34 protein-coding genes (1 of these 34 only partly in view) are annotated in these 42,779 nt (G+C 60.9%); 14 read left to right on the top strand and 20 right to left on the bottom strand.

Annotated features, from left to right (window positions below; genetic code table 11):
• Nucleotides 1-125: 125 nt before the first annotated feature.
• Together ACP15P_RS14875 and ACP15P_RS14870 are read left to right on the top strand one after the other, a co-directional pair.
• Nucleotides 126-701 carry a TetR/AcrR family transcriptional regulator gene (locus ACP15P_RS14875; protein WP_424929152.1) on the top strand — a complete coding sequence of 192 codons (576 nt, stop codon included), beginning with the start codon at nucleotides 126-128 and terminating at the stop codon, nucleotides 699-701.
• A gap of 12 nt (nucleotides 702-713) precedes the next feature.
• The gene (locus tag ACP15P_RS14870) at nucleotides 714-1,568 is read left to right on the top strand and encodes an SDR family oxidoreductase (RefSeq protein WP_424929151.1); all 855 of its coding nucleotides are present in this window, start codon (nucleotides 714-716) and stop codon (nucleotides 1,566-1,568) included.
• Between the two features lie 8 nt (nucleotides 1,569-1,576).
• Here ACP15P_RS14870 and ACP15P_RS14865 read toward each other — a convergent pair whose 3' ends face one another.
• Nucleotides 1,577-2,215: a GntR family transcriptional regulator gene (locus ACP15P_RS14865; RefSeq protein ID WP_424929150.1), complete on the bottom strand. Its 639-nt coding sequence runs from the start codon at nucleotides 2,213-2,215 to the stop codon at nucleotides 1,577-1,579.
• A gap of 21 nt (nucleotides 2,216-2,236) precedes the next feature.
• Nucleotides 2,237-3,151: a dihydrodipicolinate synthase family protein gene (locus ACP15P_RS14860; RefSeq protein ID WP_424929149.1), complete on the bottom strand. Its 915-nt coding sequence runs from the start codon at nucleotides 3,149-3,151 to the stop codon at nucleotides 2,237-2,239.
• Nucleotides 3,152-3,304: 153 nt separating this feature from the next.
• Here ACP15P_RS14860 and ACP15P_RS14855 point away from each other — a divergent pair, with 153 nt between their 5' ends.
• Both ACP15P_RS14855 and ACP15P_RS14850 read left to right on the top strand, forming a co-directional pair.
• Nucleotides 3,305-4,492, top strand: a complete 1,188-nt coding sequence (locus tag ACP15P_RS14855; RefSeq protein ID WP_424929148.1) for an alpha-hydroxy acid oxidase — start codon at nucleotides 3,305-3,307, stop codon at nucleotides 4,490-4,492.
• A gap of 137 nt (nucleotides 4,493-4,629) precedes the next feature.
• Nucleotides 4,630-6,342 carry a dihydroxy-acid dehydratase gene (locus tag ACP15P_RS14850; RefSeq protein WP_424929147.1) on the top strand — a complete coding sequence of 571 codons (1,713 nt, stop codon included), beginning with the start codon at nucleotides 4,630-4,632 and terminating at the stop codon, nucleotides 6,340-6,342.
• Between the two features lie 200 nt (nucleotides 6,343-6,542).
• Here ACP15P_RS14850 and ACP15P_RS14845 read toward each other — a convergent pair whose 3' ends face one another.
• The 7 genes from ACP15P_RS14845 to ACP15P_RS14815 all read right to left on the bottom strand — a co-directional run bounded on the left by ACP15P_RS14845 (nucleotide 6,543) and on the right by ACP15P_RS14815 (nucleotide 13,775).
• Complete coding sequence (locus ACP15P_RS14845) at nucleotides 6,543-7,271, bottom strand: SDR family oxidoreductase (protein WP_424929146.1); 729 nt, start codon at nucleotides 7,269-7,271, stop codon at nucleotides 6,543-6,545.
• Nucleotides 7,272-7,293: 22 nt separating this feature from the next.
• Nucleotides 7,294-8,136, bottom strand: coding sequence for a carbohydrate ABC transporter permease (locus ACP15P_RS14840; protein WP_424929145.1), 843 nt, complete (start codon nucleotides 8,134-8,136; stop codon nucleotides 7,294-7,296).
• Between the two features lie 5 nt (nucleotides 8,137-8,141).
• Nucleotides 8,142-9,008, bottom strand: a complete 867-nt coding sequence (locus ACP15P_RS14835) for a carbohydrate ABC transporter permease (RefSeq protein ID WP_424929144.1) — start codon at nucleotides 9,006-9,008, stop codon at nucleotides 8,142-8,144.
• 177 nt (nucleotides 9,009-9,185) lie between these two features.
• Entirely contained in the window at nucleotides 9,186-10,439 is a 1,254-nt protein-coding gene (locus ACP15P_RS14830) for an ABC transporter substrate-binding protein (RefSeq protein ID WP_424929143.1), read from the bottom strand.
• A gap of 315 nt (nucleotides 10,440-10,754) precedes the next feature.
• Nucleotides 10,755-11,897, bottom strand: coding sequence for an ABC transporter ATP-binding protein (locus ACP15P_RS14825; RefSeq protein WP_424929142.1), 1,143 nt, complete (start codon nucleotides 11,895-11,897; stop codon nucleotides 10,755-10,757).
• Between the two features lie 153 nt (nucleotides 11,898-12,050).
• Nucleotides 12,051-12,959, bottom strand: coding sequence for a PfkB family carbohydrate kinase (locus tag ACP15P_RS14820; protein ID WP_424929141.1), 909 nt, complete (start codon nucleotides 12,957-12,959; stop codon nucleotides 12,051-12,053).
• 15 nt (nucleotides 12,960-12,974) lie between these two features.
• Complete coding sequence (locus tag ACP15P_RS14815) at nucleotides 12,975-13,775, bottom strand: beta/alpha barrel domain-containing protein (RefSeq protein WP_424929140.1); 801 nt, start codon at nucleotides 13,773-13,775, stop codon at nucleotides 12,975-12,977.
• 160 nt (nucleotides 13,776-13,935) lie between these two features.
• On the opposite strand from ACP15P_RS14815, the gene ACP15P_RS14810 reads away from it, so the two are divergent.
• On the top strand, nucleotides 13,936-14,691 hold the full coding sequence (locus tag ACP15P_RS14810) for a DeoR/GlpR family DNA-binding transcription regulator (protein WP_424929139.1): 756 nt from the start codon (nucleotides 13,936-13,938) through the stop codon (nucleotides 14,689-14,691).
• 3 nt (nucleotides 14,692-14,694) lie between these two features.
• On the opposite strand, the gene ACP15P_RS14805 is transcribed toward ACP15P_RS14810, so the two are convergent.
• Nucleotides 14,695-15,522 (bottom strand): sugar phosphate isomerase/epimerase family protein, encoded by an 828-nt coding sequence (locus ACP15P_RS14805; protein WP_424929138.1) that lies wholly within the window; start codon nucleotides 15,520-15,522, stop codon nucleotides 14,695-14,697.
• Nucleotides 15,523-15,681: 159 nt separating this feature from the next.
• On the opposite strand from ACP15P_RS14805, the gene ACP15P_RS14800 reads away from it, so the two are divergent.
• Entirely contained in the window at nucleotides 15,682-16,830 is a 1,149-nt protein-coding gene (locus ACP15P_RS14800) for a Gfo/Idh/MocA family protein (protein ID WP_424929137.1), read from the top strand.
• Entirely contained in the window at nucleotides 16,827-17,768 is a 942-nt protein-coding gene (locus ACP15P_RS14795) for an alpha/beta hydrolase (RefSeq protein ID WP_424929136.1), read from the top strand. Before ACP15P_RS14800 ends, ACP15P_RS14795 begins: the two co-directional genes overlap by 4 nt.
• On the opposite strand, the gene ACP15P_RS14790 is transcribed toward ACP15P_RS14795, so the two are convergent.
• From ACP15P_RS14790 to ACP15P_RS14775, 4 genes are all read right to left on the bottom strand, one after another.
• Nucleotides 17,756-18,796: a LacI family DNA-binding transcriptional regulator gene (locus ACP15P_RS14790; protein ID WP_424929135.1), complete on the bottom strand. Its 1,041-nt coding sequence runs from the start codon at nucleotides 18,794-18,796 to the stop codon at nucleotides 17,756-17,758. The two genes, ACP15P_RS14795 and ACP15P_RS14790, sit on opposite strands and share 13 nt — an antisense overlap.
• A gap of 174 nt (nucleotides 18,797-18,970) precedes the next feature.
• Complete coding sequence (locus ACP15P_RS14785; protein WP_424929134.1) at nucleotides 18,971-20,014, bottom strand: CapA family protein; 1,044 nt, start codon at nucleotides 20,012-20,014, stop codon at nucleotides 18,971-18,973.
• 75 nt (nucleotides 20,015-20,089) lie between these two features.
• Entirely contained in the window at nucleotides 20,090-21,085 is a 996-nt protein-coding gene (locus ACP15P_RS14780) for a ParB/RepB/Spo0J family partition protein (protein ID WP_424929133.1), read from the bottom strand.
• Entirely contained in the window at nucleotides 21,082-22,284 is a 1,203-nt protein-coding gene (locus ACP15P_RS14775) for an AAA family ATPase (RefSeq protein WP_424929132.1), read from the bottom strand. Before ACP15P_RS14775 ends, ACP15P_RS14780 begins: the two co-directional genes overlap by 4 nt.
• A gap of 612 nt (nucleotides 22,285-22,896) precedes the next feature.
• Between ACP15P_RS14775 and ACP15P_RS14770 the strand changes: the two genes are divergently transcribed.
• Entirely contained in the window at nucleotides 22,897-23,934 is a 1,038-nt protein-coding gene (locus tag ACP15P_RS14770) for a RepB family plasmid replication initiator protein (protein ID WP_424929246.1), read from the top strand.
• 109 nt (nucleotides 23,935-24,043) lie between these two features.
• Here ACP15P_RS14770 and ACP15P_RS14765 read toward each other — a convergent pair whose 3' ends face one another.
• Nucleotides 24,044-27,139, bottom strand: coding sequence for an ATP-binding protein (locus ACP15P_RS14765; RefSeq protein ID WP_424929245.1), 3,096 nt, complete (start codon nucleotides 27,137-27,139; stop codon nucleotides 24,044-24,046).
• Nucleotides 27,140-27,455: 316 nt separating this feature from the next.
• Between ACP15P_RS14765 and ACP15P_RS14760 the strand changes: the two genes are divergently transcribed.
• The 5 genes from ACP15P_RS14760 to ACP15P_RS14740 all read left to right on the top strand — a co-directional run bounded on the left by ACP15P_RS14760 (nucleotide 27,456) and on the right by ACP15P_RS14740 (nucleotide 35,621).
• Nucleotides 27,456-28,580, top strand: coding sequence for a hypothetical protein (locus tag ACP15P_RS14760; RefSeq protein ID WP_424929244.1), 1,125 nt, complete (start codon nucleotides 27,456-27,458; stop codon nucleotides 28,578-28,580).
• The gene (locus ACP15P_RS14755; RefSeq protein ID WP_424929243.1) at nucleotides 28,577-29,677 is read left to right on the top strand and encodes a hypothetical protein; all 1,101 of its coding nucleotides are present in this window, start codon (nucleotides 28,577-28,579) and stop codon (nucleotides 29,675-29,677) included. The genes ACP15P_RS14760 and ACP15P_RS14755 overlap by 4 nt, the downstream gene beginning before the upstream one ends.
• A gap of 195 nt (nucleotides 29,678-29,872) precedes the next feature.
• Nucleotides 29,873-33,718 carry an FkbM family methyltransferase gene (locus ACP15P_RS14750; protein WP_424929242.1) on the top strand — a complete coding sequence of 1,282 codons (3,846 nt, stop codon included), beginning with the start codon at nucleotides 29,873-29,875 and terminating at the stop codon, nucleotides 33,716-33,718.
• Nucleotides 33,715-34,716, top strand: coding sequence for a hypothetical protein (locus ACP15P_RS14745; protein WP_424929241.1), 1,002 nt, complete (start codon nucleotides 33,715-33,717; stop codon nucleotides 34,714-34,716). Before ACP15P_RS14750 ends, ACP15P_RS14745 begins: the two co-directional genes overlap by 4 nt.
• Before the next feature lie 11 nt (nucleotides 34,717-34,727).
• Nucleotides 34,728-35,621 carry a glycosyltransferase family 2 protein gene (locus ACP15P_RS14740; protein WP_424929240.1) on the top strand — a complete coding sequence of 298 codons (894 nt, stop codon included), beginning with the start codon at nucleotides 34,728-34,730 and terminating at the stop codon, nucleotides 35,619-35,621.
• A 7-nt stretch (nucleotides 35,622-35,628) separates the two neighbouring features.
• Here the strand turns inward: ACP15P_RS14740 and ACP15P_RS14735 are convergent, their stop codons facing one another.
• The 5 genes from ACP15P_RS14735 to ACP15P_RS14715 form a co-directional block, all read right to left on the bottom strand.
• Nucleotides 35,629-38,028 (bottom strand): putative bifunctional diguanylate cyclase/phosphodiesterase, encoded by a 2,400-nt coding sequence (locus tag ACP15P_RS14735; RefSeq protein WP_424929239.1) that lies wholly within the window; start codon nucleotides 38,026-38,028, stop codon nucleotides 35,629-35,631.
• A 225-nt stretch (nucleotides 38,029-38,253) separates the two neighbouring features.
• A complete protein-coding gene (locus ACP15P_RS14730; RefSeq protein ID WP_424929238.1) occupies nucleotides 38,254-39,066 on the bottom strand; it encodes an ABC transporter permease in 813 nt (270 codons plus the stop codon).
• Nucleotides 39,063-39,959, bottom strand: coding sequence for an ABC transporter permease subunit (locus ACP15P_RS14725; protein WP_424929237.1), 897 nt, complete (start codon nucleotides 39,957-39,959; stop codon nucleotides 39,063-39,065). Before ACP15P_RS14725 ends, ACP15P_RS14730 begins: the two co-directional genes overlap by 4 nt.
• An 11-nt stretch (nucleotides 39,960-39,970) precedes the next feature.
• The gene (locus ACP15P_RS14720; RefSeq protein ID WP_424929236.1) at nucleotides 39,971-41,110 is read right to left on the bottom strand and encodes an ABC transporter ATP-binding protein; all 1,140 of its coding nucleotides are present in this window, start codon (nucleotides 41,108-41,110) and stop codon (nucleotides 39,971-39,973) included.
• 69 nt (nucleotides 41,111-41,179) lie between these two features.
• Nucleotides 41,180-42,259 carry a polyamine ABC transporter substrate-binding protein gene (locus ACP15P_RS14715; protein WP_424929235.1) on the bottom strand — a complete coding sequence of 360 codons (1,080 nt, stop codon included), beginning with the start codon at nucleotides 42,257-42,259 and terminating at the stop codon, nucleotides 41,180-41,182.
• A 104-nt stretch (nucleotides 42,260-42,363) separates the two neighbouring features.
• On the opposite strand from ACP15P_RS14715, the gene ACP15P_RS14710 reads away from it, so the two are divergent.
• Nucleotides 42,364-42,779: the 5' portion of a GntR family transcriptional regulator gene (locus tag ACP15P_RS14710; protein ID WP_424929234.1), read on the top strand. 244 nt of this gene lie beyond the right edge of the window; the window shows 416 of its 660 coding nt (coding positions 1-416); it begins with the start codon at nucleotides 42,364-42,366; the stop codon falls past the right edge of the window.

The following is a 42,779-nucleotide window of genomic DNA, read 5'->3' as shown; positions in this document are numbered from 1 at the left end:
TGGCGTGTCGTGCCGACACGCCGGGAAACGACAAAACCACCTCTCCAAAACCAGAAAATCTCGATTCTCCATTGATAATGAATATTCATTATCATAGATGGACGCTGTCAGAGACGGAAAGAGCCATGCCACGGACCAGCAAGGACAAAACGAGAAAGAAGCTGCAGGACGCTCTGGTCGCGGAGGCGGTGGAGAACGGCATGGCGGCGGTGAATGTTGCGGGGATTGTGAAGCGGGCAAAGGTCTCGGCGGGGACGGTCTATGTGCATTTTGAGAACAAGGACGACATGCTGCGGCAGGTCTACCTTCAGCTCAAAACCGAGTTTCACGAGACCGTCACGCGCCACCGGGACGAGGCCGATACGGCCAGAATGGTGCGGCACATGTGGTTCGACATGTTTGACTTCGTGCGCGAACGGCCGCGGGATTTCCTGTTTCTCGACTATGGCAGCGCCGCGAAGATCCTGCTGCCGGAACAGCAGGCCATTGCGGACGGGTTTGCCGCGGATATTGCGGCCCTTCTGCGGCGCGGGGTGGATGACGGAACGCTGGCACCGCTCGATACGGGTATGCTTTCCCTGCTTCTGGTGGCACCGGCGATGCAGCTTGCGCGCGGTGCCGTGATCTCGGGGCGTCCCATCACTGATGACGTTGTTGCGGCGACCTTTGACCGGGTCTGGCTGTCGATCAAAAATCACTAAAAGGTATATGGAATGAACAAGGTAATTCTCGTCACCGGGACCTCCACGGGGCTCGGCATCGCGATCGCGGTCCAGGCGGCACGGGCCGGGCACAGGGTTTACGCCACCATGCGCAACCTGGCCAAACGCGGGCAGCTCGATGAGGCCGCGGAGGCCGCGGGCGTGTCAATGGAGGTGGTGCAGCTTGACGTGCAGGACACGGCCTCGGTCACCCAGGCGGTGGACGCGGTGGTGGATCGCGAGGGGCGGATTGACGTTCTGATCAACAATGCCGGGATGGGCTACGCCCGCAGCCTGGAGCAGGCTGACGAGGCGGATGTTCAGCGCATTCTCGACATCAACTACATGGGTGTTGTGCGCTGCACGAAAGCGGTCATGCCGCATATGCGCAAGGCGCGTTCGGGTCATGTCATCAATATCAGCTCGGTTGGCGGGCTGGTCGGGCAGCCGTTCAACGAGGTCTATTGCGGGGCCAAGTTCGCGGTCGAAGGACTGACGGAATCGATGGCGAGCTACATCACGCCGGCCTTTGGCATTGAGTTTACGGCCGTGGAGCCCGGCGGGATCGCGTCGGAATTTGCCAACACCGTCCTGAGCCAGATCGAGGAAACCGGCGGGATGCTGGAGGATGAGTATCTGCCGATCCTGCAGAAATATGTGGCCGGGTCGCGGAACCGTCAGGGTGGCGACGCCTACCAGACCGCGGATCAGGTGGCGGAGGTCGTGATGCGGGTGATGGAGGCGGAGGAGCCGCCGCTGCGCATCCGGACATCGGCCTGGTCCGAGGGTTTCACGAAGCTGAAAACCGGGCTGGACCCGGATGGCCGCAAACTGCAGCGCCTGGTGTCGGAACAGATCCTGGGCTGAGGCGCGGCCTAGATCCGCACCACACGCTGGATGGCACTGTCGAGATGGGCGTTCAGGGCGGCCTCGGCTTTATCGGGGTCGCGGGTTTCCAGCGCATCGATAAGGGCGAGATGTTCGTCCATCACCGAGACCACCAGTTCGGGCAGCATCCGTGTGTCCTCATTGCGGATCAGGCGGATCTTGATGGAATTGGTACGATAGATTGACGAGATCAGGTCGTTGCCGAGCGCGTCGATCATGCGGTCATGCATGTTCCAGTCCATCTGCTGGGCGCGGGCGAGCAGTTCAGGGGTCACGCCCCCGGCGGCCTCGGCCCGGATGGCCAGGTGGCGCTCGCGCAGCTCGGCCAGTTCCGCGTCGGAAGCCACGGTGACGAAGGTGCGCACGGCCTCCCGCTCCAGCACCGAGCGGAGCTGGAACGCGTTGCGGATAATGCCCAGGTCGGCCTGCATGATCTGAAGGCCGCGGTTGGGGACCGGGCGGATCAGGCCGTCGGCCTCAAGGCGGGGGATCATCTCACGGATGGCTCCGAGCGGCATTCCGGTCAGCTTGACCAGTTCCCTTTGCGACACGAACTGGCCCAGCGATATCTCGCGGTTGAGCAGCTGTTCGGTGAAGGTGTCGTAGGCCTGGTCGCGCAGCGTCATGTTGTCTCCCCCTGCCCTGTCTCAGGCTTTCAACAGATTTACCCGACCCTGCAGCGCCTCGACAATAGCCGCGTTGGCCGGAGTGAGCGGCGGGCGCGTGGCGTGCCAGCCGTCGTCATTGCGCGTGGCCCCCACCAGCGCCTTGATGAGTGGTGTCACCGGCACGGTGATAATGTCGGTGACGAGATCATCCAGTGCGGGGTCCTGTTGGCCCTGATGGACGAGAGCCGAGATGCGGGCGGGCAGCAGGTTGGCCATGCCGCTGATCGCCCCGGCGCCACCGAGCGGCGCAGCACGGGCGAGCAGACGCTCATCTCCGATCAGGACGGCAAGACCGTCAATGGCGAGCATTTCCTGGGCGTGGTCCCAGCTGCCCTCGCTGTCCTTCACACCGAAGATTTCCTCCGGGAAAGCCTGTTTCAACAGGCGGATTATGGCGGCGTCGAAGCGGATGCCGGTGACCTGGGGGATGTGGTAGATGATAATCTGCGGCGCGGCGTCGGCGGTCAGGCGGATGAAGTCCGAGACCCAGGCGAAAAGCGCGTCGTCATCGACACCCTTGAAATAGTATGGCGGCGCCAGCAGCAGGCGGCGCACGCCAAACCCGAATGCTTCCCGGGCCTGGGCGACTGCGGTTTCCATGTCGGAGGCCGCGATGCAGACCGTGACCTGGGAGGGCTCAACCGCGCGTCCGACAACAGCCTCCAGCATGGCGCGGCGCTCGGAGGGTCCGATGGAGGCCCCCTCGCCCGTGGTGCCGAACAGGGTCACGCCCTGTGCGCCACCGGCCACGATGTCGCGAGCCAGGGCAACGAGGCGTTCCAGATCCACGGAGCCATCCGCAGCGAACGGCGTCACCATCGCGGCGGACACGCCAAAAAGATGCGCATTCGGACAGTGAACGGCTGCGGAAGTATCGGCGGGACTGGTCAGCATTGGGGACTCCGGTAAAATTTTTTCACTGACATGTTGGCTGGTTGACAGTGAATTTGCAAGGGTTGACGCCACCCCCACAACCTGCTCCAAATTCAGCAGCGGCCCGGTCAGGGAGGACCGGGCTTTTGGATTCAGGGATCTGACGGAACCAGCATGTTTGCAAACATGGACGATGTCCGCGCACGGGCGGCGCGCCGCCTGCCGCGGGTTTTTTTTGAGTATATCGACGGCGCGGCCTTCAGCGAGGAAACGGCGCGGCGCAACATCTCCGATTTTCAGCGGATTGAGTTGCGGCAGAGGGTGCTGCGCGATGTGTCGGAGCGGAGCCTGGCGGGGCCCTTGCTGGGGAAGGAGCGGTCCATGCCGCTGGCCCTGGGACCGGTGGGGTTCAGCGGGCTGTTCGAGGCGGATGGCGAGATTGCGGCGGCCCGGGCCGCGCATGCCAATGGCCTGCCCTACTGTCTGTCGACCTTTGGGATAACCTCGCTCAAACGGTTGCGGGAGAAGACCGACGGGGCGCTGTGGTTTCAGCTTTATGTCCTGACGGACCGGGAACTGGCCACGGAGATGATCCAGGCCGCGATTGACGCGGATGTTGAGGCCCTGGTTTTGACCGTGGACACGCCGGTGCATGGGATCCGCGAAAAGGACATTCGGAACGGGTTCCGGTCGCTGACGGGTGTTACGCCGAAGCTGGCTTTTGCTCTGGCACAGCGGCCGGGGTGGTGCGCGCGCATTCTGCGCAAAGGTGCGGTGCCGCGCATTGGCAATCTGGACAGCCGGCCGGAAATGGGCCGGAACGCTCTGGAACAGGCCGTGAGCATTGCCTCAAAGGTTGATGCCTCAATGACCTGGGAGGATGTGGACTGGATCCGGGAACGCTGGCCGCGCAAGCTGATCATCAAGGGTCTGACCGAAGCGGAGGACGCCAAGTCCTGCGTGGCCCATGGGGCCGATGGCGTGGTGATTTCCAACCATGGCGGGCGGCAGCTGGACCAGAGCCGGTCCACCATTGATGCCCTGCCCGATATTGTTGAGGCCGTGGGTGGCAGTACCGAGATCCTGATCGATGGCGGGTTCCGCCGGGGCAGTGATGTTTACAAGGCGCTGGCGCTGGGGGCGAATGGTGTTCTGCTCGGCCGGGCCTATGCCTATGGCCTGGCTGCGGCGGGTGAGAAGGGCGTGGATGCGGTCATCGCGATGATCCGCACGGAGCTCGACACGCAGATGGCGCAGACCGGTCTGACGCAGCTGCGCGAGGTGGCGCGGCATCGAGATGCGGTTTTACGGATTCGGGCTGGTCGCGGACTCTGCTCTGGTCTTGTTGACACAACCGGGTAATCCCGACACGCTCCGGGAAACGGACGGGAGTGGACGGGGATGGTGGTTGTTGTGAGCTGCGGTTTGGCTGCGCGAAATGCTGCGCAGCATAATTGTTTATGCTGCGCGGTAAGTCATTGTCATGCCGGTATTTTGTCATGACCGGGCGCGCGGGCAAGGGTCTGGACGGGCGGCTGACCGAATATGGCGACCGGGGGTTTGCGCGGTTTCTACGCGACGCGTTTCTGAAGGCGAAAGGCTACGGGCCGGAGGCGCTGGAGAAGCCGGTTGTGGCGATCTGTGACACCGGGTCGGATTTCAATCCGTGCCATGCCACGGCCCCGCAACTGATCGAGGCGATTTCGCGCGGTGTGACCATGGCGGGCGGGCTGCCGATGGTGTTTCCCACGATCTCGCTCCATGAGAGTTTTTCGCATCCCACCTCGATGTTTCTACGCAACCTGATGTCGATGGACACGGAGGAGATGCTCAAGGCGCTGCCGATGGATGCGGCGGTGCTGATCGGGGGGTGCGACAAGACCATACCGGCGCAGCTGATGGGGGCGATCAGTGCGAACGTGCCGACCCTGTCCGTGGCCGTGGGTCCGATGCTGACCGGGTCGCGGGAGGGCGAAAGGCTTGGCGCCTGTACGGATTGCCGCAGGCTCTGGGGCGAGCACCGGGCGGGTGCAATGGATGCGGAGGACCTGGAGGTGGCGCAGTCGCAGCTGATGGCCTCGCACGGGACCTGCATGGTGATGGGGACAGCGAGTTCCATGGCCTGTGTGGCGGAGGTGCTGGGCTTCATGCTGCCCGGCGGGTCGAGCATTCCGGCGGTGCATTCGGAGCGCTGGCGACATGCGGAGGCCTCAGGACGGCGGGCGGTTGAGATGGCGCTGGCCGGGGGTCCCTGCCCTGCCGATCTGGTGACGGAGGCCACGGTGCGAAATGCCTGTGTGACGCTGCAGGCTTTGGCGGGGTCGACGAATGTGCCGATCCATCTGGCCGCGATTGCCGGGCGGGCCGGAATACGCCTGTCGCTCGATGAGCTGGACCGGCTGGGCGAACAGGTGCCGATCCTGGCGGATCTGAAACCGGTTGGGCGGGTTTATATGCAGGATTTCCATGCGGCCGGTGGTTTGCCCGCTCTGTTGCGCGAACTGGCGCGGGAGGGGCTGTTTGATGTGGACACCGCCACGGCGGACGGTCGGAGCTGGGGTGAGGTTCTGGACGCCTGGCCGAAGTGGCGCGACGGGGAGGTTATTCGGGACATTGCCAATCCGGTGACGGAGGGCAGCGCGATTGCCGTGGTTCGGGGCAGCCTGGTGCCGGATGGTGCGGTGATCAAACAGGCGGCAATGACCCCGGCGCTGCGCTCACATGAGGGGCCGGCACTGGTGTTTGACAGTCTGGAGGACCTGCATGCGCGCATCGACGATCCGGACCTCGCGGTGACGGAGGCGCATGTTCTGGTGCTGCGCAATGCCGGGCCGGTGGGCGCACCGGGGATGCCGGAAGCGGGGTTGATCCCGATCCCGAAGAAGCTGGCCGCGACGGGTGTTCGGGACATGGTGCGGATTTCGGACGCGCGAATGTCGGGAACGGCCTATGGCGCGGTTGTTCTGCACGCGGCGCCGGAGGCGGCCGTGGGTGGACCGCTGGCGCTGGTGCGCGATGGCGACCGGATCAGACTGGAGCTGGATGAGCGCAGGCTGGATCTGCTCGTAGATGCGGAGGAGTTGGAGCGGCGGCGGGCGGAGTGGGTTGCGCCCGCGACGCCCGTGCGGGGGTACGCGCGGCTGTTTGCCACGACGGTTGAGCAGGCGGACCGGGGGTGTGACCTGGATTTTTTGACGGGGTTGGAGGATTAGAGGGCACAACGCGAGGCGGGACGCGCCATGACCGACTTTGGGTGGGCTTCGGGCCGGTTGGCTGAGGCGTACTTTCAAAAGCCTGGATGCCATCGTTCAGTTCATGTCGTCGGGTATGCCCTCCCGTGGGGAAAGTCGGGCATGGCGTGTCGTGCCGACACGCCGGGAAGGCCGATGGGGCGGTGCGAAAAGCCTTACGATCAGACCGCGGTGAAACCACCGTCGATGGGGAGGGTGACGCCGGAGATCATGGAGGCGCCGTCGGAGAGCAGGAACACGATGGGGGCAGCGATTTCGTCCTCGGTGGCCCAGCGACCTAATGGCATGGTCTCGAGGAACGGGCCCTGGATCTCCGGGCGGCCCCAGTACCAGGCGGACATTGGTGTCATAACGACCGTCGGATTGACGCTGTTGACCCTGATGTTATGGGGGCCGAGTTCGAGCGCGGAAACGCGGGTGATGTTGTCGAGTGCGGCCTTGCTTGAGCCATAGGAGATATGCCCCTTCAGACCCACGAGCGAGGCCTGGCTGGAGACGTTGACGATGGCCCCTCCCCTCCCCAGACGGATCATGGACTGCGAGGCGTATTTGGTGACGAGAAGCGCGCCGCGGGCGTTGATGGAGATGACCCTGTCAAAGACGGAAATGTCGGTCTCCATTGGGGTCGCGATCTCACCGCCGAAGCCGCCGCAGTTCACGACACCGTAGAGGTCGAGACCTTCGAGAGCGTCGCGGATGCTGTCCTCGGATTCGAGGTCGAAAGGCAGCGTGCGGCAGCCGGTGTCCTTCGCCAGTTCGGCCAGGGCCTCCTCATTGCGGCCATTGGCGATGACATCCGCGCCCGCCGCGCGAAGCTGTCGCACGGTAGCCCCGCCAATGCCGCCGCTGGCGCCCGTGACGAGAATTGCGCCTCTGTCCAGTCCGTTCATGTGTTCCCCCGGAATGTTCTGTTTATTTGACGGCCCCGGCGGTCATGCCGGCCAGGAAGTATTTTTGTGCGAAGAGATAGACCAGCATCAGCGGCACGGAGCCCAACACGCTCATGGCCATCATCTCGTTCCATTCAAACGCGTGCTGGCCCATCAGCATCTGGATCCCGATTGGCACGGTGCGCATGTCGGATGATTTGGTCAGGGTCAGGGCGAAGAGGAACTCGTTCCAGCAGAGCAGGAAGGTATAGACTGAGGTGGCCACGATGCCCGGCAGCGAGACCGGCACGATAACACGCCAGAGGGCCGTCCAGCTTGAGCCGCCGTCCACCGCCACGGCCTCGTCGAGGTCGCGGGGCAGCGTGTTGAGGTAGCCGGTCATCAGCAGGATCGCATAGGGCAGCGTGAAGACCATATAGGTCAGGATCAATGCCCAGTAGGTGTCGAAGAGGCCGTAACTCACGACCATCCCGAAGAACGGGATCAAAAGCGTGATGGGCGGAATGGTCTGGGTGCTGATGATGATGGTGTTAAGGCTGTTCTTGCCGATGAAACGGAACCGGCTGAAGGCATAGGCGGAGAGCAGTGCGATGAAGACGGTCAGGCCGGTTACGGCGAAAGCGACCAGGTAGCTGTTGAAGAAGTAGCGCAGCTTTTGGCCGTCGGTGAAAATCGCAATGTAGGCCTCGACCGTGAACATCTTCGGCAGCACGGTCGGCGGCAGAGCGAAGATCTCGGTGTTGGATTTGAACGAACTGCTCAGCATCCAGAAGATCGGGAAGGTGGCAAACAGGAGACCGCCCAGAAGACCGGCATAAAGGCCCAGCGTCAGCAGTCTCTCTTTTCTGCGTTTGGATCGTCGCATGGGGGTTACCGTGCTTTCTGGTGTCGGATGTAGAAGAAGGTGAAGCAGAGCGAGATGATCAGGATGAGCACCGAGCTTGCCGCCGCCTGGGACATGTCGAACTGTGCGAAGGCAAGTTTATACGTATAGGTGCTGAGAACCTCGGTGGCATAGATCGGACCGCCACCGGTGGTCATCCAGATCAGCGGGAAGACATGCATGGTCCAGATGAAATCGAGCAGGGAAATGCTGATGATGATCGGCATGAGCTGCGGGATGGTGATGAAGGCGAGTTTCTGGATGCCGTTGGCGCCGTCAATGTCGGCGGCCTCATAGAGATCGCGGGGGATGCCCTGGAGGCCGGCAAGCAGGCTGACCATGAAGAGCGGATAGCCCGCCCAGATATTGGCCGCGGTGACCGCGTGCAGTGCCGTGGCCGGATTCGAGAACCATTCGATTTTGGTGTCGATGATGTTGAGCGTCATCAGCAGACTGTTCACCACGCCGTTGGGTTCAAGGATCAGTCGCCAGATCACGGCGATGATTACGGCGGTGAAGAGCCAGGGCAGGATATAGAGCACGCGCAGGACGCTGCGCAGTTTTGGATTGATGCGGTCGCTGTTGAGCATGAGCGCAAACGCGAGGCCGATGCTCATGTGGAAGACGACGCTCATGGCGGTGAAGTAGGCGGTGTGCCAGAGGGAGGCCCAGAAGATGGGATCACCCAGAACCGCGGCATAGTGTTTGAGGCCCGCGAAGGTGGTGTCGGGGCGCAGGATCGCGCTTTCCTGAAAGGAGTAGAGGATCACCGAGATCATCGGGACCATCATCAGCAGGGCCAGGAAAATCAGCGCCGGAGACAGATAGACATAGGGTATCAGTGACCGCGTCATTTTGCGGGAAACGCGTCTGGGGGCTGTTTGGGTCAGTGACAAGGCCTGGCCGCTCCGTGGTTGGTCAATGCGGCGATCCGCGCGGGATGCCGGTCTTTCCTGGGCTTGGATGAGGGGGTTGGAGGGCGACGCCGGATTTTCCGGTGCCGCCCTCCGGGTCCGCTGGGAGGACGGATCTTACTGTTCGAATTCCTGCATCCAGCTTGCCTGGGCAGCAGCGGCGGCCTCGGCCGGGGACTGCTGACCATCGAGCATCTTCTGGATCTCGACGCTGAACTGGCGCATCAGGTCTACAGCGACCGGAAGGCCGGTGAACTCATTGGCGAGGTAGCCTTCCTGGAAGATCTCAAACGCCTTGCCGAAGGCCGGGTCGGAGGTCACGAAGTCAGGCTTCGCGTTGACGTTGCCGGGGAAGGCGTTGGCGATGGAGACGAGGCGGGCGTTGACCTCCTCGGACATCATGTACTCGACGAACTTCCAGGCCTCTTCCTTATGCTCGGTGCTCTCGGAGATGCCGATGCCCCAGGAGGCGTAGGGCAGACCGCGGGCGCCGTCGTAACCCTCTACGACCGGGATGGCCGTGATCTCGAAGTTCAGGTCGGGGTTTCGGTCGCGGATGAGGTTCACGTGGGCGAGGGTGTCGACCATCATGCCGACGCGGCCGTTGACGAACTCCTCGACTTTTTCCTGCTCGGTCTTGGAGGAGATGCCCGGTGCGATGACGCCGGCCTCGTCCATGGACTTGATGTAGTCGAGTGCGGCGATGACCGCCTCGCCCTCAAGGTTGGGCGTGCCGCCGTCCATCATGCTTTCGCCGGAGGCCCAGACCCAGGAGAGGACGTCGTTCTGTACGCCGCTGGGGGACTGGAGCGAGAGCGGCAAGGTCCAGCCGTAGCGGTTTTCGTCCGCGTTGGTCATCTTCTGCGCGGCTTCCAGGAATTCTGCGCGGGTGGACGGCATTTCCGTGATGCCAACCTCGGCCGCCATATCCGTGTTGATGAAGATCGGATAGACGAAGGAAGCCAGGGGGAACATGACGCTCCTGCCGTCGACCTCGATGATGTCAGCCACCTGGTCACGGTCGAATTCTGCGGCGTCCATCAGCGGGCCCATGTCCGCGATGGCGTTCTGTTTGCTGAGGTCATTTACCCATGCGCCGTCGAGACCGACGATGTCGCTCAGTGTGCCGGTGGCGGCACCAATGGCGATCTGATCCCGGGTCGTGGCGTAGGGGCCGCTGTTGAGGGTGACGGTGATGCCGGGGTTGGCGGCCTGGAAATCATCGACGATGGAGCGGAGCGCGTTTTCGGGCAGCTCGGGCTCCCACCATTGCGTGAACTCCAGGCTCACGTCGGCCATGGCACCGGTTGCGCTCAAGAGAGTGATTGCGGTAGCGGATTTCAGGGCCACCATTGTTTTTTGAAGTTTCATTTCGGTTCCTCCCGTCAAGGTGTCGCGCCGGTTTTTCGGCTGCGTTGGTCAAGTAGGTTCTCTTTGCCGCTTTCTGTCAATAATAAGTTGTCACAAACAGCAATTTATTTTTACATTCTGTAAAAGTTTGACAGTCAAGTGTCTGAATTTCATACGTATTCCGATAGCCTCCACGTTGTTTTGGCACGGTGTTTCCGGCGGCTGGCGCTATCGTCCGATGCGGCCATCCGAAACCAGTCGAAACCCGGTGATTTACGCTGCAAACGACGATTCGCTGCGTCGAAAACCAGCCGGGAAATGTCGTCCCGCCCGCCGTTACACAGCCTCGTGGGTGCGGGGGTCAAAGAAGTGCAGGCGGCTGACGTCGATGCCCATGTCGATGGACATGCCGTGGGTGACGCTGCTGCGCGGTTCAAACCGGGCGACACCGTTTGAGGAGCCGCTGAGGTCCTCCACCGCATCGGGATCGCCGGAATCGACCGGGATCGCGTCGATGCTGAAGTGGAGCATGATTTCGGAGCCCAGTTCCTCGATGTTGAAAACCTGGGCCGGGATGGTCGGGAGTTTTCGGCCTGATTCAAGCGTGCTGTCGTAGAGATCCTCAGGGCGGATGCCGAAGACGATTTTGTCGCCCTCATACGCCTGAAGCCGTGCCATGCGGTCGGGGGCGACCTCGCCCAGGGGGATCTGGAAGCCGGAGAGGTGCAGAGCGCCGCCGCGCAGTTCGGCCTCGTAGAGGTTCATGGAGGGCGAGCCGATGAAGCCGGCGACGAAGGCGTTTGCGGGGTGTTCGTAGAGGCGTTTGGGGGCGTCGACCTGTTGCAGGACACCGCCCTTCATCACCGCGACGCGGTCGCCCATGGTCATGGCTTCGGTCTGGTCATGGGTGACGTAGATGGTGGTCACGCCAAGCTGCCGCTGGAGGCTGGCGATTTCGGCGCGCATCTGAACGCGGAGTTTGGCGTCCAGGTTCGACAGCGGCTCATCCATCAGGAAGGCGGACGGCTCGCGCACCATGGCGCGACCCATTGCGACCCTCTGTCGCTGGCCGCCGGAGAGATTGGCGGGGCGGCTGTCAAGATGGGGGGTCAGTTGCAGGATTTTGGCGATCTCGGCCACGCGGGCGTCGCGGTCGGGTTTTTTCCAGCCGGACAGGCGCATGGAGAAGCCGATGTTTTCGGCCACGGTCATGTGGGGGTAGAGCGCGTAACTCTGGAACACCATGGCGATGTCGCGTTCCTTGGGTGTCATGTCGATGACATCCACGCCGCCAATGGTCATGCTGCCACTGGAGACATCCTCCAGGCCCGCGATCATGCGCAGGGCGGTTGACTTGCCGCATCCGGAGGGGCCGACTAGGATCAGAAACTCTCCATCCTCAATGTCGAGATTCAGGTTGTTGATCGCCTGAAAGCTCCCGAAGGTTTTGCAGATATCCCTGAGAACGACGTTGGCCATCTTCCCCTCCCCTCTTTCGGTTCGCCTGGGCCGGACCTTCTGCCATCACGAGTCGGATGTGATGGGGGTCGACTTCCTGGCAGTCTTTTCCGTTGCAGTCATACTAGAGTCATTTTTACAGTGGGAAAAGTTTTATTTTACGTATTGTAATTTTTATCTGGACGAAACGTTCGGTTTTTCCGCCATCAGGCGCTCGACGGCGTCGCGTGTCGGCAGAGCCTCGCGCCCGCCGCGGCCCGTGACGGAGAGCGCGGCGGAGGCGGAGGCGAATCTGACGCAGTCCAGAATGTCGCGGCCCTCTGACAGGGCAACGGCATAGGCACCGTGGAAACAGTCTCCCGCCCCAGTGGTGTCGATGACCGGCGTTTTGAAAGCCGGGATGTGCTCACAGTCGGTGTGCCCGCGCCGAAGAACGAAAGATCCGGCCTCCCCATCCGTCAGGACGACCGCGGTACGGTCGGAGGTCCAAAACGCGCTGGCGATTTCGGCAGGCGTATCGCAGCCGGTGTGCTGGCGGGCATAGCCCATGGGCAGGACAAGGTGATCGGCCAGATCGAGCAGGCGGTCGGTGCCGGAAGGCGCGGTCCATTCGATATCCGCGACAATGGGCAGGCCAAGGTGGCTCGCGCGAGCCACGACATCGAGGGAGGACACCGCATAGCCGTCGATGAGCAGCACACTCGCGGCCCGCAACAGATCATCAGACAGGTCCGGAGTGGTGCCGGTCATGACGTCGTCGTCATAGGCGATGAAGCGTTCGCCATCCGGTGCGACCGTAATGGTCGACTGGACGGCGGTGGCGTCGGGGTGTTTGGGGGCGTGAGAGATGTCCACGCCATTCGCAAGCAGGTCGCGGGAGGATGGATCCTGTTTGGTGTCGGAATTGAGCCAGCCGACGAACCCGGCCGACGCGCCAAGGCGGGCGGCGGTGACAAGCGCGGTCGCCACGTTGCCGCCATGGGCCGTGATCCGGCGGGTCACCCGCCCCTTGCCCGAGGACAGGGGCTGATCGACATAGATCACGTGATCCATTGAGATGGCGCCGAAACCCAGGATGTCCATCGTCCCGCTCACCGGTCAGGCGCCCGCGCGGGCCAGGGCATCCTCGCCGCTCAGGCCATCGTGGATGACGCCCTTGAAAGCCAGGGCCGCTTTGGTCGGATCGCCGTGCCCCCAAAGGTTGCGGCCGACCACGGCTCCACGTGCACCGGCGCGCATCGCGTCGGAGGTCTGCTGTAATGCGCCCAGCAGCGTGTCGGTTTTCGGGCCACCGGCGATGACGAGCGGGATGGGACAGGTGGCGACGGTTTCCTGGAAGCTGTCGAAGTCACCGGTGTAACCTACCTTGACCACGTCCACACCGCTCTCGTAGCCGATACGAACGGCGTAGGCGATCTCCTCGGGCGTGAAGACGATCTCGGGGCCGTTGGTGAAGATGCGGGGATAAACATGGGCGATCACCGGCATGCCGTAGCGGGCGGCGGCATTCACGGAATCGGTCAGCCAACGGATGTATTGGCCTTCCGTGTTGCCGCGGACCGGGATGGCGACGGCCAGGGCATCGGCCCCGGCACGGACGGCATCCTCGGGGGTGGCAATCAGTTGGCTGATGCGGTCGTCCGGTGTGAAGCAGCCGGCCTGAATGACCAGGGAGGCCTTGCCGACATACTTCGGCCAGAGGTGACGCGCTGCGCCGGGCTGAATGCTCACATAGTCGGGCTCGCCGGCCATGACACGGTCAAGCGCGCCCGGCAGGTCGGCGAGACCACCCTTCCGCACGTCGCCATATCCCACGAAGTGGTCAACGGCACCGCCGAACAGGTTTCCGGACGGGTGCGAGAACAGGCGGGACAGTCGGACCTGGGTTCCTAGGGTCATTATTCTGGCTTTCTCCAAAAGCTGTGTTGGTCAGATGAAAACTGGCTAAACGAAAGCCAAACGAAAAGATATCTTTTGTTTTCTTTCGAAACTGATTAGTTTGGGCGCTGGCTTGGGAACAATCACAAAAATTCCAAATCGGGAGGCGACGGAGGCGATCATGTTTGCAGAGGAAAGACGTCAGCAGATTGTCGATCTGCTGCGCAGTGCGGGACAGGTCCGGACGCGGGAGCTTTCGGAACGGTTCGGGGTATCGGAAGTAACGATTCGCACAGACCTGGACAATCTGGACGACCGCGAGCTGCTGAAGAAAACCCATGGCGGTGCAATTGCCCTGCCCCAGAGCGCGCCCGATGCGGCGTTTGACAGGCGCATGCAGTCCAATGCCGATGCGAAACACCGGATCGGGCGGATGGCGGCGCAGCAGCTGGTGAACAGCCAGTCGGTGATTTTCGACAGCGGCTCGACCACGATGCACATCGCCATGCACATGCCGCAACTGCGCCACGTGATGGTGGCAACCCCGGCCATGAACATCGCGCAGATGCTGATGGACCGACCAGGGCTCGATGTTCACATGCTGGGGGGGCGGGTGGATGCGAGCACGGTCAGCACCCTGGTCGGGCCGCAGCAGATGGACGGGCTTTTGGCGCATCAGGTGTTCATGGCGGCCCATGCAATCGATTCCTCCTTTGACATTGTGGACCAGAGCGAGGATGTGGCCCGGAGCAAACGCAACCTGATGCAGATGGCGCGGCGGGTGGTTCTGGTGGTGGATTCCACAAAGTGGGACGTGGGCGGACCGTCGAAGGCTTTTCCGCTGTCACGGGTGGATCTGGTGATTACCGACAGCGGGCTTCCGGCACCGATTCGCAAGCGGCTTCGGGACCGGAATATCGACGTGCTGTTCGCCTAGGCGTCAGGCTTCCACGGAACGCAGGGCCATCATGCGCCCAAAGTTGGTTTTCACGGCGGCGGAGGGGTCTTTGCCCGCCTCCTCCGATTCCTCCTCGACCACGATCCATCCGTTGAAGTTGGGGGCGGTCAGGGCGGAGTTAATGACCGCGTTTACGTCGCAGACACCGTCGCAGAGCATGGCCCAGTCGCCGGACGCGTCCACGTCCTTCAGGTGAACATAGCGAATGCGGTCGGCGTAGGTGGCCATCACGTCCATGATGTCCTGGTTGCCGCGCAGGATGTGGCCGGTATCAGGCACCCACCCTACCCCGCCGTCGAGACGTGCGAAGATCTGGTCGTAGTCATTTCGGTCGAAGAGAAGCGTATTGTGATGGGATGAGGGGTGCAGAGCGACGGTGACGCCAAGGCTTTTGCCCAGTTCGGTTGAGCGGTTGTAGATGTCTGCCGCAACGTTAAATTTCGCGGAGCGGTCGCCGGGGGACATGACGGTGGCGGAGCCCATGGAGATCAGGGCGCCGGGGAAATGCGCGGCAAATCCGGCCCAGCGGCGGCAGGCCTCCAGGTCGGCTTCGGCCTGGTCGGGCTCGGTGAATCCACCGTCGGAGCCGTAGGCGAAGGAGACGAGCGACAGACCCGCATCGTCCAGGCGTTTGGCAAAGTCTGCCGGGCGTGAGGCGTAGTCACCGATCATGGTATCGGTGATCTCAATACCCTGATAGCCCGCATCGGCGATAGCCTGCACAAGATCGTCGGCGGTGCCGGTCCAGGCGTCGCCGAGCATTTCCCAGGTAAAGGTCTGACATCCGTATTTCAGGCTGCGTTCGTTCATGACTGATCCTCCCGTGCGGCGGCCCTCCATTGTTCGGGGCCGGCATAAACACTTTGCAATTTTACATAATGTAAGATTATTTATTCCATACAGTCAATTTTTAAGAACCGGAATTGAAAGTTCCGGTTCACAATAACAACGGGGGGACGGTCCAGAACCATGACCGGGACATCAGGTGACAGGCTTCGCATCGGCGTGGTCGGGTGCGGCAGCATCTCCGAGGCCTATATGCGTAATGCGGCACTCTTCATCGGGGTGGAGGTGGTCGCGTGTGCAGATCTCAACCCCACCACCGCCTCAAAACGGGCCGCGGAATTTGGGGTTACGGCGATGGAGGTCGATGACCTGCTCGCCGCGCCGGGGGTCGACCTGGTTTTGAACCTGACCGTGCCGGCCGCGCATTTCGACGTGACCATGCGGGCGCTCGCGGAGAACAAGCATGTCTTCACGGAGAAGCCGCTGAGTGACACCGCCGCCGGCGGACGGGCCATCTTGGCGGAGGCCAACAAACGCGGTCTGACGGTGGGCTCCGCGCCGGATACGTTCATGGGGGCCGCGGGTCGGACCGCGCGGCGACTGATTGAGGAAGGCGCGATCGGCAGGCCGGTGATCGGCACGGCGTTCATGATGGGCCGTGGCATGGAGCACTGGCATCCCGACCCGTCGTTCTATTACCAACCGGGTGGTGGCCCGGTTCTGGATATGGGGCCGTATTACCTGACGATGATGGTCAACCTGATGGGGCCGGTCTCGCGGGTGCATGCGGTGTCGACCAGTGGTCAGACCGAGCGGCTGATCACGGCGCAGGGGCCGAAACAGGGAACAACATTTCCGGTGGAAACGCCGACCAGCGTACTGTCCCTGCTGGAATTTGCCTGTGGGGCGAAGGTGACTTTTGGGGCGTCCTGGGACGTGTTCCGGCATACGCCGCCACCGATTGAACTGCACGGCACGGAGGGCTCCCTGCGTCTGCCCGATCCGGACAATTTCAGCGGTGTGATTGGCCTGTCGCGGGCTGGTGCGCCGTGGGAGGACACCGACACCGCGCGGTTCACGTTTGGCGGGTTTAACTGGCCTACGGTCAACCCGGACCGGGCGAATTACCGGATGGTGGGGCTCGCCGACATGGCGCGGGCTTTGCGCGAGGGGACACGGCCAAGGGCCTCGGCCGGGCTGGCGCTGCATGTTCTGGAGGTGCTGGAAGCGGTTCTGACAGCCGGTGGCACCGGACGGGCGGTGGATGTGGCACCGGTGGACTGTCAGCCTGAGGCGCTGACGGAAGAAGACGCGAAAGCACTGCTGCAATGAGCGGGCTGGACGCATCCGCCGCTGCCCATCTGGCGCGGATGGCGGAGGTCGGGCTGCCGCCGCTGACCGACCTGTCGGCGGTGGAGGCGCGCCGACGGTTCGCGGAGGGCTACGCGGCGGATCAAAGCCCGCATGTGGCCGTTGCGGCGCGGTTCGAGATCACGGTGGGTGAGGTCCAGGTAATGGGATGGCGCGGCATTGGTGCGCCTTCCAGCGGTGCGCCCGCGCTGATGTACCTGCATGGCGGCGGGTGGCTGTTCGGGTCGCCGGAGTCCCATGAGGGGATCTGTCGGCAGATTGCCAATCTGGCCAAGGCGGTGGTCATTGCGCCCGATTACGGGCTGTCGCCGGAAGCCCCCTTCCCTGCCGGGCTGAATGACTGTGCGGCGGTCCTGCGCCATATCGCGGGGGCCGCGCGGGAATTTGGTGTTGACCAGCAGCGTATTGCAGTTGGCGGCGACAGTGCGGGCGGGAACCTGGCGGCGGTGCTGGCTCTGATGGCGCGGGACGGGGACGTGCCTCCGCTTGCGGCGCAGCTGCTGATTTATCCGAATACGGATCAGGGCCAGACAGCAGACAGTTTCCGGAGGTATGGTCATGGGTTTGGGCTCTCGGCTGCGGAGATGGCATGGTTTCGGGATCATTACCTGCACGGGCCGGAGCAGTTTGACGACTGGAGGGCGTCACCGCTGCGCGCGAAGTCGCTGGACGAGGTGGCACCGGCTGCGGTGGTTTTGGCGGGGCATGACATCCTGCATGACGAGGGAGCGGCCTATGCGGCGCGACTGGAGCGCGAGAGTCGCGCCGTAACACGCACATGGCCCGGACAGATCCACGGGTTCGTCTCCATGGACAGGCGCATTCCTGAGGCTTCTGAGGCGCTCAAATGGCTGTGCAGTGCCTGGGCGTGGCTGGAGGCCGCGGATCAGGCGGACTGACGCATCATCAGTTTGGAATCGATGATGATCCGCTGGGGCGGTGTTTCGCGGCCAAGCGCGGCGTCATCCATGCGCTTCATAAGGAGTTGCACGGTGCGGTCGGCGATCTCGTCCGTGTCCTGCGCCATGGTGGTGAGCGGTGGCCAGATGTAGCGGCTCATGGGATGGTCATCGTGCCCGGCGACACGGATGTCGGCCCCGGGATCGCGGCCCACCTTGAGCCCGGCCTCACCGGCGGCGGCCATGACACCGAAGGCAAACCGGTCATTGGCACAGAGCAGCGTGCGACCTGGAAGGCCGCCCTTTTCCGCCAGAAGCAGTTTCATGCGGTCATAGCCCAGCCGCTCAAAATCCCAGGACCGTGGCAGGTTGCAGTCGATGACCATCGGCTCCACACCCTCGCTGCACATGGCGGCGCGGTAACCGTTCTGGCGGATCTGGGCGTTGTCGGTGAGGTGTGTGCTTTCGAGCAGGATGGGCGGCTCGCCGGAGCGGCAGAGATACTGCACCATCGCCGTAACACTCTGGGTGTGGTCATTGCCCACGAAAGGCACGTCGTCCCCCAGCGACACGTCGAAGCTGACCATGGGAACGGAGTCGCGCAGGCGATCGAACACGCCGGGCTTGGAGGTGGCCCCGAGCGGTGAGACGATGACGCCCTGGACCTTGAATTCCAGCATGCTGCGCACCGCTTCCTCCTCCAGTTCGGGGAGGGTGTGGCAGGAGATCTGGATCGGCCAGAAGCCCTGGTCGCGCAGGTTGAGTTCAATGCGGGCGAGGAACTTGCTGAAGAACGGGTCGTACATGGTCGGGATGATGATCCCGATATTGCGGACCCGTTTGCTGTTGAGGTGGCGGGCGAAGGAGTTGGGCTCAAAATCGGATTTTTTGAGAACCGCCTCAATCCGGTTACGGGTGGATTCCTTCACGTTCAGAGGGTCGGCGAAGTACTTGGCAAGTGTGGGCCGGGACACGCCACAGGCGGCGGCAAACTCCTCCATCGTACGATAGGATTTCTTCGCAGCCATCAGGTGTCTTCGCCTTCGCAGGGCGGTTTCCGGGCCGGGGAAAAAAGGGAATTTCGTGAAATCATGAGACGCTTTACAAATTTTTCAAATTTTCCATTTGGAAACATTAGATGCCTGTTGCGATAAATTCCAGCATTTAAATCTCCCCGGGCTTTTGGCCGGGGCTCCCCTGCCCTAGATGTCGCGCCGGACTTTTTTGAAGCCCATGAGAAGGTGATGGCGCAGGGAGGTCCAACGGTCGCGGCAGAGGTTTGCGACGCGGGCATCGGGGTCGGTGTAGATCGGCAGGAGTTTTTTCTTTTGGCGGTTGGCGCGGAACCAGTCGAGGTAGTCGGCATGGCTCGCTCCGGCATAGGGGGCGTGGGCGGTCATGTCGGCGGTTGGAGAGAGGGTCTCGGAGCCCGTGGCACGGATGGTGTGTTGCTCACGCTCATACGCGAAGCGGTGGAGGCGCGCGGGGGCGTCGAGGTGCCATTCGAGGGCGACCTGGTTCAGGGTGTCGTCGGGGTAACTGAGGCGACCGTCGAAGAACACGCCCTGGGGCAGCCACCAGTTGCCGAGGCTCCAGGCGATCAGGCGGCCGAGGTGATACTCGAAACCGCCGACGCAATGGGGATGGTGGCCAATGATGAGGTCCGCACCGGCCTCGATCATTGCGAAGGCGAGACGACGATGCGCGGGCTGGGGATGGGGTTCCAGTTCGTAGTTCCAGTGCAGCATGGGGACAATCACGGCGCGAGGGTTTTGGGCCCGCAACCCGGTGATGCGGGCGACCAGTGCGCGTGGATCGAGCGGGCAGGTGCCGGGTGTGTTGCGGCCGGCAGGAGTGCACCGGATTGTGCACCAGCCGGCGTTGAGGAAGATCCAGTCATGGCCCTGGTGGCAAACGTGGAGCGGTGCGGAGGCGTCGGTGAGGTTTGCCCCTGCCCCGACGGTTGGGATGCCCTCGCGGGCAAGGATATCCTGGGTGTTTGCGACGCCGTTTGGCAGGTCGTGGATGTGGTTGTTGGCGAGTGCCGCGACTTTGGTATTGATGGATTTCAGGGTCGGCAGAACGGATGTGTGGTTGAAGAGAACGCGGCTGTTCAGATGGTCCGTGGTATCCGTCAGAGGCCCCTCAAGGTTGAGAACGGTGCCGTCCGACGCCGCGAGAGACTGGAGCGCGGCCCAGTCAGGCGGTGTTTTAAATGGGTGGGCGACGTCTCCGAGGAACAGCATGGTTTTGACACACCCCGTATTTCACTTAAATATTTGCTTTTAAACAGTAAATCGTGTTTCTTGCCAATTGGCAATCTATTTGAACCGGTCATTAAGAAAAGCCTGGAACGCGGATTCAAGATCCTCGCGGCTGGCGCTGCCGGGAAACTCAAGGACGACCGCCCTGCCCCGGGTTTTGGCGGTGATAACCGCGTCCCCGGATTTGGCCGCGAACTTCTTCGCAGCGGGCCTCGCGGCAGGTTTTGCGGTCACCGCGGCTTTGAGGATTGAGACCACCCTGACCGGGTCGACCGGCGCCTCGCGCCCTGCCCTCGCGCCCTCCTGAAGCTCGCGCAGACGTGCGGCCTCGGCGAAGACCTTTTTGCGGTCGGCGGGCTTCAGGATGATCTGGTTCAGGGTGCGTGCGTGCAACTCGCGGATGTCGGTTTTCAGGTGAAACGCATCGACGATCTCAGCGGGCAGCTTCGCCAGGCCGAGGTAGCGCGAGAGCCAGGTTTCACTGACCTCGAGCCGCTGCGCCATGGTCTTCTGTTTGCCGTCGTAATAGAGCTTTATGGCCTTGGCGTAATCGATGGCGCGCTCGTAATCGGAGATGTCCTCCCGGTCGCGGTTCTCGATATCCGCGAGGCGAAACGCCTCCTCGTCGGACATGTCGCGCACGTCGACCAGGTAGCGGAACTGCGGGTAGTTGTTGCGACGGAGCCAGGAGACGGCGAAGTGCCGCCGGGCGCCGCAGATGACCTCGTAGGCATGCGGGCCGTCATCGTTGAGACGGCGCACGATGGCGGGAAATTCCTGCCGCCCCTGCGACCGGATCCCGTCGATCAGCTCACGGCAGTTGTCCTCGGTCAGAAGGTCGTAGTCGCGGTTGTGGCGGTCCCACATACGGCATTCGGCCGGGTCGACCCAGTGCAGGGTTTTCTCCTCCAGCTCGCCGGACATGCGTTCGCTGATGGCGGTCCCGCGTTTGAGAAACCGGGTGCCGGAGCCGTCTTTGGCGGAGCGTTTTTCGCGGGTGTCGCCAAGGCCGCTCAACACGGCATCGAATACGGCGTCGTGACGTTTGCTCACAGGATACCTTCCTTTCTCAGATCGGTATGGTGACTGGGCCAGGTCTTGCGCACAAGGATTTCGACCTCGCGGCCGACCGCGTCGAGATAAGCCCGGCAGCGTTTGTGGGTATCGCTGCGCGTGGATGGGCCGGTGATCTCGTAGACGGTTTGCAGATTGGCGGTGGCGTTGTCGATTTCGGCGCTGTCCTTTAGGACGGATTGCATCATGTCTTCCGGGAATACGGCGTCCATCATGCGCTTGATGGCTACATGAGCGGACTTGTTGTCGTTCATTTTGGTGGCCAGGATTTTGACGAAGGCATAGGAACGCTCGCCACCGGCCTCGGCCAGCTCACCGAGTGTGGCCGACATCATTTTGAGGAAGTGCGCGGTTGAGCCGAAGTCGATATTGTTCGGTGGCGCCGGGATCAGCAGAGCGTTAGCGGCGCGCAGAACCGACAGGGAAATCATTCCAAGCGCGGGCGGTGGATCGAGCAGGATGATGTCGAAACGGTCCTTGATGCTCTCGATGCCCATGCGCAGGCGGTCGAGGACGAAACTGTCCTCGCGGACCATGCGGGCGGCGAATTCGTACTCGGCGTCATAGAGGCCGAGGTTGGCGGGGATCAGCGCGATCCCGGGCCAGTAGGTGGCGCGCAAAGCGTAGTTGAGGCTGGTCGGGCCGCCGTGGCGGAAGAACGGGTAGAGCGTGTCCTCGTCCTCATCCACGTCCACATCCGGGTTGAGGCCGAAGATGGAGGTGGTTGATGCCTGGCTGTCGCAGTCGACGATGCAGACCCGGTAGCCGCGCAGTGCGAAATACTGGGCGAGGTGACAGACGACCGTGGATTTGCCGACGCCGCCCTTGAAGTTCTGGACGGCGAGAACCATGGCCTCGTCGCTGTCGTCCCGGAACGGAAGGGTGCCGAATACGTGCCGCATGTTGTTGATCTGGGTAAGGTTGTAGCCGTTGCGACGGCCGGTGACCGGGTCCTTTTCCGGTTCCGGGAGGCGTCCGTCGGCTTCGGCGTCGCGGATCAGCTTCTCGGAGCGGCCGATCATGTTGGCGGCGGTTTTGACGTTGAAGGTCAGTTCGAGACGTTTCTGAACTCCGGGGGAATAAACCCGGTCGCGCAGGCGTTCCATGACGGTGCTGGCACGGTCCGCGAGGATGTCCAGTTTGTCCAGATTTACTTCCGGAAACGGGGCAGGGGTCATATGGTCCTCATGAATACCTTACGCGAATCATAGTGCCCGCGCGGGTTGTCGCAAGTTCGAGGTTTTCGGTTCCACGCGAAAAAAAGCGGAATTTCAGGGTGGATGCGCGAGTACGGGAATTTAGGTGTGTTTCTCCCGTTTATCGGAACATGTGTTGGTGTGAACAGGGCCGAAACGACGAAATCAGCGAAATCGGGAGGTTTTGAGTCGGACCGGCGGTCGGAGCAAATATTTTTTACCGCAAAAAACACTGTGTTCAGATTCTTAAGTTCCAGTGTTCATGTTAATTAACTTACTGATACTAATGAACTATTTTCGTGAAACCTTACGTGCTGGGGCGGTTTGCCATACATTTCGGGGCGGTAAAACCTACATTTCGGGTGCCCAAACGTTACTTTTCGGGATTATCCATGCGCTACTTTTTGGGATGCCTGAGCCCTGAATTTAAGCGCTTGATTTGCTTGCGGTTTTTCCCGGGCGGGTGATTCCCTTTACCGAATGTGATGCGAATCACCTCTTACTTTTTGGGTATCTGAAATTTTCTTGCCCTGGTCCCGGAACACCCATAAACTTACACGTAAAGCATAAAAAAAGTAAGTTTTGGCAGGCATCATGGCAGCGAGCGACAGGAAACCCTACCGCACAATCAGTGCGCAACCAAATGCGGAAAGTCTGGTCAAACCAGGCGAACTAGTGGACCTCGTGGAGGTCACGCCACTAACGCTAAATGACCGGCGCATTTACAACCAGCTTCTGGAACATGCATGGGACGCCATCGACAAGCCGGTGGAGCATGTGATCTCGAAATCGGTGCTGCGCGGATCGCATAACTCCAATGACAGGGTCGGGGAGAGCATCGAGCGTCTCATGGCTGCGGTGGTACGGGTGCAGATTGTACATGAGGGCGAACCGGCGATTGAGCGGGTGCAGCTTCTGGGCGGGAACATCGAGGGGTTTCGGCGCGACGGGCTGCTGACCTATGAGATCCCTAGCCGGTTGAGGCGGATCATTCGTAACTCCACCATTTTCGCCCGTCTTCAGCGGGAGATCATGTTTGCACTCTCGTCCAAATATGCGCTGACGCTTTATGAGATGGTGCAGAAGCGCGGAAACCTGAAGTACCGGTCGTCGGAGGTTTTCTCGCTGGAACAGTTGCGCGGCGTGCTGGGGGTTCCGAAGGGCAAGCTGGCCAACTGGTCGAACCTCAACCTGCGGGCGATACAGCCGGCGGTGGAGGAGGTCAGCACGCTCTCGGATTTCATCGTGGAGATCACGCCGCGAAAGACCGGGCGGAGCGTGACGCATGTGGAACTGCGCTGGTGGCGAAAGGACGCGGACGGGGTCAAGGCCAGCGAGCGCGAGATCACCTATTCGAAGGTGGGTCGGAAAGCCCGGGCCTCCGGTGCGGCCGAAACGGTGACCGCCGACGCGGGTGTGTTGCAGAAACCCAGGCCGGAATGGCTGGAGCGGCAGGGACCGTCGCTGCGACCGGAGACCTATGAGACGGCGCGGTTGCGCTACCCAGGGTATGACATATATTTTGTTGAGGGAGAGTGGCGATCCTGGGCAAAGGGCCGGGACGCGCCGCAGGATCCGGACCGGGCGTTTCTGGCTTTTTTGGCAAAATACACTGAGGCTAACCCTTTGTGAGAGGGAAACGGCTCCAGATTATTGGACCTGAATCACGGGCAAATTTGGCGGCGCTTTCCCTTTCTTTTTTCCGAAAATAACGCCGTTGGATTTCGACCTCCGTCGGCGTTTAGCGGTAGTCATCGAGTGACACGGCGTTTTCCAATCCGGGCGACTCACCGTTGAACTGGCGGTTGCGGCGCGGTCTGTCGCCGGTAGGGAAGGGGACGGGAGCGGTGCCTGGGCGGTCGCCCCTGTAGCAGGCGAGGATGTGTTCCAGAGTGACGGGTTTGTTCGCACTTTCAACGCCATAGCTGCGGCAGAAGTTGCCCAGATCCTCGGTGATGTAACCCGATACGAGCAGGATACGGACCCCGGCGTGGTCCGCGATGACACGTTTTATGGTCTCGCTGCTGTTGCCGTCGGGCAGGGACCAGTCGGAGATCATGAACTCCGGCGCGAAACCCGCATCGAGTTTTTCGGCGGCTTCGAGGTTGCTGGCGCAATGAACGACATCGAAGCCATGTTTGGAGAGCAGGGCACCGAAGACACGCGCGCAGTCGGCGTCATCCTCCAGCAGCAGGCAGCGGACCGGACGATGCAGCTGTTTTGAACCCGGCAGTAGAAGTGTGCCGGTGTCATCCTCAGGCTGTACCGGTGCCCTGGCGACGTCTTTCGCGGGCAGGAAGACCGAGAATTCCGCACCGCGCATCCAGTTGCGGACGGTGATGCGGCCGCCGGACTGTTCCACGAATCCCATGGCCATGCTGAGCCCCAGACCCGTGCCATGACCGTTTGATTTGGTGCTGTAGAACGGTGTGAAAATATGGGGCAGGATGTTTTCGTGAATGCCGCCTCCGGTATCGCGGATGCGGATGCGCACCATCGGCGAGTCGGACGGGGTATCGACCGCGTCCGTGACAACGATCTCGATGCGGCCATCTCTGCTGTCGATGGCTTCCACGCTGTTGCGGGCCAGTTGCTGCAGGGCGGACATAAGGTAGCGCATGTCCGCGTGGATGGCCATTTCGGACCGGATGTCGAGGGCGAGGTTGATGTTGTCCGGCACCTCGATCCGCGCGGAGATGGCGGAATGGAGACGGGACGCGGAAATCGTTTCCGGCGTCAGAACCTGCCTGCGGGAATAGGAGAGCAGACTGGAGGTCAGCGCGGCGGCGCGTCCGATCACCTGGCGGGAGGAATGGATATGCGGTTCCACTTCCCGCAGCGCGTCGGGCCCCACAGAGGTCTCGATGGCGTCAATATTACCGCCGAGGGCGAAAAGGACGTTGTTGAAGTCATGGGCCACGCCGCTGGCAATCTGGCCGATCTCCGAAAGTTTCCGGTTTTGCAGGGCATCCTGCTCGAGCGAGATGATGCGGGTGATGTCCGTGAGAAACAGCATCAGGTCGCCGGTATCGGTCCGGACAACGCGGGCGATGACCGAGAGATTGGTTTTCAGCTCAAGACGCAGTTCGGGCTCATTGATCTGCATGGTCAGAAAATCACGCAGACGCTGATGCGTGAGGTTTGGCGTCCGTTCAAAGTCCGTGGCGGCGGCGAGGGCCACATCGACCGGTTTGTTGGCCGAGGCGGATTTGCCCGCACCCACCAGCCGGTAAAAGGCGGCGTTGGCGTTTCGGATATTGAGGTTTCGGGTCACAACACAGACCGCATCGCGTGTGCCGAAGAACGCGGCCTGGATCAGCGCCGTGGCCTGGTTCTTCTGGTTGTTGAGTTCCCAGCGTTCGGTGGTGTCGGTCAGGACCACCAGCCAGCCCTCGGTGTCGGTGCGGCGGGCAATGACGCGGAAAAGCCGGTTGTCCGGTGTTCTGATCTCTTGGCCGTCAAGCTGCGCGAGGCCAAAGGCGCTGTAGACCAGCCCGTCGTGGTTCATGCACCAGGGTCTAAGGTGGCGGACAAACTGGCCCGCGTCCTGCACCGTGTCCGGCAGAATGTCGAACGGGGCACTCTGGAAAATCTTCGTACCGTTCTTGTCGAAGCTGATGATGATATGCCCGGCCTCAAACAGGCCCCTACGGCAGAGCGCGTTTGACTCAAGGATTTCCGTTTCCGTGTGGGAGAGCGCAATGATGTTGGCGAGGCTGGCGATCAGGGGAGCGTGCGTTGGCGCCGAGGTCGGGACGCGGGGGCCCCAGACGCGGATTTCACCGATTTCGCCGTTGCCGGATACAATCTCATGAATTTCCGGATCGTCCGGGAGGTCGGTGGACGACCTCGTATGGGTGAAATCGATCTTCTCCTTGCCGAACCCGATGGAGTGGATGACGATCTGGACCCGGTCGGCGCGGAGCCTGGTGGCCAGAACTTCGGTGCAGCGTTCGCAGATTTCGCCGATCGAGAGCTTTCGCCCGGTGAAGTCGGCGGTGATCGCGGCAAGCGCTTCCTGGTGGCCCTCGTGCTGGAGGCGGTCCCGCTCCTCGATGGCCGCCGCGCGTCTCAGCTTTCTGAGACCCGGCAGGAGCAGGAGCAGCCAGGTGGCGGCGATCAGACCGACGGCAAGCACGCTGAAGGAAACCGTCAGGGTGCCAATGGTGCGCAACCCCCGTTCCTTGAGGTTGGTGAGCGCCTGTTGTGCCGCGGACGCATTGCGCAGGAAACTGGAGCGGCGGAGGTCCGTCTGGGAGACGAACTGTCGAAGCCGCATGTCCGTGAGCAGAACCGCCGTGCTGCGATCCGCGAGACGGTTCTTGATCCACCGGATGGCACTCTCGGGCGGTCCGGTGGTGACAAGCGCGTCGCGCTCGTAAGTGGAGGGTTCGATGACGTCGATCATGGGCCCGGAGCGGTCGATGAGATCCGCGAGTTCGGCACCCCGTTTTTCGGCCTGCTCGACATCATAGCGGATGTCTTCCAGAACACGCACGAAGGCCCCGGGCGAGTCCGGGCGGTCGGTGACACGCTGGCCCACGAAGCGGTAACGTTCGTCTATTTCGACCCACCGTTTCCTCTGCTCGGAGGCGAGGTCGACGATGTTGGTGAGGCGCTGCTGGGAGGCGTTGCCGAGCACGATCACCCCGAGCTGCGCCGCAATGAGACCGGCCGTGAGACACGTGGCCAGAGTGACGCGGAAGCGGTGCGACCGGATGAGGGCCTTCGAGCGGTCAGTCTTGCCGAGTGCGGGGCCTGAGGGTGGGAGCGTGTTTTCTGGCATCTCGTCCTTCAGCCGCCCGATATGCAGCAGCTCCCCGGTGGTTCCGGTCATTCCGTCCCGCTGATCTGAAAGCGTGCGAACATGTATGGCCGGACTTGTGTTGCGGGAGGCGGCATGTCGTGTGCTTTTTCGGTCCTGTCCCATCAGGAGGGCGGTCTGGGTTAACCTTCTACTTGATGTGCAATTATGTTAAAATGCAACCTTAAATTGCAATAATTTTGCGATATACGCGAATATTACATGGATTGTTGTTCATCAGTTGGTTGCTGGACAGATGAACCTGTGGCGCCGCGAGGCCCGCAGTTTGGCATTTAACCTTTCGGACCGGTTTTATAGAGTGCGCGGAGGCAACAACGGCTCCTGATTTATGAAAACACTCGTGCATATCGGAATGTCGAAATCCGGATCGACGGCGCTGCAAAATACGCTGGCAAAATCCAGAAGGTATTTGCGCTCGAAGGGCGTACTGTACCCCGATAATCCACGGTCGTGCCCGTTCAATAACCATCGGCTGCTGGTCGCATCCTACCGGAAATATGACGATCTGCCGCGCCACATCCGGAACCGGGATATCTATACGTCCGGGAATATCGCGCAAAAGACGCGGGAGTTTCATGACTGCATCCAGCGGCAGATCCGGCGCAGAAAGCCCGACTGTGTCGTGCTGTCGTCAGAAACACTGTTCCACCGGATTCTGGAGGACAACCGTGATGCGGTCCGGCAGACCTATGCGGAGTTTGGGGACAATATCGGGTTTATGGCGTATCTGCGGCGACCTGCGGATCATTTTCTGTCCTCCCTGCAGCAGGGTCTGCGGGCGACGCATCGGATAAAAACGCCGCGGGCGCCTGCGTTTCGAATAGTTCTCGAGACCTATGAGGAATGCTTTGGATCGCGGATCACGGTGCGGCAGTTTCACAGGGAAACCCTTGAGAACGGGAATGTCATTGATGATTTCTCTCGGCACTTTCTGGGCGAATACGGTGTGGGGCCTGGACGGCTGACCGCGGCAAAGTTTTCGAACGAGTCGGTCAGCGCGGAATCGATGGACATTCTGGCGCGATATCGGGCGCGGTTTCATGGTGACCGGCACAATGTGCTTAGTTCGGATACGAGGAGCCTGGTTGTTGAGCTTGCGGCTGCGGACCGGCAGGTTGGCGCGTCGCGCCCGAAGCTCCGCGACGGGGTGGCGAACATGATCGACCACAGCCGCGACGACCCGCTTTGGCTGCGCGATGAGATGGGTATCGAGTTTCTGGGCTTTGATTATGCCACTCTGGAGAAAAACGGATCGCAGCGCATGCGGAAAAAGGACTTTCTACTGGACGAACTGGTGGAGATAGACCGGGAAAAGCAGGTCGCGGTGCTGGAAGTGCTGCTTGAATCGGAATGGGCCGCGTCGTCACCTAAATTCGGTGACTGGGTTCACGAAGTCCTTAAGGCCGTTGGGGGCAGGGAGCATTCAGGGGCTTCGGTGGGGTTGGAGTTGTGAAAACCATCGTTCACATCGGCATGCCCAAAACCGGCTCCACGGCGCTTCAGGCCTGTTTCGCGAAGTCTCGGCAGGAACTGGCGTCGCACGGTGTGCTGTATCCTGAGAACGTGGAGGGGTGTCCGTTCAAAAACCATCGGTTGCTGGTTGGGTCTTTCCTGAAATTCGGATCGATGCCGCGTCACATTCAGTCGCGTGAGGAATACACAAAGGAAAACATTGACGAAAAATACCGGGAGTTCGTCGATCATGTGCATGTACAAATCGACCGGAGTTCGCCCGAAGCCATGGTTCTGTCGTCGGAGTCGCTGTTCCGCCGAATTCCACCGCATAAATACCGGCCGGTGCGTCGCATGTTTGACCGGTTTGGTCATGAAACGCGGCTTGTCGCCTATCTGCGGCGGCCATCAGAATATTTCGTGTCCATGCTACAGCAAAATTTTCGGGCGTCGCATGAGGTCAAACAGCCGGTTGGGCCGCAGTTTCGTGCGGTGTTGCGCAGCTACCTCGAGTGTTTTGGTGTGCCTGTGGTTTCTGCGGAACTTTTTCATCGGGACAGTCTGACGGACCGCGACATCGTGAGTGATTTCTGCGCGCGTTATCTGCGGGAATACGGTGTGCGGGCAAGAAAGCTGAGGGTTCCGGAACACGCGAATGAATCCGTCGGCAGCGAGTCCATGGACATTCTGGCGCGTTACCGTCAGTCGTTCCATGCGGAGCGGAATAACGTGGCGACACGTGACACAATGGAACTGTTCCGCGAATTGACGCGGGCGGATCGAAAGCTGGGGGCAGGGCAACCGAGGCTGCGGCCGGGGATTGCGGATCTGGTGGACCTGTCGAGGGATGATCCCCTGTGGGTGCGGGACCGGTTTGGGGTTCAGTTTCCTGATTTTGACTATGCCCGTCTCGAAAAATCCGGCGCGAAACGCGCGGATCAGGGGCAGTGGCGGCTTGAGGATCTCGTTGAGATTGACCGGGAGTTGCAGCGCGGAATTTTTGCCGAGTTGGAGCGGTCGGAATGGGCGGCAAGCGATACCCCGCGCCGTGAATGGGTGAACTCCGCATTGAAGGGCTCACTTGCTGATGCACTTTGAGGTGAGCGGAATTCTTCGTATGGTGCGTAAAACACATCTGTTGTGGCGGGTAATCGCCTTGCGAAACGGCGTATGGCGCACTATCCGGGCGCCTATGGCTGAACCGACAGGACCGATGCGCTTCGCGCGTGCAGTATTTTCAGGCGCCGGGATCAGCGCGGCACTTAAGATTTCCATCCATCCGGAACCAGTAAAATGACAGATGAGAGCCAGGTGCAGGACAGTGGCGAAGCCGGTGAGGCGGACGAAAAGCCGACCAGAGCCGAAGTCAGTTCACGGCAGATGGACCCGTTCCTCGAAAAGATAGAGCCGTTTTTCTGGTACAAGCCGATCAACTACGTGGATGTTGGTGCGCACCAGGGCAATACCTTTGCGCGGCTGGTTGAGGCTGGCTTCCGCATCCGTGAGGCGCATCTGGCGGAGCCGAACCCGGAGAACTACGCGATCCTGTCGGAGACGGTCGCTGGGCTTGGGATGGCGGACCGCGTGACCTGTCATCAGCGCGCGGTGGGCGCCGAGCCTGGAGTTCTGCGGATGAGCGGTGCGGATGTGATGGCCCGTGTGGTTCAGAACGACGCGGGTGCGCGGGATACGATTGAGGTTGAATCCGTTACTCTCGACCAGATCGTGGACAGTCTGAACGTCCCGGCGATTGATCTGCTGAAAATCGATGTTGAGGGCTATGAACTCGAGGTCCTGAAAGGGGCGGCCGACCTGCTTAAAAACGAGGTCGCCAACATGGTGTATATCGAGGTCGGCATGAACCCGGCCGGACACCGCCAGACCTGGTACCGCGACGTTGAGGATGTTTTGTCGGGATACGGCTACAGGCTGTTCCAGGTGTTTGAGCAAAAACACGAGTGGCCGGAAGACAGCCCGCTCCTGCGCCGGGCCAACATGGCCTTCATGAGCCGGAAATTTGCGGCCAGCCATTCCTGGTCGCTCTGCACCCGGATGTTTAAGCTCCATAAGGAAAACGCCGGTCTGAAGGATGATCTGGCGAAGGAGCATAAGGCCTATATCAAGGACAAGAAGAAGTTCCGCGCCGAGATTGAGGAACTTCAGGAAGACATCCAAGCCGTCAAAAAGCGTAAGGCCGGAGCGGATGAACAGATTGAGCAGCTTGGCGGCGATCTCGGTAAAGCACGCAACCGGATCGAAACCCTGAAGTCGGAAACGCATTCGCTGAAGGAGAGCCTTGAGGCGGCTGCAGAGGTTGAGGAGCGTCTGAAGCGGATGGAGGATCAGCACAAAAAGCTGATCCGTCATACCGAGGCCCTGGAACGGCAGTATGTGGGGCTGCTGAACAGCACGTCGTGGCGCGCGATGGCACCCGTTCGGGGGGTGATCCGTAGGGTAAAAGGAAGAAGCGCGCCCAAAGTGATTGCGCCGAAACTGATTGGCAAATCCAGCGGAAAGAGCGGCCCGAAGCCCATATCCAGGGGCAGCACGATCCGGCGCATTGCGGAAAAGGCGAGCAAGAGAATGCCGCACCGCATGGTCAATGCCGGCAAGGATCTGATCCGGCGAAAAAGTGACATCTATGCCCGCCGGGCGGTGTCGCACACGCGGCTTAAACTTTTGAACCACGGTTTTCAGGACAAGGGCCTGGAGGATCTTCGGTCACAGTTTGAAAATGGGGCCAACCGGCACATAAGGCGTTTTGCCGGTTTTGAACTGGCGGCCTGGCATGCCAACCGTTATGCGCCGGAAAACGCGCGGGAATGCCTGGACATACTCGGCAAAATCGAGGGCAGCTTCAAAAAGAACAGCCCGGAAACCCGTTGGATCGCGGTTCTGCGGGCTGAGAGCTGGGAAATTCTCGGCAAGCCTGATCGCGCGCGTCAGGTTCTGGAAGCGGAACTGCGCCGGCGCAAGCATGCGGATCTTTATCTGGGTCTGTGCCATCTTCAGGATACGCCTGAAAAAGGTCTGGCAATGTTGAACGCGGCGATGAAGCTGCATGGGCTGGCGGAAATTTCGCTTGATGAGGCTGGCAAAGGCACCCGGTATGACGGTCTTCATGCGGTGGATGACCGCAGGGCGACCAAGGGTAAGTCCACGGATGCGCCGAAGGTTACCGTGATTGTACCGGCCTATAACGCTGCTGACATGATCGGGACGACATTGGATTCGCTCACGGCGCAAACCTGGGCAAACCTTGAAATACTCGTGTCCGACGACTGCAGTACGGATGGCATGGCCGATGTTGTTCTGGAATACGCGAAAAGGGATCCACGGATCCGGCTGATTTCGGGGGAAAGAAATTCAGGTCCGTATGTGGCGCGGAACACGGCCCTGAAACAGGCAACGGGCGATTTTATCACCTGTAACGACTCCGACGACTGGTCGCATCCGGACAAGATCGCGATCCAGGTGGAGCATTTGATTAGCGAGCCAAAAATCATCGCCAATACGTCACAGCAGGCGCGGGCGAGTGAGGATCTGCGGTTCTTCCGGCGGGGCAATCCGGGCTTTTACATGCAGCCGAACATGTCCTCGCTGATGTTCCGGCGGAAACCGGTGATGGACAAGCTGGGCTACTGGGACAATGTCCGCTTTGCCGCGGATTCCGAGTTCACCCGGCGACTGAAGAAAATCTTTGGCAAACCGGCGCTTGTTGATCTGGAAACCGGTCCGCTGTCCTTTCAGCGGCAGACCGATGGATCGCTGACGGGGCTGAGCGATTTTGGATATCAGGGTTACAAGATGGGCGCGCGCAAGGCCTATGAGGATGCGCTGATCCCTTGGCACAACCGGGCCAAAAATCTGCGTATCGGGTTTCCACAGAAGCGGCGCCCTTTCCCGATCCCCGAGCCGATGCGGCCGGTACGTGAGGTTGCGAAGGGTCAGCCCCGCCACTTTGATGTGGTGATGGTTTCCGACTTCCGGATGCCTGGTGGCACCAGCATGTCGAACCTGGAGGAGATTAAGGCTCATAAACGCATGGGCCTGCGCACCGGTCTGGTTCAGCTTGGTCACTATGAAATGAACCCCACGCGCCTTATGCATCCGGCGATCGCCAAAATGGTGGACGGGGATGAGGTGGATTTCCTGGTCAAGGGTGAGGTCATCGACTGTGACCTGCTGATTGTTCGGTTCCCCTGGATCCTCAGCGAGTTCCAGATCCATGTTCCTACGGTCCGGGCCAAGGATGTCCGCGTGATCGTGAACCAGCCGCCCAAGCGGGATTATGGCGAGGACACGCCCAACGGATATGAGTTTCAGACCTGTCGCAGGAATATGGAACGGTATTTCGGCTCGTCCGGTACGTGGCATCCCATCGGGCCACTGGTGCGGGAGGCCATGGTGAAGCACCACGGCGGAGAGATGGAAGGCATCGTTCTGAGCGAAAGTGACTGGACCAACATCATTGACGTTGACGAATGGAAGCGTTCAGCGGAGCCAAAAAATCCGAAGGGCCGTATCCGGATCTGCCGCCATTCCCGTGACCAGTATGTCAAATGGCCGTCCGACCGCGAGACTCTGCTGAAAATCTATCCCGATGATCCGGAATTTGAGATTCATGTCCTCGGTGGTGCGAAGACCCCGAGAGAGGTGCTCGGCGGACGTTTGCCTTCGAATTGGAAGGTGACGGAGTTCGGGAAAAAGGATCCTGCCGAATTCCTGCGCAATTTCGACGTGTTCGTCTATTACACGCATCCCGACTGGATCGAGTCTTTTGGCCGTGTTATTTTCGAGGCGATGGCGGTTGGATTGCCGGTGGTTTTGCCGCCGGTGTACAAACCGCTTTTCCAGGATGCGGCCGTCTATGCTGAACCCCATGAGGTTATTGGCAAGGTGCGCGAATTGATGGGCAATGACGTTCTCAGGGCGCGGCAGGTGGCCCGGGCGCTGGAGTTGGTTGAGCACCGTTTCGGATACCAAAGCCACGCCAACCGGGTGGGCGCGATCATTGGCCGTGAGCTGACAACCTCGCCGGGCGATATCGAAGGCGCGGACGAGGTTGAAATGGACGGCCTCGAAACCGTGGAGAAAAAGCCTGTGCCTGAAATGGTAACGGCAGGAGCGGCCGAGTGACGATTGTACTTCATATCGGGATGCAGAAAACCGCGAGCACCTCGATCCAGAGAACCATGACCCGGACGCCGCGATGGGGAAACAGCCGATATATCAAGCTGGATCTTTCCAACTCGAACAGCCTTCACACCAACTACAAGGACGGCAAAAGGAAGACGTTCGAGAAGGGTGTTGCGGAACTGGTCCGCGCGGTGGGGCAGGATGCCGATCCGGCCATGAACCACGTGATCTCTTCGGAGAACCTGCCGATGTTGCCGGCGGATGGGGTTGAGTATCTGCTGACTGAACTGGCCCGCACCGGCCAGCGTATCAGGGTCGTGACCTATGTGCGCAAACCGGTCAGCTTTATGGAGAGCATGTTCCAGCAGCGGTTGAAGCGCAGACTTTTGGCCGATGATGACGTCCGGCAGGTCTATCCGCAGTACCGGCGAAAATTCGGGACCTACGAGAAGATGGCGGAGACGCTGGACCTTTCCGTGGAATACTGGCCGTTCCTGCCGAAGGAGATGGAGCATGGCTGCGTCGTGCGGGATTTCGGGCGACGGATCGGATCGCCCATCCGTGCTGAGGATGTGGTGCAGGACAATTTTGGGCTGTCCCAGCCGGCCCTGTCGCTGCTCTACAACTACCGCTCAGAAGTGGAAAAGCAGGAGAGCAAGTCGGAAAAGGGGCGCATGGTGAAACGGCTTGCGAAGCTGACAGGGCCGAAGCTGCGGTTTCATTCAGATCTGGTTGCGCCGATCCTCGACAAATACCGCAGTGACATTGAGTGGATGGAAACGCGGCTGGGGGTGAGCCTTGAGGAGCGTCCGGCTGCTGATGACGATCCGGCGGCGATCCGTGCGGTTTCCGATCTTGGCAAGGTTCATCCCGACACCGTCTCCTGGCTGATGAGGGAGGTCGGTGTCACATGGAAAAAGAATGGTGAGCCTACGGGTAAGCAGCTGGCACGGTGGACCGGTCAGTTGATGCGCAAATCCGAAACGGTTTCGGCCTAGGGCGGTCCGGATTGGACACTCCGTCCGGGAACCATGGCGGCGGAGACGGTCCGCTGGTTTCGGTGATCGTGCCGGTTTATCGACAGTGGCATCTTGTGCCGCTGCTGCTGGACGGGCTGCGACGCCAGACGTTTGACGCGGTCCGGTTTGAGATCCTTCTCATTGACAATGAGCCTGGAGCGCGGCGCCCGCAGGTGGATTTGCCTCACAATGCCCGGATTTTGGAATGTGCCGCACCGGGGGCTTATGCCTCACGCAATGTCGGAATTGGCGCGGCGCGCGGGCAATTGCTGGCCTTCACAGACGCCGACTGTCGTCCGAAGCCGCAATGGCTGGCCGCTCTGGTGGGGGCATGGGAACAGGCGGGCGATGGCATGTTTGCCGGCCCTGTGGATCTCGTTTGTGACTCCGAAAGGCCAAACCGGTATGAGGTTTATGATCTGTTCAGGGGCATTCCGCAGGCACGTTACGTGCGCAACGGTTACGCGGCCACGGCGAACCTGATGATGCCCAAGGCTCTCGTGGAGCGGTTGGGCGGGTTTGACGTCACCCGCATGTCCGGCGGTGACAGTGATCTTACCCTGAGGGCGACGCGCTCGGGGATTTCCCTGTCTCTGGTTGAGGATGCGGTGGTTGAGCATCCGACCCGTGACGACTGGGAAGCTGCCGCCACCAAGGCGCGACGGGTCAAGGGCGGGCAGCTGACCGCGGGTCCGTATTCGCGTCGGTTGAAGTGGTTCCTGCGGACGCTGACACCGCCGGTCCGGGCAATGGTGCGGTATCTGCGCATGGACCGGCCGTGGCGGCAGAAGGGACAGGCGATCCTGGTTCTGTATCAGTTGTGGTTTGTGGAGCTTTGGGAGATGGGACGGCTGTTGCTCGGCGGGTCGCCGGAGCGGAAGTAGGGGTGGCTCAGGCGACCTCGATGCCGCCGGGGAGTTCGTTTGAGGTTTCCTGGACCTGTTTGTTGAGCAGTTCCAGAATGCGGCGTTGGGACATGGGGCGGTGGAAGGCGTAGCCCTGGGCCATTTCGAAATTGGCGTTTTGCAGGGCGCTGATCTCCTCCTTGGTTTCGACACCCTCGGCCACGACCCTGAATCCGTTGACGCTGGCGAGTGCGCGGGTGGCGTTGATGATGATCTTGTTGCTGTCGATCGTGTCGCAGTTGCCCACGAGGGCGCGGTCGATTTTGACGATGTCGGAGGGGTACATGCCCAGGTGGCTGAGGGAGGAGTAGCCGGTGCCGAAATCGTCAATGGCGATCTGAACGCCGGCCTCGCGCAATGTGGTGAGGTTGGCCTGCACGGTTTCGCTGTTGCGCAGGATCTCGGAGTCGGTGACTTCCAGCCACAGGCGGTTGGCTGAAAGACCAGCGCGGTCGAGGATCTTTCTGACGCAGTCGGCCATGTTGCTGCGCTGCAGGTCGGCGGAGTTGATGTTGACCGAGACGAAGCCGCTGTTGGGCCAGCGCTGCGCGTGTTCGGCGGCATAGCCCAGAACGTATTTCAGGAGGGCCGGACCCTTGCCCTCCGCCTGCGCGATTTCGACAATTTTCTCCGGGGAGATGGCCTTGAAGAGCGGGTGCTGCCAGCGGACGAGGGCCTCAGCCCCGATGATGGCGCGGGTATCCAGTTCCACAATGGGCTGGAACTCCACGGACAGGTGACCCTCCCGGATGGCCGTGCCTATGTCGTTGGCGAGTACTCGGCCCTTGCGGACTTCCGCACCGATGGTTTCGTCGTAAATGCGGACTTTTTGTTTACCGTGGGATTTCGCTAGGTAGAGGGCGCGGTCGGCCTTGAGCTCCAGTTCGCGCAGGCCGCTTTCGCGGCCGTCGGCCACGCTGATGCCGATGCAGCAGGATATGGGAATCTCGGCGTCGCCGCAGCGGAAGCTGTAGTTGAGGCCGTCCATCAGCCGGTCGGCCCAGTCCAGTTCGCGGGTCTGCTGGTCGACATGCAGAAGGGCTACAAACTCGTCACCGCCCTTGCGGGCAAGGACGGCATTTGGGGGCAGCTGATGTTCGAGACGGCTGGCCATGGTTTCGATGAGCAGATCACCGACCGCGTGGCCGAAATTGTCGTTCACGGTTTTCAGGTTGTCCGCGTCGACAAACAGAAACAGGGTTTTGACCGGCTTGCGGATGGAGGTTTCCAGCATCTCATTCGCCTGGCGGCAGAACTCGTTGTAGTTCAACAGCCCGGTCATCGTGTCGCGGGTGGCGAGCATGTGGACCTTCTCGCGGGCCTGGACCTCGGTTGTGACGTCCTTGATGTAGCCGTAATATCCCAGGGGTAAACCGTTCTGGTCCGCCTGGGCGCGACCCACGAGTTTGAGCACGACGCCATGGCCGGTGCGGAAGAAGACACGGAAATTCGAACCGGACTCCGGTCTCAGGCTGCGCAGGCTCGACAGGGCGCAGGAACTGCGGTCGTCGGTTGGTGTGGCATCCGCGTGGTCGATCAGTTCGATCAGGTTGGTTTCAGCGCAGTCATCCGTCGGCAGGCCGAGCATTTTGCGCAGCGGACCGGGTTTGGTCTTCAGGTTCAGGGTGCTGTCGCAGCGCCAGAGATACTGGCCCTCCTGGTCCTGGTAGGTGTCGAGCAGGAGATTCACGATGTCGCGCTGGCGCTCGGCCTCCAGCTTTCCGACCAGTTCGGAGAGGAACATGCCCGTATGCCGGCGTGCCGAATGAAGGATCACGGCGGCAAAGGCGGTGATGACCATTCCAAACGGCAGGGGGGGCAGAACGCCGGGTATGACCAGGGCAAGGAACGAGGCAACACAAAGGATCGAGGTGTAGAACACGCTGGCCAGCGGCACCGGATAGAGGGCGATCGCACCGCCGGAGATCATCCCGGCGGTGACCGCGCTGATGAAGGCGACCTCCACGGGGTTGCCGTCGGGCAGAATGGCGGCGGCCGGATAGCACCAGATCACCGAGAGGATCATCGAGGACAGCATGATCTTGCCCGGAGCCCTGACGGTCGCGGTTTCACGGTCATCAAATTTCCGAAAACGGCGGGCATTCATCAGGCCGTTTACCGCAAAAACCATGACCACCAGCATCCAGGTGATGGATGCGGCCCGGAGTGCGCCCAGGTGAAGTTCTAGTACAATCAGAGCAAGCGCATTGAAGATGTTGGCCAGCATCATGGGCCGGGACGTGGCAATAATGGCGTTCAGCTGGGCTTTACGGATAAAGCCCAGGCGGTCATTAAGCTGTTCGGTCAGTTCTTCCGGTCCACTGTTCTCCAGCATGCGCAGGGTCACGCGGTCGGAAGCCCACCCCAGTAAATGCACAAGTCCCATAGGGACTCCTCCGGTAAATCAATTGTTAAGGTGATTAAGTCGGGTCGGTTAACAGGGTATTAACGTATCCAACACTTCGTTAACCCAGGCGAAAACCCGCCAGTTCGACAGTTGTTTGATAGTATTCAACAGTTCCCACTGTGCCGCCAGACGCCTTTTGAGCGCCTGACGGATACGTAGCGGTGAATGTGGAGCGGGTTCCGTGGCGGCCGGGGAGGGATTCGCCTAGCCGGCGGCGTTTCGTTCCTGCTGTCGCTGGAGCGCGATTGCGCGTTTGGAGGTCACGGAGGCAACCAGTACGCCCACTGTGACGAGGCCAATGATGATGGTCGAGAGTGCGTTGATCTCCGGACTGACGCCGAGACGCACGGAGGAGTAAATCTTGATCGGCAGCGTTGTGGAGGATGGGCCGGAGGTGAAGGACGCGATCACCAGGTCATCGAGCGACAGGGTGAAGGCGAGCAGCCAGCCGGATATGACTGCGGGGGCGATGATCGGCAGGGTCACGCTTTTGAAGGCGTCCCAGCCGGTGCAGCCGAGGTCATAGGCGGCTTCCTCAAGGGATTCGTCGAAACTGGCCATGCGCGAGGACACCACGACGGAAACGTAGCACATGGAGAAGGTCGCGTGGGCGAGCACGATGGTGAACACGCCGCGCTCAAGGCCAATGGCGATAAACAGGAGCAGAAGGGACAGGCCCGTGATGACCTCTGGCATGACGAGCGGGGCATAGATCATGCCGGAAAACAGCGTTCGCCCAAAGAAGCGGCCGGAGCGGACCAGAACGAAAGCCGCCATGGTGCCGAGGACGGTGGCGATGGTGGACGATATCACCGCCACTTTCAGCGTCACCCAGGCGGCATCGAGGAAGGCCTCGTTTCGCAGGAGTTCCCCGTACCACTGGGTTGAGAAGCCAGCCCAGACGGTCACAAGTTTGGAGGCGTTGAAGCTGTAGATCACCAGGATCAGGATCGGGATGTAGAGAAACGCGAACCCGAGTGTGAGGGAGATGGTGTTGAACCAGGTAAACCGTCTCATTTCGCGGCCTCCCTCTGTTTCTGTTCGTTGCGCTGGAACAGGATGATCGGAACCACCAGGATCAGCAGCAGGATGATCGCGACGGCGGAGGCAACGGTCCAGTCACGGTTGGAGAAGAATTCCTCCCACAGCACTTTGCCGATCATCAGCGTGTCCGAGCCGCCAAGCAGTGAGGGGATCACGAACTCACCGAGCGCCGGGATGAAGACGAGGAAACAGCCCGCGATGATGCCCGGTTTCGCGAGGGGCAGCGTCACCAGCCAAAAGGCGGAGATGCGCGTGCACCCGAGATCCTCGGCGGCTTCAAGCAGGGAGCCGTCTAGTTTCTCCAGCGTCGCGTAAATGGGCAGGATCATAAAGGGCAGGTAGGTGTAGACGATGCCGATATAGACCGCCGTCGTGGTGTTCAGGATAACCAGTGGGTCCGAAATCAGGCCGGTCCAGATCAAAAACTGGTTCAGCAGCCCCTCATTGGAGAGAATGCCCATCCAGGCGTAAACGCGGATCAGAAAGCTGGTCCAGAAAGGCAGGATCACCAGCATCATCAGGCTCGGGCGCCATTCCTCAGGCGCACTTGCCATGCCGTAGGCGATGGGAAAACCGACGAGCAGGGTCAGAACGGTGGAGATCGCCGCGATTTTCAGGCTGGAGAGATATGCCGTGTAGTAGAGTGGATCATCGGCCAGGAACGCGTAGTTTTCGAAATCGAGGCTGCCGAGGTAGTCCTTGATGCCCTCCCATCCGGCGGACAGATCGAACTTGGGCGAATAGGGCGGAATGGAAATGTCGTAATCCGACAGGGAAATCTTGAGAACGATCAGAAACGGGATCAGGAAAAGGACCAAAAGCCAGAGATACGGTATTCCAATCAGCAGGCGGCGTGAAAGGTTCATGTCCCTCACCTTCAGTTGGGCAGAATGAGACCGGCGGTGTCAGACCAGGACAGCCAGACCGTATCATACCAGGTGATGCCGCGCCGGGATATGCGACGGTTGTTGGCGGCCTGCGCCTTGACGAGCGTGCCGTCGGCCAGACGCACGTGATAGGTCGACATGTTGCCGAGATAGGCGATGTCCTCAACCGTGCCCTGGACGCGGTTGTGCATGTCGGTGGGCTCGGTGGTGGCGATGGCGACTTTTTCCGGACGGACCACAAATGCGGCTTTGTCGGAGGTGGAGATGCCCTGGCCGCTCATGGCGCGGATGGGGCGGGCGCCCTCGGTCCACTGAAGTTCGGCCTTTTCCCCGTCGACTAGGCTGACCGATCCTTCGATGATGTTCACGTCCCCGATGAAGTCGGCGACATAGACGGAATTCGGGCTTTCGTAGATGCGGTCGGGGGTGGCGACCTGTTTGATGCGGCCCTCGTCCATCACCGCGATGCGGCTTGCCACCGTCATGGCCTCCTCCTGGTCGTGGGTCACGATGACGAAGGTTGTGCCGGTTTTTTCCTGGATGTCCATCAGCTCGAACTGGGTCTGCTGGCGGAGTTTCTTGTCGAGCGCGCCGAGCGGCTCGTCGAGCAGCAGGAGTTTCGGGGCCTTTGCGAGTGCGCGGGCGAGGGCCACGCGCTGGCGCTGGCCGCCGGAGAGCTGATGGGGTTTGCGCGAGGCAAATTTGGTGAGCTGCACGAGGCGCAGCATCTCGTCGACCCGGCCCTTGATCTCGGATTTGGGCATGGGCGAGCGTTTCAGCCCGAAGGCCAGGTTGTCCGCGACGGTCAGGTGCGGGAACAGGGCATAGGACTGGAACATCATGTTGACGGCGCGTTTGTTGGCCGGCACGCCCGCCATGTTTTTACCGTCAATGGTGATGGTGCCGCGGGTGGGGTCCTCGAAACCGGCGAGCATGCGCATGATCGTGGTTTTGCCACATCCGGACGGCCCGAGCAGGGCGAAAAACTCCCGCGGAAATATCTCAAGCTCTATATTGTCGATGGCGGTGAAACTGCCGAACTCTTTCGTCACACCGTTGAGATGTATCAGTGGCACGGCGTCCGGTTCGGTCCAGGGCGCAAAAACCGCGGGTGCTGCTGTGGCGTTCATTCGATCCCCCATACTCCCCAAAATGAAAGCGCCCGGAAAACCGGTTCCGGGCGCTTTGTATGTCGCAGGTCAGGTGCCGGACTTTACCTTGGTCCACATCCGGGTGACCGTGCGCTGTACCTTTGGCCCATAGGGCGTCTGGGTGTAGAGGTTCTGGAGGGTTTCCTCATTTGGATAAATGGCCGGGTCACCGATCACGTCCTCGGCAAGGAATTCCTGGGAGGCCTTGTTGCCGTTGGCGTAGTAGACGTAGTTGGATGCGGCAGCCATGTTTTCGGCATCCATGATGAAGTTGAGGAAGGCGTGGGCACCTTCGGGGTTCGGGGCATCGACCGGGATGGCCATCTGGTCAAACCACATCAGCGCGCCCTCGACAGGAGCGTGATAGAGAATGTCCACACCGTTATCCGCTTCAATGGCGCGGTCGCGGGCCTGGAGGATGTCACCGGACCAGCCGAAGGCCACGCAGATCTCACCATTGGCCAAAGCGTTGATGTATTCCGAGCTGTGATACTTGCGCACGTAGGGTTTCACGGCGGACAGAACGGGCTCGGCCTTGGCGATGGTTTCGGCATCCTGGGAGTCCGGATCCTCGCCAAGATAGGCGAGAGCGGCCGGGATCATTTCGGTTGGGGCATCGAGGAAATAGACGCCGCAATCTGCGAGTTTTTCCATATTGGCGGGGTCAAAGACCAGTGCCAGCGAGTCGATCGGGGCGTCCTCGCCCAGTACCTCCGCGACCTTGCCCGCGTTAACGCCGATGCCGGTGGTGCCCCACATGTAGTTGATGGAATAGGCGTTGTCCGGGTCGTATTTTTCCGTGCGTTCCTGGATCACGTCCCAGAGGTTGTCCTTGTTAGGCAGCCGGGAATCGTCGAGCTTCTGGAAAGCACCGGCCTGGATCTGGCGCTGCAGGAAGGTGCCGGTAGGGACAACGATGTCGTAGCCGGAGCTGCCTGCGAGCATCTTGGTTTCCAGGAGTTCATTGCTGTCAAACACGTCGTAGATAAGCTTCAGACCGGTTTCGGCCTCGAACTTCTCCAGCAGTGACTCATCAATGTAGTCGGACCAATTGTAGACACGAACCTCCTGGGCCGTGGCGGAGGTGGCGGCGAGAAGGGCCGCCGTGAGGATAGTGGTGGTTTTCATCGTAGACTCCCTGTTTCCAGAATTTTTGATCAAAAGTTTGACAATTGCAAGAAATTAAATTTATGCTCGTTTGAACGGGTACGGATCGCGTGCCGGGGGAAACCATGAACATGATGACAGTGACGAGGAAGATCCCGGAACACCAGGCCGTTTACGAACGCGTCCGGGACATGATCCTGTTGGGCATGTTCTCTCCGGGTGATGCGCTGACCATTCAGGGACTGGCCTCGCGCCTGGAGGTTGGGGTGACGCCGGTGCGCGAGGCCATCCGCAGGCTAACCGCGGAGCAGGCCCTGGAAACCCTTGGAAACCGGCGTGTGGCCGTTCCGGAAATGACCGCGGGCAGGCTGGAGGAAATCTACTTCCTTCGCATGCATGTGGAGCCGGAACTGACCCAGAGGGCGGCAAAAAACATTTCTACTCAACAGGTTGCGGATCTTCGGGAGATTGACCGGCAAATCGACGAGGCAATCGCTCTGGGGGATCCGGAGGCGTATCTGGAGCGCAACAACCTGTTCCA

Source organism: Amaricoccus tamworthensis (genome assembly GCF_049800875.1).
GTDB classification, from domain to species: domain Bacteria; phylum Pseudomonadota; class Alphaproteobacteria; order Rhodobacterales; family Rhodobacteraceae; genus Amaricoccus; species Amaricoccus tamworthensis.
The sequence above is the reverse complement of the archived record's forward strand: the minus strand, read 5'-3'. Positions and strand labels throughout refer to the sequence as shown.

What these genes read in the sequence shown, in the direction of transcription:
- ACP15P_RS14855 (WP_424929148.1), top strand. Translation starts at nt 3,305, where the DNA reads ATGTTTGCAAACATGGACGATGTCCGCGCACGGGCGGCGCGCCGCCTG.
- ACP15P_RS14875 (WP_424929152.1), top strand. Translation starts at nt 126, where the DNA reads ATGCCACGGACCAGCAAGGACAAAACGAGAAAGAAGCTGCAGGACGCT.
- ACP15P_RS14750 (WP_424929242.1), top strand. Translation starts at nt 29,873, where the DNA reads ATGACAGATGAGAGCCAGGTGCAGGACAGTGGCGAAGCCGGTGAGGCG.
- ACP15P_RS14730 (WP_424929238.1), bottom strand. Translation starts at nt 39,066, where the DNA reads ATGAGACGGTTTACCTGGTTCAACACCATCTCCCTCACACTCGGGTTC.
- ACP15P_RS14775 (WP_424929132.1), bottom strand. Translation starts at nt 22,284, where the DNA reads ATGACCCCTGCCCCGTTTCCGGAAGTAAATCTGGACAAACTGGACATC.
- ACP15P_RS14830 (WP_424929143.1), bottom strand. Translation starts at nt 10,439, where the DNA reads ATGAAACTTCAAAAAACAATGGTGGCCCTGAAATCCGCTACCGCAATC.
- ACP15P_RS14795 (WP_424929136.1), top strand. Translation starts at nt 16,827, where the DNA reads ATGAGCGGGCTGGACGCATCCGCCGCTGCCCATCTGGCGCGGATGGCG.
- ACP15P_RS14805 (WP_424929138.1), bottom strand. Translation starts at nt 15,522, where the DNA reads ATGAACGAACGCAGCCTGAAATACGGATGTCAGACCTTTACCTGGGAA.
- ACP15P_RS14825 (WP_424929142.1), bottom strand. Translation starts at nt 11,897, where the DNA reads ATGGCCAACGTCGTTCTCAGGGATATCTGCAAAACCTTCGGGAGCTTT.
- ACP15P_RS14835 (WP_424929144.1), bottom strand. Translation starts at nt 9,008, where the DNA reads ATGACGCGGTCACTGATACCCTATGTCTATCTGTCTCCGGCGCTGATT.
- ACP15P_RS14735 (WP_424929239.1), bottom strand. Translation starts at nt 38,028, where the DNA reads ATGGGACTTGTGCATTTACTGGGGTGGGCTTCCGACCGCGTGACCCTG.
- ACP15P_RS14865 (WP_424929150.1), bottom strand. Translation starts at nt 2,215, where the DNA reads ATGACGCTGCGCGACCAGGCCTACGACACCTTCACCGAACAGCTGCTC.
- ACP15P_RS14845 (WP_424929146.1), bottom strand. Translation starts at nt 7,271, where the DNA reads ATGAACGGACTGGACAGAGGCGCAATTCTCGTCACGGGCGCCAGCGGC.
- ACP15P_RS14815 (WP_424929140.1), bottom strand. Translation starts at nt 13,775, where the DNA reads ATGACCCTAGGAACCCAGGTCCGACTGTCCCGCCTGTTCTCGCACCCG.
- ACP15P_RS14715 (WP_424929235.1), bottom strand. Translation starts at nt 42,259, where the DNA reads ATGAAAACCACCACTATCCTCACGGCGGCCCTTCTCGCCGCCACCTCC.
- ACP15P_RS14840 (WP_424929145.1), bottom strand. Translation starts at nt 8,136, where the DNA reads ATGCGACGATCCAAACGCAGAAAAGAGAGACTGCTGACGCTGGGCCTT.
- ACP15P_RS14760 (WP_424929244.1), top strand. Translation starts at nt 27,456, where the DNA reads ATGAAAACACTCGTGCATATCGGAATGTCGAAATCCGGATCGACGGCG.
- ACP15P_RS14725 (WP_424929237.1), bottom strand. Translation starts at nt 39,959, where the DNA reads ATGAACCTTTCACGCCGCCTGCTGATTGGAATACCGTATCTCTGGCTT.
- ACP15P_RS14770 (WP_424929246.1), top strand. Translation starts at nt 22,897, where the DNA reads ATGGCAGCGAGCGACAGGAAACCCTACCGCACAATCAGTGCGCAACCA.
- ACP15P_RS14870 (WP_424929151.1), top strand. Translation starts at nt 714, where the DNA reads ATGAACAAGGTAATTCTCGTCACCGGGACCTCCACGGGGCTCGGCATC.
- ACP15P_RS14800 (WP_424929137.1), top strand. Translation starts at nt 15,682, where the DNA reads ATGACCGGGACATCAGGTGACAGGCTTCGCATCGGCGTGGTCGGGTGC.
- ACP15P_RS14765 (WP_424929245.1), bottom strand. Translation starts at nt 27,139, where the DNA reads ATGACCGGAACCACCGGGGAGCTGCTGCATATCGGGCGGCTGAAGGAC.
- ACP15P_RS14850 (WP_424929147.1), top strand. Translation starts at nt 4,630, where the DNA reads ATGACCGGGCGCGCGGGCAAGGGTCTGGACGGGCGGCTGACCGAATAT.
- ACP15P_RS14785 (WP_424929134.1), bottom strand. Translation starts at nt 20,014, where the DNA reads ATGCTGTTCCTCGGAGACGTCGCCCACCCATTTAAAACACCGCCTGAC.
- ACP15P_RS14790 (WP_424929135.1), bottom strand. Translation starts at nt 18,796, where the DNA reads ATGGCTGCGAAGAAATCCTATCGTACGATGGAGGAGTTTGCCGCCGCC.
- ACP15P_RS14860 (WP_424929149.1), bottom strand. Translation starts at nt 3,151, where the DNA reads ATGCTGACCAGTCCCGCCGATACTTCCGCAGCCGTTCACTGTCCGAAT.
- ACP15P_RS14810 (WP_424929139.1), top strand. Translation starts at nt 13,936, where the DNA reads ATGTTTGCAGAGGAAAGACGTCAGCAGATTGTCGATCTGCTGCGCAGT.
- ACP15P_RS14720 (WP_424929236.1), bottom strand. Translation starts at nt 41,110, where the DNA reads ATGAACGCCACAGCAGCACCCGCGGTTTTTGCGCCCTGGACCGAACCG.
- ACP15P_RS14820 (WP_424929141.1), bottom strand. Translation starts at nt 12,959, where the DNA reads ATGGACATCCTGGGTTTCGGCGCCATCTCAATGGATCACGTGATCTAT.